A 56,593-nucleotide genomic window follows, 5' to 3' on the forward strand; every position below is an offset into this window, starting at 1 on the left:
GAGCGAAGCGGCGAATCATACCTTGCTAGCGCTAGGGAAGGAAACGGAGGTTCCCGCTTTCGCGGGAATGACAGTGTGGTGGCGGAATGAAAGTGTGTGGGAACGGCGCCGCGGAAGACGTCCGCCCGAAGGGTAGCGCGCGGCAAAAAGAAAGGCCCGGCAGAGCCGGGCCTTTCCCAATCCAAAAGAAGGATCGACGATTAGTCGAAGGTCTTCTCGGCAGTGAACGAGACCTTGTAGGCGCTTTCGGTGGTGACTTCGCCCTTGAGGCTGGAAGTGAAACCGCCGCCAGGAGCCCACTTCAGGCCCAGAGCACCGTAACCAACGCTGTCGGTAGCACCGGCAAAACCGATTTCGACGCCATTGCCAAAGTAACCACCAACTTCACCGGTGACTTCGATGGTTTCGGTGACGGCAGCAATGAGCTGAGCCGCAACCTGAACGGTATCTTCGTCGAGAGTGTCGTTGCGGAACCAACGGCTGCCGAGGTTGATCTTGATGCCATCGGTAACAGCGAAGCCAACCGAACCACCAACACCGTAGCCTTCAATGCCGTAGGCATCAACATATTCACCCGACAGAGCGACGGTGAACATATCAAAACCAGCTTCGGCCGAGATCAGAGCATGGAGCTTGTCGTCGTCCAACACCTCGCTGTAGAGGTAACCCAGAGCAGCGCGAACCTTGAACTGCTCAAAGGTACCCGTGGCACCGGCGTGGATGCCGTAGAAATCGGCTTCGCCGTCGAGGATACCGCCGGTGAAACCGGTCAGATGGGCAGTGACGGCTTCGCCAGCATAGCTGACAACACCGACAAGGGTACCGGCCAGATCAGATTCCGTGCCGACTTCATCGATGACGCCGTCGCCATCGGTGTCGTACGACACAGAATAGCCGCCATCAAGGTTTTCGAGGCCGACGCCAACCGAAACGCCGTTGCCGAGATCGGAAACGACCTGGATGACATGACCGCCGAAACCGTCTTCATCGCCTTCAAGCAGAATGCCGTTGTCAACTTCGTTGTAACCAAAGGTACGCAGGAAGTTGAAGGGCTGGGAATCACCGAAGTTACCGATGGTGCTCTTCTTACCGGCCATCAGAACGGTCGAGTCACCAACTGAAACGTAGGCTTCATTGATCAGCTTGCTGGCATCTTGCTGCGGGTTATCGCCGTGAGGAACGACTGCACCTTCATTCTGAACGTCGTAACGATCATTGAACTCAAGTTTCAGGACAGCCTTAGCCGTACCGAAGTCGCTATCAGCCGACCCAACAAACTTCAGCCAAGCCTGGGTCTTTGAACGCCAATCCATCTCGCCATCAGGGCCCGAACCGGCGCCGATGATGTTGATCTTGCCGTTGTCGATACCGCCACCTGCGAGGATGCTGTCGGTCAGACCGACAACGCCCAGGATCGGCTCGTCCTTGTAGTCGCCCCAGTAGAATTCATACTTCACGCCGCCCGAAATCTGCAGGCAGTTGGTGTCCGACGAGATCGTCAGGCCCGAGATGCCGAGCGAGTCGCAGACGTCCAGCGACGTCAGCACGCCCAGATCGGCTGCATAGCCAGCGGTCGAGAGACCAGCAGCGGCAATAGAACCGAGGATAAGGCTCTTGAGTTTCATTATTTGACCTCCAAAGTCAGTCATTCTTGGTGCCGGTTACCCAGCGGTTTGCCGTAACGCGACCACACTATCGTGGTGCAGTGTGTTGCCGTCGCGTTGCGACCGACAAACGATCCCATGCATGGATTCGCAAGACCCACTCTACGCATGCAAACTTTGGACGCAATCGAACAAAGCCGGTTTTGGGGCCGCCACAATATGGTTCCCCCCCAATGTTGCAGATTCAACACACAGGCGGTAATCACTCGTTAAGGCGGGTGAATCCGGGGTTAAATTTTCTATCTTTTGAAGGGGTTAACAGGCTCTTGCCGTCATAAACGGGCAAAGTTATGCCCTTGGCGGGCTTTCACGCCGCCCATAAGGTCGCCGCAATGCCGTGGCGGGAATGTGCCGAAATCGGGACGCAATGGGGCAGCTCGCTGCCGGCAACGGGGAACATGCATGACACATCGGGACAAAGTCGCTGTTATTACTGGGGGTAGCTCGGGGATCGGCCGGGCGGCGGCGATCGGCTTTGCCAAGGCGGGATACCGGGTGGCGATCTGCGGGCGGCGTGCGGAGGCCCTGGAAGCAGTGGCGGCGGAAACCGGCGCCTATTGGGCGACGTGCGACGTGACGGACCCGGCGCAGGTGGCGCATTTCTTTACCGGGCTGCGGGCGCACCATCCCCATATCGACGTGGTGTTCAACAATGCCGGACGCTTTGCGCCGGCCCTGCCCTTCGGGGATATCGATGTGCCGACCTGGCGCGAAATGATCGATACCAACCTCAATGGCGCCTTCTATATCGCGCGCGAGGCATTTCGGGCGATGCGGGACCAGAGCCCGCAGGGCGGCCGGATCATCAACAATGGCTCGATCTCGGCGCATGCGCCCCGGCCGGGCGCGGCGAGCTATACGACGTCCAAGCACGCGATCACCGGGCTGACCAAGGCGATTTCACTGGATGGACGGGCATTCAACATTGCCTGCGGGCAGATCGATATCGGCAATGCGGCGACGGACATGACCAGCCACATGAATTCGGGCTCGCTGCAGGCCAATGGCACGATCATGCCGGAGCCGACATTCGATGTGGCCCACGTCGTGGATGCGCTGCTCTATATGAGCGGGCTGCCGCTGAGCGCCAATGTGCAGTTCATGACGGTGATGGCGACGACCATGCCCTATATCGGGCGAGGCTAAAGGCCCCCTGCCTGGTACACTGCCGCGCCCGATATCCAGGTGGAGCGGACATGGCGGCTGGCGTCGAGGTGAACGAAGTTTGCTGCTGCGCCAGGACGGAGATGGCCATAGTCCGCGGCGATCCCCATGGCTTGGGCTGGGTAGAGCGAGGCCATGCGCAAGGCCTCATCGAGGGGCAGGCCCATGCTGGTGTGCATGAACTCGACGGCGTCGATCATATCGAGGTCAGCGCCGGCCAGCGTGCCATCGGCAAGGCGCAAGGCGCCGTCGGAACGGGTTATGGTTCGGCCGTTCAGCGTCAATGTCTTGATGTCGGTGCCGGTTTGGGACATGGCGTCGGTGACCAGGAAGATGCGGCCGGGACCGGATTTGGCGCGGAGCGCGACGTCGATCGAGCCGGAATGGACGTGAATGCCGTCGGCGATCAGGCCGGCGAAGACGGTGCCATGCGCAAGGACGGCGCCGACGACGCCGGGTTCCCGGTTGCCGAGCTGGCTCATGGCGTTGAAGAGATGGGTGGCCATGCTGGCGCCGGCGGTGAAGGCCGCGGCGGCTGTAGCAGCACCCGCGTCGGAATGACCGATGCTGACTATGATACCAGCGGCGGACAGGGCCGCGATCTGGGCCGGGGTGACGGTTTCGGCAGCGACGGTGCAGAGCAGGTTCGGCACCTGAGTGCGCGCGGCGAGCAGACGGGCCAGATCGGCCTCATCCATTGGGCGGATCAGAGCCGGGTCGTGGGTGCCCTTGCGGGCGACGGAGAGGTGGGGCCCCTCGAGGTGAAGGCCCAGGAAGCCAGGGACACGCTGCGCGGTTGCGGCGGCGCCGGCGGCGATGGCGCGGATATTGACCTCGACAGTGTCGGTAATCAGCGTGGGCAGGAGCGCGGTGGTGCCGAATTGGGCGTGCGCGGCGCAGATGGTGCGGATGCCCTCAAGCGTGGGGTCATTGTTGAACAGCACGCCGCCGCCGCCATTGACCTGCAGATCGATAAAGCCGGGCACCAGCATGCCGCCGGCCAAATGGGCGGTTTCGGCATTGGTGGGAATAGCGCTCGCCTCAACGATGCCACTGACCTGGCCGAACTCGATCAGCAGGGCTGCGTCGTCCTGCCAATCGTGCCCATCGAAAATGCGGGCGCCTGTTACCGCGAGAAGGTCGCTCATACCGTCTCGGTCACCTTTTTGAGCAGGCGCGGCTCATCGGGGTTGAGGCCGCGATGGCGGGCGAGCGCTTCAACGAAGCCATAGAAGGAGACGATGAGGGCCAGCGGGTCGGTGATGGGATGGCTGGTGGGCGCGAAGGGCAGACGCGTGGCCGGGCCGGCCAGATCACTGGTGAGGAAGGCCAGGGCGCCCTGCCCGGCCAGCTTGTGCGCCATTTCGGCGACGGAGGGCTCGGCGGCATCACGAGCGGCCAAGGCCAGCACGGGATAGCCCGGCGTGACGATGGAGACCGGACCATGCATCACTTCGGCGGAGCTATAGGATTCGGCCTGGACGCCGCAGGTTTCCTTGAACTTGAGGGCCGCTTCATTGGCGATGGCCCAGCCGGGACCGCGCCCGAGGACATAGAGCGCATTGTGGCCATCGAGCGCGCCGATCAGTTCGGACCAATCGCAGGCGACCGCGGCGGCCAGCGATTCCGGCAAAGTGTGGACCGCACGGGAAAGGTCGGCGTCACCGCTCCACTCGGCCAGCAAAGCGAGGCCTGCAACGGTGGAACTGGCGAAGGTTTTGGTGGCGGCAACCGATTTTTCGACGCCGGCATGCAGGTCGATGGTGAAATCGGCGCTTTCGGCCAGAGGCGAGGTGGCGGTGTTGGTAATGGCAATCGTAGTAGCGCCACCGCGCTTGGCGGATTGAGCCATGCCGACAATGTCGGGACTTTTGCCGGACTGGGAGATGGCGATGGCCACGGCGCGATCAAGCCGGAGTTGCTTGTTGTAGATCGAGGCAATCGAGGGACCGATGGAGGCGACCGGCAGGCCCAGCGTCAGTTCGATGGCGTATTTGAGATAGGCGGAGGCATGGTCGGATGAGCCGCGCGCCACGGTGGCGACCAGCGATGGATTCCGGTCCCGCAAGGCGGCGGCAGCGGCGGTGATGACCGGCGTGCTCTTGTCGAGAAAATTGGCCACGGCGCTCGGGATCTCCTCGATCTCGCGGCGCATATGGGTCTGGTTAGTCATGGTTTGGCGGCTCCATTGGACGGCGTGTCCCCGATCCGCAGTTCGGCGACGAAGTCATAGGTATCGCCCCGATAAATGGAGCGGGTGAATTCGATGACCCGGCCGGAGGCCAGGTAGGATGTGCGCTCAATGTTGAGACTGGCCGAGCCGGGGGCAACCTGCAGCAGATCGGCATCTTCGGCGCCCAGATTGGCGGCCCTGATGCGCTGGATGGCCCGGATGGGCCGATTGCCGGAACGTTCGAGCAACTTGTAGAGCGAGTCCGAAACGACAGCCGGATCAGGCAGGACCCGCGCCGAAAGGCTCGCCCGCTCGATGGCTAGCGGGGTATCGCCGGTGAGCCGCAGGCGGGCGATGCGGGAGACATGCTCGCCGGGCGACAGGCCAAGGATGACGGTTTCTTCCGGCGAGGGCAGGTAGAGGCCGCGATCTAGCCATTCGGAGCGCACCGCCATGCCGCGGCGAGCCATGTCTTCGGTGAAGGAGGTGAGCTGGGATAGTGATTGCTCGACGCGCTGCGGTTGGGGGGCGACGAAGGTGCCCGAGCCGTGCCGCTGCACGAGAACGCCATCCTGCACCAGTTGCAGCACTGCCTTGCGGACGGTGACGCGGGACACATCGACCTTGAGCGCCAGATCGCGCTCGGAGGGCAGCGCATCGCCAGGGCTGATGGCCCCCTTGTTGATGGCGTCCTCGATCCAGCGCTTGAGCTGGAGATAAAGCGGGCCGCCAGTGGGCAGGACCACCGGGCCATCGAAAAACAAACTATTGGTCAGGTCAGCCACGGCTCCCCCGCATAAGACGCTAGCGCTTGCCCGCATCAAGATACCAATAAAATACCATTCACCAAGCCAAAAATGACTCCTGAGGGCGATTGGCCGGGCATAAGCGGAAAATTCCCTGTCGTTTCGGCAAAGCGACGCTGCCGGCATCACGGCGGCGAGATTGAATGCGGAAGTGGTATTTTTTTGGCATTACCCGGCGAAAAGCCAGTTGATGCGATAAAAAGTACAAAAAAGAGCATGGCTTTGTCGAAAAGCCGCTAGGCGGCTCGTTGACAGGTTGAACCCGCAACACATGGAGATTGCCAAATGACTGCTCAAGCCAACACCGCCCCGGATGTCAATCGCGACCTCGTGCTGACCCGCCTGATCGATGCGCCGCGCGAGAAGCTCTATGCCGCCTGGACGCAGCCCGAATTGCTGACGCAATGGTTTGCGCCCAAGCCCTGGTCGACGCCCAGGGCGGTGCTGGATGTGCGGCCCGGTGGCGCCAGCGTAGTGACGATGGCCGACGAAAGCGGCACCGAATATCCTAATCCAGGGCAATATCTGGAGGTCGTGCCCAACGAGAAGCTGGTGTTCACCGATGCCTATATCGGGGACTGGGAGCCTTCGGCCAAGCCGTTCATGACGGTGATCCTGACCTTCACCGAAGAGGCAGGGAAGACGCGGTACACGGCCATCGCCCGCCACTGGACTGCGGAAGACCGCAAGAGCCACGAAGATATGGGGTTCCATGAGGGATGGGGCATGTGCACCGACCAGTTGGAAGACCTGGTCAAGCGCATCTGAGGCGGACCAACGCTGCGAGGCGGCAGGCAAAGGTTGCGGCCTCAAGGGCTGCAACTTTGGCCGGATGCGCGCATAGCTTGCCTTCTGCGCCCATTATGTCAGGCTCGGTGCTGTCGAGTCCCTTTCTTGAGGAGGAAAACAATGGGTTTTGACGGCGTAGGCTGGCTTGCAGCAATCATCATCGGCGGTGTTGCCGGATGGCTGGCCAAACAGTTCATGCAGACCAATACGGGCCTGCTCATGAACATCATTCTGGGCATTGTCGGCGCCATCGTCGCCAGCCTGGTGCTCGGGCTATTGGGCATCTCGTTTGGCGGATGGATCGGCTATCTGATTGCCGGCTTCATCGGCGCTTGCATCATCATCGCGATCGGCCGCGCCGTTACGCGCTGAGTTCGTCATCGCACTGGGCCCCGAGCGTTTTGCCCGGGGTCAGCCTCGTCGACGTTCCACCGTCCCGAGACTCTTCGACCCGATACTGCGCCTAGATCCCGAGGGGCAAAACAGCGCATAGGGGAAAGTGGCGGAGAGGATGGGATTCGAACCCACGAGACCCTTTTGAGATCTGCGCCCTTAGCAGGGGCGTGCCTTCGGCCACTCGGCCACCTCTCCGACAAGGGGTGGATAGCGGGCACGTTCCTGGATGGCAAGTGGTTTCTGACGATGGGTGTGGAAGATGGCGGATGGCGCCGCCCCTAGGACGGCGCCAGGTGTTTACTTACCGACGAGGAGGCCCTTGGCGACGGCGGGGCGGGCAGCCATGCGTTCCATCCAGGCTTTCACATTGGGGAATTCCTCGATGTCCTGGCTCTGGTTTTTCCAGCCCTGGGCCCAGCCGATGGTAGCGATATCGGCGATGGAATAGTCGCCGGCGATATAGTCGCGGCCTTCGAGCTGCTTGTTCAGCACGCCATAGAGGCGCTTGGTCTCGTCGATATAGCGCTTTTGTGCATAGGGCAGCTTTTCGGGCGCGTAGAGATTGAAGTGGTGGTTCTGGCCGAGCATGGGGCCGAAGCCGCCCACCTGCCAGAACAGCCATTCATCGACCTTGACCTGGGCGCGCGGATCGGTGGGGTAGAGCTTGCCGAATTTGAGGGCGAGATATTTCAGAATCGCGCCGGATTCGAAAATCGAGATCGGCTCGCCCCCCGGCCCTTCGGGGTCGATAATGGCGGGAATCTTGTTATTGGGCGAGATGGCGAGAAAATCGGGGGCAAACTGCTCGCCCTTGCCGATGTCAATGCGGTGGTAGGTGTAGGGGACGCCCAGCTCTTCGAGCATGATGTGGAGTTTCTGCCCGTTCGGGGTGGGCAGCGAATAGGCTTCGATCGGCTTGGTCTGGGTGGTCATGGCACGTCCCGTTCGGAAAGGATGGGCAGATATATCGGCGGGAGACGATGGATGGCAAGGCCGGGGTAAGCAGCCCTGCCATCCAGAAGCGTCAAAGCCCTATTCCCGCGACAGCCGCAGCTGGGGCTGGCCATTGCTGGTATGGGCGGGCGAAACGCCATTGATACCAACCGTGGCGGTGACCCGCTGGCGGAAGGCGGAGAACAGCTCGGAGGTAACCACATCGACGGGCTCGTCGAATTTGATGGTCACCTGATAGTGCTGCATGTCACTGAGCAATTGCACGCCAATGACGAGACCACGGAAGTTCTGGCCAAGGTAGGTGCCCTTGACGCGGTGGCCGACCTGGACGGGCGAGGCCACGCGCTCGGGCAGCATGGCGCGGGCGGTGTTCCAATCGCGATAGCCATGGGCCTTGGCGATGGATTCGAGCGCGGCGCCATGGGTGATGGGTTCACCGGTGCGGGCGCGTTCGTCGCGATAGGCCTTGGCTTCGGATTTCAGCGTTTGAATGCTGGGAGTATCGAGCGAAAAAGACATGAAAAGGTCCTCTCATTTGCATGAGGCTGCTCAAATCACGGGAGCTCGCATTGCCATGAAGCGCCTCGCAAAGATGAACCAGTTTCCTGGATGTCTTGGCTTAACGAGCTGGACTTCACCATCGGAAATTGCTTTCCGGCGAGCGGCGGGTGCCAGTAACCTGCTCGCTAAATGAGGCGTTGCTGCCGGTTTGTCAACTTCGTGGCTGGGATGCGTCATCAAGCGGGGTGATGGGCGGATCAGACAAATGTGTTGGGCAATGGCCTTTCCAGCGGCTAGGGCTGTCTGGAGGCGGAGGACTATCGCGTGTTTGAAATATTGTTGCTGATTGCCGGGCTGGTGGGTGGCGCGTTGAACTCGCTGGCGGGGGGCGGCTCGTTCATCGTGTTTCCGGCGCTGCTGGCGGTGGGGGTACCGCCGGTGATCGCCAATGCATCCAACACCTATGCCGCCCTGCCCGGCTATGCCAGCGGCGCGGTGGGTTACTGGCATGCCATAACCAAACACAAGGACCGGCTGGCGCTCTATTCCATCATTTCGGTGATCTTCGGCTGGGTGGGGGCCGAATTGCTGCTGGTGGTGTCGGACGAGCAATTCTCGCTGGTCGTGCCCTGGCTGATGCTGTTCGCGGTGTTGCTGTTTGCGTTCGGCAATCGGCTCAATGCCTTTGTGGCGGCGCATAGTGGTGGACGGCGCGGGATGAAGCTGGCCGGGACCGTGCTGCTGCTGGTGTTCCTCGCCGGGGTTTGCGTCTATGGCGGGTTCTTCAATGCGGGTCTCGGAATCCTGCTGCTGGCATTTCTTGCCACTGCGGGGATGAGCGACATTCATGCCATGAACGGGCTCAAGCTGTGGATTTCCACATTGGTGGCGCTGGTGGCCGTGGTGCGGTTTGCGCTGAATGGGTCGATCGATTGGTATCATGGCTCCATCGCGCTGGTGGGCGTGACCGTGGGTGGATATCTGGCGGCGCGCAATGCACATCGCGTGCCGACCGGAGTGATCCGGGCAGCGGTGATTGTATATGGGGTGTTTATGACCGGGTATTTCTTTTGGGGGGCTTATGCCTGAAGTCTCTCCCCTTGAGGGAGAAGATGGCCGGAGGGGTTTCTTTCTGCAGCATCAAAGCATGGGATGACGCAGAACCCCTCACCCTGTCATTTCTGCTGAACGCAGAAATGTCGTCCCTCTCCCTCAAGGGGAGAGGGGAAGAAAGAGCTTAGTCGGCCCTCCTGATCCAGACGGCCGCGTCGTGGAAAGTGGCGCCGCCGAAGGGGGGCGCGGGGGTGGCGTTGGTTAGGGTGTTGATACCTTTGCCCCCACGATGGGATTTGTTTTGGTGCAGGCCTTCGGCGATGAGGACGCCGGTGGGCAGGCCGGTGCGGATGCGGGCGGTGAGGTGGACGCTGCCGCGACGATTGCCCAGGGTGACGAATTGGCCTTCCTCGATGCCGAGGCGCGTTGCGTCGTCGGGGTGGATGAAGACCGAGGGGACGCCTTCGCGCTTCTGGCTACCGGGGGTTTCGTTGAACGACGAATTGAGGAAGGCGCGGGCCGGACTGGTAGCGAGGCGGAACGGGTGTTCGGCGTCGGTCTTTTCGGTGACGTCCCAATGGTCGGCAAAGCGCGGCATGTCAGCGGGGTCGCAGGTCCAGAGATAGCCTTTTTTATCGGCCGTACCCTGCCAATTGGCGGCGAAGCGGAAGCGCTTGTCGGGCCAGGCGAAGCCATCGGCATAGCGGGCGACGGCGTCGGGGCGTTCGCGATCAACGAAGCCGGTTTTTTCGATCTCGTTGAGATCGCCATAGTTGGAGCGGCGGAAGGTTTCGGCAACGAGGTCGCGGTCGCCGGTTTTGAAGCTCTCGTCATCGAGGCCGAGGCGGAGCGCCAGGGCGTTGATGACTTCGTGGTTGGACCGGGTTTCACCGGGGCGCTCGATGACGGCCGGGCCATAGAGCACGCGGGTGTGGCCGCCGCGGGTGTAATAATCGTTGTGTTCGAGGAACATGGTGGCGGGCAGGACGATATCGGCCAGCTCGGCCGTTTCGGTCATGAACTGCTCGTGGACGACGAGGAACAGGTCTTCGCGGGCTAGGCCCTGACGCGCCAAAGTCTGGTCGGGGGCGACCGAGGCGGGGTTGGTGTTCTGCACGATCATGGCCATGACCGGGCCGCCGTTTTTCAACGCCTTGGCATTGCCGGTGAGGATCGGGCCGATCTCGGACATGTCGAGCCAGCGCGGATCGCCCTTTTGCAGATGGGGGCCGGTGATGCGGGATTTGTCGAGTTGCCAGGTGCCCGAATTGGAATGGAAAGCGCCGCCGCCGCGATGCTGCCAGGCGCCGGTCATGGCTGGGATGCAAAGGGCGGCATGCATGGCGGTGGCACCATTGCGCTGGCGGGTGAAGCCATAGCCGAGGCGGAAATAGGAACGCGGCGTGGTGCCGACGAGATGGGCGAATTGGGTGATCTGCTCGACGGTGAGGCCGGTGATATCAGCGGCCCATTCTGAGGTTTTGGTCGCCAGATGGACTTCGAAATCGGGCCCGAAATCGGTGAATTTGGCCATGTAGGCGCGGTCGGCCAGGTTGTCGCGCAGCAGGATATGCATGACGGCCACGGCCAGGGCGCCATCGGTGCCGGGGCGGAGGACGAGGCCCAGATCGGCCTGGGCCATGGTGGCGGTTTCGTAGATATCGATGACGACGACCTTGGCGCTGCGCTCCTTTTTGGCCCGCATGGCGTGGGTCATGACGTTGACCTGGGTGTGTACCGCATTGGTGCCCCAGATGACGACGCAATCGCTTTCGGCCATTTGTTCGGGATTGACGCCGCCCAGCATGCCGGTGCCGGCGATATAGCCGGGCCAGGCGGTGCCGGTGCAGATGGTGTCGTATTGGCGGGAATAGCCTTTGGCGGCGCGGAGGCGATCAATGCCGTCGCGCTGCACATGGCCCATCGTGCCGGCGTAATAATAGGGCCAGATGGCTTCGGCGCCGTGCTCGGCTTCGATCTGGTTGAAGCGGGCGGCGATTTCGTCCAGCGCTTCGTCCCAGCCGATCTGTTGCCATTGGCCGCTGCCCTTGGGGCCAATGCGGCGCAGGGGATGGGTCAGGCGGTCGGGGTGGTGGATGCGCTCGGCGTAACGGGCGACTTTTTCGCAGATGACGCCGGCGGTGTAGGGATCGTCCTTGGCGCCACGGACGCGGCCGATGGTGCTGTTGTCGATGATATCCACATCCAGCGCGCAGGCGGAGGGGCAATCATGAGGACACACGGAGCGTGCGGTGCGAAGGGCGACTGGTTTGTTCATGGGGTCAAAATAGCCCAGTGGCGAAGGGGCGTCCAAGCGATTGTTTTGATCGCGGGATCAAGGGGCGTGATGGGCGTGCGAAAGCGCCGCCTGGTGCGGTTATCGAATAGACGGACGGACCCCGAGACGGCTTTCGCCTCGTGAGGAATTTAAAAATGAGACGACGCCGTCTCGGGGTGCCGGGACTTTTTCGGACGGCGCGATCGCAGACCCCAGCGTTTGCCGTAGCGCCCGCCCGATTGCCTCGTCCGCTCGACCCGGAGCGGAGCGCGACCTCCCCTCCCCCGGCTGCCCTCCGGACGCTCGTCGCTGCAGCGCCGCCCGTATCCCGGAAGATGGAGGGAGTATGGGGCAGGTTTTGGGGGTGGGGGATAAGAGGGATAAGTGAGCTCTTTGCTGTCCCCGAACACCTTTGGTGGATGCCACTACTGTTCCAATATCACCGGCCCTTCCCTCGGACTCGTCCCGAGGGCCCTTCTCAATCCGGCGCAATTGGCGAGTGGCCCCCGGGTCGAGCCCGAGGGAGAGAGGTGGGGAGGAGAGATTGGGGGCAAACCCGGGGACGGAAACGCCTACAGCGTAGCAAACGCCTTGGTGGCGGTTTCGGCGTTGCGGCGGGCGCGGTTGGTGGCGTGTTTGGCCAGTTGGGCGGCGCCGGAGTGGAATTGGGAGAAGGTGACTTTGCGCGCATCGTGGGTGGCGATGGTGATGCCGCGCCAATTGGGGCGCACGCTGCTCACATCCGACCAGGCGAGACTGGTTTGCTTGCCGAAGGCGGTGTGGTGTTCGAGCAGCGTATTGTTCCAGCGGACGCGCGTGAACAGGCCGCCGATGCCGATGCCGACGGCCCCTGCCCCGAGCAGCGTGGCGGCGGTGAAGGCGGCCAGCATCTGGGTGGGTTCGACAATGGAGGTGCTGCCGACGAAAATGACGGCGGACATGAGGACCACGGCCAGCGCTGCAGCGCCGTAGCAGGCGAAATATTCGACCATGGAAGGGCGCAGTTCGGTCCAGCCGTCGACGCTGACAGCTTCTTCGCCTTGCACGAGGCGTAGCGCCAGGAAGGCGGCATAGCCGAAGGCAACCACGCCGGCGGCGCGGGCAAGCGGCAGGCTGGCGGTGGCGGGAATATGTTTGAGAAGAAGAAGGACGAGGATCACGGCAAGTGGCATAGCCACTTCCTGCCAACGCAAGGGCACTATTGCTCTCCAAAACTGGGGGCCGGCGACGCGATCGGCGGATACGAAACCGAATCTAGCAAGGATCGCAGATTTGGCTATTAACAATTTCGGGAAGAGGCAATGCCGTGGCAGTGCATCGGCCTTTTTGTCACAGATTGGCGGCGCGGCCGGGTTCGCAGATTGATTCAAGGCGCTGGCATTTTGATTCATGCCAGCGCCGTAGAGAATTGAAAGATCAGGACAAAATCTTGAGACCGACAATGCCGGCGATGATCAGGCCGATGCTGGCGAGGCGCGCGGCAGTGGCGGGATCGCCGAACAGATACATGCCCAGAATGGCGGTGCCGACGGTGCCGATACCGGTCCAGACGGCGTAGCCGGTGCCCACGGGCAGATCGCGCAAGGCGATGCCGAGCAGGATGACGCTGATGATCATGGCGCCGACGGTGAGGATGGTGGGCAGCGGGCGGGTGAACCCCTCGGTATATTTGAGGCCGATGGCCCAACCCATTTCAAAGATGCCGGCAATGGTGAGATAGACCCAAGCCATGGGATTTACTCCTAGCTGTGGCGGGTCGTCCCGGCCGAAAAGTTGGGAAGCGCAAGGTCGTCCTCGCGTCGCGCCATAGATAGGACATTGGGGGGCAAAGGTGAAGGGGTGGGCCTAATAAGCCGTGCCGGTCAGTTGCTCGCTTAGCGTCCAGAGCTGTTCCTGGGCCGCTTCGTCATAGGCGGCGGGGATGGCTCGGCTGGGTTTGTAATGCTTGAAATAGACGCCGGAGGTTTGCGCCAGGGCCGGATCGGTGGCGAGGCGGACGAGCTTTTTGCCGGCTTTTTCGGGCGAGGCCATGAGCGGCGCCAGTAGCGTATGGGCGAGGAAGCGGGAAGCGCCGCGCGTGCGGCGGTAGATGTCGGTACGGACTAGGCCCGGGGCGAGGCAATTGGCGGTGATGCCGGTGCCTTCGAGGCGGCGGGCCAGGGCGAAGGTGAATTGCACGTTGGCGAGCTTGGTCTGGCCGTAGACGCGGTAGCCGTCATAGGCGCGGTCGCGGTTGTAATCGGAGAAATCGAAGGGGAATTGCAGGCTCGAGGCGGTGAGCACGATGCGGGCGGCGCCATGGGCCTTGAGGGCGTCGTGGAGGAGATGGGTGAGCAGGAAGGGCGCGAGGTGATTGATGGCGAGCGTCATTTCCACGCCATCGGGGGAAAGTGTGCGCTCGCTGAAATGGGCGCCGGCATTGGCGATGAAGCCGGAAAGGCGCTTGTGACGCCCGGTGATGCGGGCGGCGGCGGCGCTGATATCGGCTTGCGAGGACAGGTCGGCATGTTCGAGCTCGACGGCGCGATTGCCGGAGCGCTGCACGATTTCGGCATGGGCGTCCCTGCCCTTTTGGCCGTCGCGGAGCAGCAGGACGAGCGGATGACCCAGTTGGGCCAGCTGGAGTGCGGCGGCCTTGCCCATGCCTGAGGAGGCGCCGGTGATGATGATGGGGGAAGTCGGCAAGATGGGTTCCGAAGTGCGCTGGGTGGCGGTGTACTAGGGAGACAAAAGGGCTGGCCGATGGCGGGAACGGAGTTGTGAAGGGCGCTTACGTCCGGGCCTTTGTGGCTCCCGTCACCCCACCCTTGATCCCTCCCCATCAAGGGGAGGGAGACGATGGAGCGGAGGGATTGGGGTACCCCTCCTAGCCTCCCCTGACAGGGGGAGAGATCGAGGTCTCAGATTTGCGGCTTGCGCTTGGCTTTGTGGTCTTTGCCGGCTGGTTTGTCTTTTTTGGCGTAGGGAGCGCCATCGCCAGCGGGCTTGCCGGCCCATTTTGGCTTGCCCTTGTCCTTGGTGGGAGCCTTGGGAGCACGGGGCTTGTCGAAGTCCTTGCGAGGCGGACGCGGGGCCTCGGCGGGCGCGGGCTGGAAGTCTTCGGCGCCGAGGGTGGACGAGCCGTAGCGCTGCTGGCGGTCACTGCGTTCGGGACGGGCGGCCATGGGGTCGTAGCGTTCGACGGGGCCTGGCGGGCGCTTGCCGGATGGGCGGGGCGTGGCCTGACGTTCGCCGGGGGCTTCGATGGACGAGATGGTGACGCCGCGTTCGCCCGAGCCATTGCGCGCGATGGCGGCAGCGAAGGCATCGGCCTTGCCGGCAGCAACTTCGAAATGGGATTCGGTATCGAAAATGCGGATCGAGCCGATGGCCGTCTTGGTGACGTTACCGGCCTTGCACAGCATGGGCAGGACCCAGCGGGGCTCGGCCTTGTGCTTGCGGCCGACGGTGACCTTGAACCAGGTGCCGCCCTCGAATTTTTCGCGGGTGCGGGGGTCCTTGTCGCCCGGCCGGTCCGGCATGGCGTTTTCGGTGACATCTTCGGGGGCTGGGCGGGCGGCGAATTGCTGGCGCAGATAGGCGGCCGCGATGGCTTCGGGGCTGTAGCGGGCGAGCAGCTGGCCGACGAAATCGGCTTCGTCCTCGGCGACCGGCAGGCTGAGGGAGGCGTTGGAGAGGATGCCTTCGCGGTAGCGGGCATCGATCTCGCTCGCGGTGGGCGGGCCCATCATGGTGACGTCGAGCTTGGCGCCCTTGAGGATGCGCTGGGCGACGTTGCGGCGATGCATCGGGGCGATGATGACGCAGGTGCCCTTGCGGCCAGCGCGACCGGTGCGGCCCGAACGGTGCAGGAGTGTGTCGGGATTGGTCGGCAGGTCGGCGTGGATGACCAGGTCAAGATTTGGCAGATCAATGCCGCGGGCGGCAACGTCGGTGGCGACGCAAATATGGGCACGGCCATCGCGCATGGCCTGCAGCGCATTGGTGCGCTCCGACTGGGAGAGCTCGCCCGACAGGGTCACGACGTCGAAGCCGCGATTGTGGAGGCGGGCGGAGAGGTGTTTGACGCCTTCGCGGGTGGAGGCGAAGACGATGGTGTTGACCGATTCAAAGTAGAGCAGCGTATTGATGATGGCGTTTTCGCGCTCGGCGGCGGGAACCAGCATCAGCTTGTAGTCGATGTCGGCGTGCTGCTCGGTAGCGCTGGAGGCGGCAACGCGCAGGGCATCGCGCTGGAAGGTCTTGGCGAGCTGGGCGATCGGCTTGGGCACGGTCGCGGAGAAGAGCAGCGTGCGACGATCTTCGGGGGCGGCGTCGAGGATGAATTCGAGGTCTTCGCGGAAGCCGAGGTCGAGCATTTCATCGGCTTCGTCGAGCACGACTGCGCGGAGCGCCGACATGTCGAGGGCCCCACGGGTGATGTGGTCGCGCAGACGGCCGGGGGTGCCGACGACGATATGGGCGCCGCGTTCGAGCGCGCGGCGCTCGGTGCGGGCATCCATGCCACCAACGCAGGAGGCGGTGCGGGCGCCGGCTTCGGCATAGAGCCAATCGAGTTCGCGCTGCACCTGCAGGGCGAGTTCGCGGGTGGGGGCAATGACCAGCGCCAGGGGGGCGCCGACTTCGGTGAAGCGCTCGGCATCACCCAATAGGGTTGGCGCAATGGCCATGCCGAAGGCGACGGTCTTGCCGGAGCCGGTTTGAGCGGAGACGAGTAGATCGCGGCCGGCGGTTTCATCTTCGATGATGGCGGCTTGCACGGGCGTCAGCGTCTCGTACCCCTTGGCGGCAAGGGCACGGGCGAGCGGAGCAAGAATGGTTTCAGGCAGGGACAAATCAGTTCTTTCGTGGGACGTCGATCAAGCAACGACGTCATTTCCGCGTAAGCGGGAATCCCACTTCTTGCGGATGGATTGGCCAGGGAAATTCCCGCTTATGCGGGAATGACGCCGGGGCGGTTGCGTGCAGCATAGCACAAATAAAGCAAAAGGCCGCCCGGCGGGCGGCCTACCAAATGAATTGGCAGTCGTCAGCCTTCTCCCCTTGAGGGAGAAGGTGCCCCAACGGGGCGGATGAGGGGTTCGATGCTCACTCTAACATATAAGCATGGGCGAGCGCAGAACCCCTCACCCTCGAAAATCGGCTGAACGCCGATTTTCTATCCCTCTCCCTCAAGGGGAGAGGGGAAGTACGGTTGTTGTGGAAAATTCGTGCCATTCGAGCATAGCTCTCATGGCCTTCTTACCTCAAATCGCTCCACCGGAGCGATTTGCCCTGCGGGACGGCTCGAAGTCCCTCAAGGGGAGAGGGGTAGGAAGTGGGACTAGCCGACCAGTTCGTCGTCGTTGAAGAAGAACTTGATTTCCTGGGTAGCGGTCTCGGGAGCGTCCGAGCCGTGCACGGAGTTTTCGCCGATCGAGAGGGCGAATTCCTTGCGGATGGTGCCTTCGGCGGCGTTTGCCGGGTTGGTCGCGCCCATCACGTCACGGTTCTTGAGGATGGCGCCTTCGCCTTCCAGAACCTGCACGACGACGGGGGAAGCGATCATCTGCTCGACCAGTTCGCCGAAGAAGGGACGATCCTTATGGACCGCGTAGAAGCCTTCGGCCTGAGCGCGGGTCATGTGGATCTTCTTGAGCGCGATCGGACGCAGGCCGGCGTCTTCGAACTTGGTCAGGATCTTGCCGATGAGGTTACGACGGACGGCATCGGGTTTGATGATGGAGAAAGTGCGTTCGATCGCCATTGAAGCTGGTCCTTATTGCGATAAAGGGCTGAGAAAGGTGCTGCCTTCTATCGGGAGACGGTGACGGAGACAAGACTAGTTGGAAACCTCGATCGTGCCGCTGTGCTGAGGTTGCCCGCTTGGTGCCTGAATGATCACGTCGAGTGCGGTGATGTCGGCGCCGGCGTCGATAGTGACATCGACCGGGATCTGCACGATCTGCATGGTGCACATTTCGGAGGTGTCATGGGTGGGGATGGTGAGGGCCAGCGTGCCGCCGGAAACATCGCCCAGAACCGGCTCGTCGACGGCCTGGCAGGCGCCGCCCTCGAAGGTCAGTTTGAGCTGGACCTGATCGGCATCGACGCGCGTGGCGGAGGAGTCGATAAAGGCGGGGCCTTCATTGGGCGATGGCTCGGGCATTGGGGCGAAGGGCGCGTCGGCGAATGCAGCGGTCGTGCTGAGGGCCAGGATGGTGGCGAGGGCGAATTGGCGCATGTGGTCCTCCATTTTTGAGGAGGCTAGATGGCGAGTTTGGCAACCGCGTGTCAACTATACCGCAATGGCGGTTGCCATAAGGGGTTCTTAACTTTATCCAGCAGCCAACACCTTTTCGCAGGGGCGTTGCCGCATTGGCGCCGCATGTGCCGCACAGACCCCTGCCCTCCTCACTAGATTGCCGTTGTCATGCTCACGATCAATAATCTCACCTACCGCATTCAGGGCCGCGAATTGTTCGAGGATGCCTCGGTGGTGCTGCCCACCGGCTCCAAGACCGGGTTTGTCGGCAAGAACGGCACGGGCAAGACCACATTGTTCCATTTGCTGCAGGGCCATATCTCGGCCGATGCGGGCAATATCGAATTGAACAAGAAGGCGCGCATTGGCGCGGTGGCGCAGGAAGCGCCGGCCGGCAATGAAAGCGTGCTGGACGTGGTGATGGCGGCCGACAAGGAGCGCACCGCGCTGATGGCGGAAGCCGAGACCGCGACGGACCCGGACCGGATCAGCGAGATCTATACGCGGCTGGCCGATATCGACGCCTATTCGGCGGAGGGGCGGGCATCATCGATTTTGAAGGGCCTGGGCTTTGAGCAGGACCGCCAGAATGCGCCGACGCATGAGCTGTCGGGCGGCTGGCGCATGCGCGTGGCGCTGGCCGGCGTGCTGTTTTCCCAGCCTGATCTATTGCTGCTGGACGAGCCGACCAACTATCTGGATCTCGAAGGCACGTTGTGGCTGGAAAAATATCTGGCCACCTATCCCTATACCGTCTTCATGATCAGCCACGATCGTGACCTGCTGAACAAGTCGGTCAATTCGATCATCCATCTCGAACACAAGAAACTGACCTTCTACAAAGGCAATTACGACACGTTCGAAACTACGCGACGCATGCAGATGGAGCTCAACAACAAGGGCCGCGAAAAGGCGCTCGACCAGGTGGCGCATCTGCAGAAATTCGTCGACCGCTTCAAGGCCAAGGCCTCCAAGGCCAAGCAGGCCCAGTCGCGCATGAAGATGATCGAAAAGCTGCGACCGCCTGCGGCGATGTTCGACGAATATGCGGCGCCGTTCACTTTCCAGCAGCCCAAGGCCGAGCAGGCAACGCCCATGCTTACGCTAGATGGCGTATCGACAGGCTATGGCGACAAGACCATTCTGCGCAATGTGAACATGCGGATCGACCCAGAGGATCGGATTGCCTTGATCGGGGTGAATGGTAACGGCAAGTCTACTTTTGCAAAGCTCCTTGCCGGCGACATCAAGCCGACGGGCGGCACGCTTGCGAAGGGCAAGAAGCTGGAAATCGCGCATTTTGCGCAGCACCAGATGGACAAGCTCAAGCCCGACTGGACGCCATTCGAGCATGTCGTGGAGCTGATGCCCACCGAGAGCGAAGCCAGGCGCCGTTCGCGCCTGAGCCAGATGGGCCTGACCAAATCGCGCATGGACACGCTGGCCAAGAACCTGTCGGGTGGCGAGCGCGCGCGGCTGTTGATGGGCCTGATCACCTTTGGCGGTCCGGGGATGATGATCCTCGACGAGCCGACCAACCATCTCGATATCGATAGCCGCGATGCGCTGGTGCATGCGCTGAACGATTATGAAGGCGCCGTGCTGATCATCAGCCACGACCGCCATCTGATCGAAGCGACCTGCGATACGCTATGGATCGCCGAGGGCGGCACTATTCGCGAACTGGACGAGGATCTGGACAGCTACCAGCGCTCGATCACTTCCAATAAAGAAAGCAAGAGCAGCGGTGGCAAGGGCGGCGGCAACAAGCTGTCCAAGCAGGAGGCAGCGGCCAAGCGGGCCGAAATCGCCCCGATCAAGGCGAGCATTAAGGATGTGGAAACCAAGATTGCCCGTTTGAAGGTGGAAATCGACAAAATCGGCGCCCAGCTCGACGATCCGAAAATCTACAATGGCGCTCCCGAACGCCTGATCGCTTTGGGCAAGGACAAGGCGCGTCTAAGCGCCGATCTCGAGGCTGCGGAAGAAAAATGGCTGGCGCTGAGCGCCGAACTTGAGAGTGTCGAGCGCGCATGAGGAAACTGGCCGCCAAGGACGTGATTTTCACGTTAGGGATGGAACGCCATCCCGAAGGCGGCTGGTATGCGCGGACATTCGAGGACAATGCCAGCACTGACGGACGGCCTAAATCCACGGCGATTTATTACCTGCTCGAAGCGGGCGACCAATCGCACTGGCATCGCGTGGACGCGGTCGAAGTGTGGCATTTCTATGCCGGCGCGCCGCTGCGCCTGCGCATTTCCGATGGCCGGACGGTGGACGAACAGGTGCTGGGCGCTGATCTCGATAGTGGTCAGCGGCCGCAAATCGTGGTGCCGCGTGAAGCCTGGCAGGCCGCGGAAAGCACGGGAGACTGGACGCTGGTGGGCTGCACCGTGGCGCCGGGGTTCCAATTCTCTGGATTTGAGCTCGCCGACAAGACCTGGGCGCCGGGCGGCGATTAAGAAAGTTTCAAACGGTCTTTAAGCCCGTTTGTCAGCGTGAGTTGACAGCGCAGCGTCCTTGCAATCTGCTGGCCACAACGAAGAATCCGAAGAGTTGGTCATGCGCACATTCTATCGTGGCATCGTTCTTTCGATCGGTTTGTGCGCGATGGCCCTGCAAGGGACGGCGGCAGCGGAGCTGAGCAAGAAGGAACGGGCCGAAATCCGGCGCTTCGCGGCCAATAACAGTCTTTTCGTGCTGTATCATGAAATCGCGCATCTGCTGGTCGACCAGCTCAACCTGCCGGTGCTGGGGCGGGAAGAAGACGCGGCCGACAACATGGCCACCTGGACCTTGCTGAGCAAGCGGACCCGCGAGGCCGACCAGGCGCTGGCCGACGCGGCCAAGGGCTGGGTGCTGTCGGGCGTGGCTTATGACAGTGGCGGGGTGGAGAGCGACTATGCGGCCGCCCATACGCTGGACAAGCAGCGCGCCTATCAGATCGTGTGCCTGATGGTGGGCAGCGACGACAAGGCGTTCCAGCCGATCGCCAATGATTACGCGCTGGATCGCGACCGGCGCGACACCTGCTATTTCGACTATGAACTGGTCAAGCGCAGTTTTGAGGGCCTGCTGGGCACGCGGGCGAACAAGAATGGCACGGGCACCAAGGTGACGGTGACCTATCATGATGCGGGTGGACGGCTGAAAGATGCGGCGGCCGCGTTCAAATCGAGCGGGGTGTTCGACCAGGTCGCCGATGAATTGCGCAATCGCTACAATCTGCGGGAAAATGTGCAGTTCAACGCCAAGCGCTGCGGGGAGGCCAATGCCTTCTATGACCCAGAAACCGTCGAGATCATCTTCTGCTACGAGCTGATGCAGGACTATATGGACCTCTATCAGGAGGACATAACCCAGAAGGCCGACGTGCCGCCGCAGAGCCGGCAGAAGGACAAGGACAAGCCTAGCTGAAACCGACGTAACGGCCGGGTTTGTGATTGAGCGCGACGATCAGGTTAAGCACCAGCGCGCCGAGGACCGAATAGAGCACCCGGTCGAACGGCAGCACGAAAAACGCGATCAGCAGGATCACTGTATCGACGCCGAGCTGGAAATAGCCGGCGCGGATGCCGAAATTTTCCTGCAGGAACAGGGCGAGGATGTTGATGCCGCCCACGCTGGCCTTGTGGCGGAACAGCGAGAGAATGCCCAGCCCGATCAGCCCGCCCCCGACCAAAGCCGCAAACAGCGGATGGATGCTGGAAATATCCAGCCAATCGGGAAAATGGACGGAAAACCACGAGACCAGGGCAACGCTGAGGAAGGTCTTGATGGCGAAGGGCCAGCCCATGCGCAGCACGGCCAACACGTAGAATGGCAGGTTGATGGCGAAGAACAGCCAGCCGAAGGGGATGCCGGTGGCATATTGCAGCAGCAGGGCAATGCCGGCCGTGCTGCCGGTGATCAGGGTGACTTGCGCGTAAAACACGATGCCGAGCGAGACCAGCGTGGTGCCGATCAGGATGGCGAAAATGTCTTCGTGGAGTTGGTGGCGGCTGGGAGTGGACAGATCGGGCGTCATGCCTTCTTGACCCAGCGGCCGCTGGCTTCCTGCTGCCAATAGGTCACACTGTTGCCGTCGCGCAGGGCTTTCCAGGCGAGACGGGCTTCGGCCACCGCATCGGGATCATGGCCGGAGAACATGTAGACGATGCGCTCATAGCCATCGGCGGATTGGGGCACGGCGCGATCAACGAAGAAACGGCAGGCGGCGCCGTTGGGATTGTCGAGGCCGGTGGTGATGAGGATGGGCTGGAGGCTGTCGGTTTCTTCCCCGGCCAGGCCATGGGCCAGGAAACTATCCTCGCGATAGGTCCAGAGATGCGCATCGAGCGCCTCGGCGCGCTCGGTGGAGCCGACTTCGACTACGGCACGCCAGCCGCGTTCGAGGGTTTTTTCCAGCAGCAGCGGAATGACCGCTTCGAGCGGGCGGGCTTCGAGATGGTAGAAGAGGATATCAGGCATGGCCCTACTTAAGCGCGAGAGGCTGGTGGGTGGAAGACTGAATCGGTGCGCGACGATGCCGAAGTGGTCGCCTTCTCCCCTTGTGGGAGAAGGTGCCCGAAGGGCGGATGAGGGGTTCTGTGGCGTCTGCGAGCCCCGAAGCATGGGCTTGCGCAGCCCCCTCACCCTCGCAAATCCGCTGAACGCGGATTTCCTATCCCTCTCCCACAAGGGGAGAGGGATAGAAGGTTGGCTAACCCTGGTAATAGTCCCTGACTAGCCGATCGAGCAGGGCGACGCCGAAACCTGCCGACCAGGAGGTGTTGATTTCGGTGGCGCTAGCGCCGAAGGCGGTGCCGGCGATGTCCAGATGCGCCCAGGGGACGTTGTTGACGAAGCGCTGCAGGAATTGGGCCGCGGTGATCGAGCCGGCGGGGCGGCCGACCGAATTGCGGATATCGGCGAATTTGGATTCGATCAGCTTGTCATAGGCGGGGCTGAGCGGCATGCGCCAGAGCTTTTCATTGGCGGTGAGGCCGGCATTGAGCAGCTGAATGGCCAACTCGTCATTGTTGGAGAAAAGGCCTGCATGTTCGTGGCCGAGCGCGACGATGATGGCGCCGGTGAGGGTCGCCAGGTTGATCATGAAGCGGGGCTTGAAGCGGTCCTGCGTGTACCAGAGCGCGTCGGCCAGCACGAGGCGGCCTTCGGCATCGGTATTGATCACTTCGATCGTGGTGCCGCTCATGGCGGTAACGATATCGCCGGGGCGGACGGCATTGCCCGAAGGCATGTTTTCGACCAGACCGATGACGCCCACCGCATTGACCGGCGCCTTGCGGCCGGCGAGCGCCCGCATGAGGCCGGTGACGGCGGCGGCGCCACCCATGTCGCCCTTCATTTCCTCCATGGAGGCGGCGGGCTTGATGGAAATGCCGCCGGTATCGAAGACCACGCCCTTGCCCACGAAGGCCAGCGGCGCAGCGCCGACATCGCCACCGCGCCATTGCATGACGACGAGGCGGGCAGGACGATCCGAGCCCTGGGCGACGCAGAGCAGCGAGCCCATGCCGAGCTTTTCGAGCTCGGCGGGTTCGAGAATTTCGACATCGACGCCGAGGGCGGACAATTCGGCGGCCTTGGCGGCGAATTCGACCGGGCCCAGGACGTTCGCCGGCTCGTTGATCAGGTCGCGCGCGAGCAGCGTGCCCTCGACGACGGCGCCGCGATCGGCAATGGCGGTATCGGTGGCGGCGGGGTCGGCGACATGCAGCGTGATAGAGATGTCGCCGGCCGGCTCGTCGGGCCGCGCGGTCTTGTATTTGTCGAACTTGTAGTGGCGCAGACGGAGGCCCGCGGCCAATTCGGCAATGGCGGCGGGAGTGGCGCCGGGTTCATCCACGATGACGGCGACCGACTCGGCGCGGGCGGCGGCGATCTTGGCGAAGAGCGAGCCGCCGCGATCGGTCCAGGCGTTGAGGGGGGCCTTGTCATCAGGCTTGCCCTTGCCCAGGACGATCAGGCGGCCAGCGCCCTGCCCTATAATGTCGAGCGCCTGGCCCTGCTTGCCCTTGAAGGCGGCGGAAGCGCTGACTGAATGCCAATCGAGCCCAGTGGCGGACCAGATGGCGGCGCCGGCGCCGGCGGGGGCTTCGCCTTCGGCGGCATAGATGATGGTCAGGGGTGCGGAAACGCCGGCAAAGGCTGCCGTTTGGATCGAAAGTTTCTGGGACATTGGACGGCCTTGCAAGACATGGCGGGCGCCATGCGAAGATGTTTTCCGAAGCATTGAGGGGAATGGAGGCCGCGTCAATCCCGCAACACAGGCGAGGCAAAGGCGCGCGGCTTCTGTCCCCAGCTTGTGCGAAAATTGGAAAGGCCGCAGTGTCGACACGGTCCTGAACAGGACATAAAAGCGGCGCTTGTGGACGCCATGGGTGCCGAATGAAGCGACTAACCGCCTATCTGTCACGCCTGTTCGTCATCGATGCGATGATCCTGTTCGGCGTGGTCTGCGTGCTGCTGTGGCTGGTCAATTGCCTGCGTTCGTTCGATGTGGTGTCGGTGAAGGGGCAAGGGCTGGTGACGCTGGCGCTGCAGGCGCTGCTGACCATGCCGCCGCTGGCGCTGACCTTCTTTTATGTCTGTATCGGCATCGGACTGGCGCGGGCGCTGCTGGCGCTGCAGGCCAGCCGTGAATTGCACATCATCCATACCAGCTATGGCCTGCCCTCGCTGTGGCGGGCCACGGGCGTGGTGGCGGTGGCCGGCGTTGTGGCGGTGCTGCTGATCTCGAATTTTCTGGCGCCCATGGCCAATAAGCGGCTCAACATTCTTTCGGCCAGCGTGGCCGCCGACCTGATCAGCACGACGCTCAAGCCCAAGCGCTTCACCCAGGTAACGCCGGGCGTGCTGCTGCTGATCGGCGGGCGCGCGGGCAATGGCGAAATCACCGAATTCTTTGCCGATGACCGGCGCGACCCGGAAATGCGCCACACCTATATGGCCGATACCGCGCGTGTTTCCACCGATGGCGAGGGCTATGTCATCGAGCTCTATAATGGGGCACTGCAATATACTTCGAGCACCGGCCAATTCTCGGAAATTTCGTTCAGCCGGTACGACCTCAATGTCGAGCGGCTGTCGCAGACGACGGGGGTAGCGGACCCATTGCTCGAAACCGACAGCGTCTCGCTGGTGAGCGCGGCCCTGGCTAGCGGCGAATGGCCGCCGGAATTGGTCAAGGAGCTGTCCAAACGCATGTTCGAAGCGCTCAAGGTGGTCGGTATCTGCATGCTGGTGCTGGCGATCTGCGGCTTTCCCAGCGGGCGGCGAACGCGCTTTTCTCTGCCAATGGAAGTGGTCGTGATGCTGCTGGCCTTTGTCGAGCTGGGCGTCAGCGCCTATAGCCCGCTGGGGTCCTCGACCGGCGCATTGCTGATGATGGTGGTGGGCGGCACAATTCTGCTGGTGCGGGCACGGCCGCGCCACCCCGGCGCCGTGGTGCCCGTATGACCCGGATCGACTGGCTGGTGCTGTCGCGGCTGGCGAGCCGCATCGGGGTGACCGTGTTCGTGTTCTACGGCATCATCACGCTGGTGGAAGCGCTGGATACCGGGCGCTTCAATTTCGTCGCCGAAAGCCGGGGCATGGCCATGGCCTTCCTGATGGTGGCGATGAGCGGAGTGCGCTGGACCATCAAGACGCTGCCGGTGACAGTGCTGATGGGCGCCATTGTGGGTTTCATCGACCTCAAGGCGCGGCATGAACTGACGGTGATCAAAAGCAGCGGGCTATCGATCTGGCGGATCGTGCGCGCGCCCACCATTGCGCTGATGCTGGTCAGTTTCGTAATCGCGCTGGGAGCGGAAACGATCAGCACGCAGATCAATCGCGAACTCAATCCGACGCCGCCCGGCGAAGCCTCGATGCTGACTCCGGGGGAAATCTGGCTCGAGCAGCGGTCCGGGGACACGCGCTATGTGATGCTGGCGACCGATATGCGGCCGGGCGGCTCGGTATTGGGCAATGTGACGGTGTTCAACCTCAGCAATGCCCCCGACCATCGAATCGAGGCCCCGGAGGCGCGGCTGGAAAACGGCTATTGGGTGCTGCCGACCGCCATAGTGCGCAATCCCGACACGCCACCGCATGAGGTTTACAACTACACATTGCCCACCACCTCGACGCCGGCCGAGATCAACCTGCGGCTCGCCTCGACCGAGGATATGACGTTTTTCGAGCTGGCGCGCCTGCTGCAAACCGGCGTGACGGACAGCGCAATCCGCAGCGCCGCATCGATGCGGCTGATCAAATTGCTCGCCCTGCCGCTGGTGTTAACAGGCTCGCTGTTCATTGCTTTTGCGTTTACCGCAGGTTATCGAAGGTCGTCTAATTTTGGTCCCGCGGTTCTCTACGGGATCGTGCTTGGGTTTGTAGTATTCGTGATTACCGAGATGGCCGACCGGGCCGGGTCGACCGGCGTTCTCGATCCCGCGTTTGCCGCAGTCGGACCAGCGTTCGTAGCCATCGTCATTGGCGTGACGGTGCTGCTGCATAAGGAAGACGGGCGTACGTGAGTAAGGGCTGGGGCGCATATATCCGATCGTCACTCCGCCTGGCGGCCGCCGGCGCGGTGCTTGGCATTGCCCTTGGCGGGGGCGCGATGGCGCAGGGCCTGCTCCCCGCCGATTTCTTCAACGCTCCGATCGATCCGAGCGCGCCCACCGGCGTCGAGGCCGACAATCTGGCGTTTGACGGCAATACCAATATCATTACGGCCAGCGGCAATGTGGTGGTGACCCGTGGCGGCTATACGCTGAGCGGGCAGAACCTGGTTTATAACCGACTGACCAGCGACGCGCATTTTGTGGGCGCGGTCACCATCCGCGACCCATCCAACAATGTGACCGAAACCAACGACCTGCAACTGACCGGCGGGATGAAGCAGGCGCTGCTCGATGCCCTGACCATTACCAGCTATGACGGCGCGCGGATCACGGCGGACAGCGCCGATTACGTGGGGGCGCTGCAGACGGTGTTGAACAACGCCACCTATGCGCCCTGCGGGGAATGCGTGGATGGCAAGGGCCGGCGCATTGGCTGGTCGATGCATGCCAACCGCGTCACGCAGAATCGGGCGGATGGTTCGCTAGCACTAGAACAGCCAAGCCTTGCCATATTGGGTGTGCCGGTGGCCTGGCTGCCTTATCTTTGGCTGCCTGACACCAGTTCGGGGACGGTTGCGGGGCTCCGTACGCCTTCGTTCGACTATAGCGAAGAGATCGGCCTCAAGGTCGAAGTGCCGGTGGCGGTTTATTCCACGCGCTGGACCGAGGTGATCCTGACGCCGACGCTGCTGACCGGCCAAGGCTTCCTGCTGGGCGCGGAATGGATCCAGCGCTTCGACAATGGCTCGTTCAACATCAAGGCGTCGGGCCTGTACCAGTTCAATCCCGGCGCTTTCACCTTCTCTGAAGCGCAGGAGGAATGGCGGGGGGCATTGCAGAGCTCGGGCGAGTTCCGCCCGATCGCCGACTGGACGGTTGGCTGGTCCTATACCAAGTTCACCGACGCGGCCTATCTAGAAGATTACCGGATGACCACGGCCAAATCGTCGGTCAACGAGGTCTATGCCACCAATCTGACGCCCGACACCTATATCGACCTACGGATGCAGCAGTTTAACGTGCTGGGCGACGTGACCGAGGATAGCCAGCGGCAGCAGGCCAAGGCGCTGCCCAATGCCCGGTTCGAACATTTCATCGAAATGGCTCCCGGCATGGGGCGGTTCGAGATCAGCGGGCGGCTGCTGGGCGTGCGACGGGATGATGGTTCCTATACAGAGCGCCGCGTGGCAGACGACGAACCTGCCGTCCCCTACCATCTCGGCTATTCCGGCGAGAAAACCCATGCCCTGTTCCAGGCCGGCTGGCAGAACCAGTGGATTGGTGCGGGTGGGTTTGTGGCGACGCCCTATCTGGGTGGCCGGGCCGATGTCGCTTATTACGACGGCACCAGCGCCGCCGCGGGCGCTCCGGGCGAAACGACGCTGTGGAGCGCGACGCCCATTGCGGCGATGGATGTGCGTTTCCCCATGGCGGCCAGCGATGGCTCGACGGTGCATCTGATCGAGCCGATCGGCCAATTGGTCTATCGCGGATCGGACACTACGGCAGTCGGCGTCACCAATGACGATGCGCAGAGCTTCGTCTTCGATGACACAAATTTGTTCAGCTATAACCGCTTCAGCGGCAGCGACCGGCAGGAGACGGGCCTGCGCGCCAATATCGGTGGGCGCTACCAGGCCAATTTCGTGGATGGCTCCTATCTCGAACTGCTAGGCGGGCAATCGTTCCACCTGGCTGGCGCCAATGCCTTTGCGGCCCCGGACCAAGCGCAGACCGGCGTGGGCGGCGGGTTGGAAGACGAGACCTCCTATGCCGTGCTGGGCGCCTATGGCGTGTTCTCACCCGGCTTTAAGGTCGGCGGCAAAGTGCAGGTAAACACTGACGATTGGCTGCTGGCGCGCACCGGGCTGGGCGTGACCTATTCCAATGCCGGGTACTCGGCGACGGTGGATTACAATTACATCGCGGCCAATGAGCGGGCCGGCGTGATCAAGGACCAGCAGGAAATCGGGCTGGAGCTGGGCGTGCCGCTGATGGATTATTGGCGCGTCACCGGCAACACCTATTGGGACATCACCAATAGCAGCTGGCTGCAAGTGGGCGCGGGCCTGACCTATGACGATGGCTATGTGGTGATCGGCGCCACCGCGACGCGCACCGGACCGACGCATACGAGCCCCGATGATACCCGGTTTACCGGCAGCTTCCGGCTGAAGACACCGGCCGGGCTCGACCTGGGGGTCATGGGCGCCACACAGTAGCGTGTGTTGCGGATTTTGGCCGCAATCATCGGGCAATTGACAGCGTGCTTTTCCCGCCGCATTGAGAGCGGGCACGAATTCTTGGACAGGCGGAAGACGATGATGGCATTGCAACACTTTGGACGCGCAGCGGCCGCAGCGATGGTTGGCCTGGTCTTGACCGTGGCCATGGCCGCGCCAAGCCTGGCCGCGACTGTAGTGACCGTCAATGGCACCCCGATCACCGACACGCAGGTCGATCAGCGGCTGCGCCTGTTCAGCATGGAAGGCAACAAGACCGGCCGCAAGGGCGCGACCGACCAGCTCATCGACGAAGCCCTGCAGATGGAAGAGGCCAAGCGCCTCGGCATCACCGTCTCCAATGCGCAGGTCGATGAGGGCCTGCAGCAGGTGTCGCGCAATATCAAGATCAGCCAGGACAAGCTGATCCAGATGCTGCAGCAGAACGGCGTCGGCATCGAGACCCTGCGCGACCGGCTGCGGGCCGCCATCGCCTGGAATGCGGTGAGCGAGCAGGCGATCATGCCGCAGGTACAGATTTCCGATCTGGAGCTGGACCAGAAGGCCGCGAGCCAGGTCGCCGCTTTCCAGACCTATGACTATATCCTCAAGGAAATCATCTTCGTGGCGCCCGGCGGCCAGGGCGCTGGTGGCCGTACGGCGCAGGCCAATCGCTACCGTTCGAGCTTTGCCGGCTGCGATAGCGCCGTGCAGCTGTCGCTCAGCTATACCGATGCGGCCGTGATCGATGTCGGCCGCCGCCATGCCACGCAGTTGCCTGAGGCGATTGCCAAGGAGCTGGCTGGGCTCAATGTGGGCGGCATCACCAAGCCGCGCGTGGTCGATACCGGCGTGTCCATGCTCGCGGTTTGCCAGAAGACCCAGGCGGAAGACCTGACCTTCATCAAGGGCAATCTCGAAGCCGAAGCCGGCACCAGCGCCCTGCAGCAGCAGACGACCAATTACCTGGCCGACCTGCGCAGCCGCGCCAAGATCATCTACAACTAAGCCACTGCCCGGAAACGGGCAGCGGGCGACCGACGGGGGCATGATGAGCAAGCCGCTGGCCATCAGCATGGGCGAGCCGGCCGGCATTGGTCCGGACCTCATTCTGTCGCTCTATGCGCGCCGCGTAGAACTGAACCTGCCGGTGTTCTGCGTCTTCGGGCATGTGGAATTCCTCAAGGCGCGCGCGCAGCGGCTGGGACTGTCCTTCGATATCGTAGCGACAAGTGCGGCCGAGGCGGGTGCGGTCTTTGCCGGCGCCCTGCCCGTCATGCCGGTTGAGGGATTGGTGTCCGACCATCCCGGCAAGGCCAGCCCATTGGCGGCACATGCGGTTATCCAGTCGATTGCGGATGCGGTGGAGGCCACCTTGGCCGGCACCTGTCGGGGGTTGGTGACGGCGCCGATCAACAAGGCGAGCCTTTATCATGCCGGGTTCAAGCATCCCGGCCATACCGAGTTTCTGGCCGAGCTTTGTGCGGGCGGCGGTGTGCAGAAGCTGCCGGTGATGATGCTGGCGCATGGTGGGCTGCGCGCCGTGCCGGTGACGATCCATGTGCCGATCAAGGATGTGCCGCGCTTGCTGACCAAGGAATTGATCGTGGAGACGGGGCGGATCGTGGCGCATGATCTCAAGCAGCGCTTCGGCATTGCCAATCCGCGGATCGCTATTGCCGGGCTCAATCCGCATGCGGGCGAAGGCGGGGCGATCGGGCGCGAAGATCTTGAAATCGTGGCCCCGGCGGTGGCTGAGTTGCAGTTCGAGTTGATCGATGCCGTGGGCCCCCTGCCCGCCGATACCCTGTTTTACCCCGCCCATTGGGCCAATTATGATGCGGTTCTCGCTATGTATCACGACCAGGCGCTGATCCCGATCAAGACGGTTGCCTTCGAGGATGCGGTGAACGTGACGCTTGGACTGCCCATCGTGCGGACCTCGCCGGACCATGGCACGGCGTTTGATCTGGCGGGCACCGGCAAGGGCTCGAACAAGAGCTTTCTGGCGGCGATCCGCATGGCCGATGCAATGACGGCGCAGGCGGCATGAGCCAGATCGATAATCTGCCACCGCTGCGCGAAGTCATTGCCGAGCATGGGCTGCGTGCCAAAAAGGAATTGGGGCAGAATTTCCTGCTCGATCTCAACCTGACTGCGCGCATAGCCCGTGTTGGGGGATCGCTGGAAGGCGTGCGTGTTATCGAGGTGGGTCCGGGCCCCGGTGGGTTGACGCGTGCCTTGCTGGCCGAGGGCGCCCGAGAAGTCATTGCTATCGAACGCGATGCGCGCGCCCTGCCCGCGCTGGCGCAGATTGCCGAGGCCTATCCGGGCCGGCTGACGGTGATTGGTGGCGACGCCATGGAAATGGATTACCGGCTGCTGGCCGATGGGCCGACGCGGATCATTGCCAATCTGCCGTATAATATCGCGACGCCGCTGCTGACCGGCTGGCTGACCAGCGACCCTTGGCCGCCTTATTTCGAGAGCCTGACGCTGATGTTCCAGCGCGAAGTGGCCGAGCGGATTTGTGCGCGTCCCAGCGAAGACCCATATGGTCGCCTGGGCGTTTTGGCCGGTTGGCGCAGCGATGCCCGCATTGCGTTTAATGTCAGCCGCGAGGCGTTTACGCCGCAACCGAATGTCACCTCAGCTGTAGTGCATCTCAAGCCCAAGGCAGTGGACGGAACCGTTACCGTGCGGGACCTGGAAAATGTCACCAAAGCCGCGTTCGGTCAGCGCCGCAAAATGGTGCGCCAGAGCCTGAAGTCGCTGGGCGTGCCCGTCGAAGGCTTGCTGGCAGCGGCTGGGCTCAAGGGCGACGAGCGCGCCGAGGACTTGGCGGTCGAGACGTTTCTGGCCATGGCACGGGCGCTGCCGGGGCTGCGGCCGCGCGGCTGACGGAATAGGCGTTACAGCCCGGCGGGCGGCTCCGCGGGTTTTTCGGCTATGGGCAATGGCGGCAGGGCCATGAGGCGGATGGCGACCAGCATGGCGGCCACGATGGCGCCGCCGCTGACCAGCATGACGCCGGTCCAGCCCCAGGCGACCCAGGCATAGCCGCCCAGCGTGCCGAGCACGGACGAGCCCAGGTAATAGGCGAAGAGATAGATGGCCGAGGCCTGCGCCCGGCCGACCAGTGCGCGGCGGGCGACCCAGGCGCTGGCAATGCCGTGGGCGGCGAAATAGCCGATAGTGGCGATAGCAAGCCCGGCAATGATGACGGGCGTGGACGGGACGATGGTGAGGAACACGCCGACGGCCATGGTGAGGACCATGGCCCAGAACACTTTGCGGCGGCCCAGGCGTTGGGCGAGGCCGCCGGCCCAGGCGGAGCTGAAGCTGCCGAGCAGATAGACCACAAAAATGGCCGAGATGGCGGTGTGGCTCATGGAAAATGGCGGCAGTGCCAGGCGGAAGCCGGCGTAGTTGTAGAGGGTGACGAAGGAGCCCATCAGCAGGAAGGCCGAGAGGAACAGCCAGGGCAGGCCCTTGTCGTGGAATTGCAATCCGATGAGCCGGGTAAGATCGCGGACGGACAGGCGGTTGCGGGCGGAGTTGTGCGGCTTGGGGAGCAGCAGCACGACGATGAGGGCGGCGATCGCGATGGCGGCGCCCAGGATGGCGAGAGCGGGTCGCCAGCCCAGGGAATCGGCGAGGATGCCGGATACGAGCCGCCCGGCCATGCCGCCAATGGCGGTGCCGCCGATATAGAGGCCCATGGAAAAGCCCAGGGCGTCGGGGTCCATCTCTTCGGCGAGATAGACCATGGCCACGGCGGGGAGGCCGGACAGGGTCAGGCCGATCAGGGTGCGGATGGCGATGAGGGACGCCCAATTGGGCGCCAGTGGCAGGAGCAGGCCGAGGCCGGCGGTGAGCAGGATGGCCCAGACCATGAGCGTGCGGCGGCCGAGGCGGTCGGAGACCCAACTGGCCAGCAGCAGGGCGATGGCGAGAGTTGCCGTGGTTGCCGAGAGCGCGAGGGAGCTGGCGCCGGCATCGAGGCCGAATTGCTCGGCGAAGATGGGCAGCAGGGGCTGGACCGAATAGAGCGAGGCAAAGGTGGCGAAGGCCGCGAGGAAGAAGGCGATATTGGCGCGGATGAAGGCGGGGGTGCCGCGCTTGATGGTGGTGGGCGGGGTCATGCTGGCACGACCTCGTGGTTCGACAAGCTCACCATGAGGTCTACTGAGAGCATGGCCCGCCACCTCTCAAAGAGAATCGATCTGGCTCTGCAAGTCTTTGACGAAGCTGCTCAAATTGAGTTGGCGGTCGCGTTCCAAGCGCGAGGACACGAGAATTGAGCGCACGCGCTGGGTCGAGGCCTCAAGGTCTTCGTTGACGATGACGTAGTCGTATTCGTGGAAGTGGTCCATCTCGTCGCGGGCGTTCTGGAGGCGCTTTTCAATGGTGCCGACGCTGTCCTGGGCGCGACGCTCGAGGCGGGCGCGCAGCTCCTTGATGGAGGGCGGCAGGATGAAGACCGTCACCATGTCCTTGCGGCTATTGCGGTAGAGCTGGAGGGTGCCCTGATAATCGATATCGAAGAGGATATCATTGCCGGCAGCAAGCTGCTCTTCGACATGGGCGCGCGGGGTGCCATAGAAATTGCCATGCACCTCGGCCGATTCCAGCAGTTCGCCATCGGCCTGCATGCGCTTGAAGGTGGGCACGTCGATGAAGTGATAATGCTTGCCATCAACCTCGTCGGTGCGGCGCGCGCGCGTCGTGACCGAGACGGAGAGCTTGATATTGGGATCGGCGCCGAACAGGGCGCGTGAAATGGACGATTTACCGGCGCCTGACGGCGACGCAATTACCAGCATGACGCCGCGGCGCTGAAATTCCATCGCCAAGTTCCTATTCGATGTTCTGCACTTGCTCGCGTAGTTGATCGATCGCCGCCTTGAGGTCAAGACCGATCGCGGTGAGCTCCACGGCATTGGCTTTGGCGCACAGCGTATTGGCCTCGCGATTGAATTCCTGGGCCAGGAAATCGAGGCGGCGGCCGGCCGGACCACCGGCAGCGATCAGTTGGCGGGCGCTGGCGATATGGGCGGTGAGGCGGTCGAGTTCTTCGCGGATATCGGCCTTGGTGGCCAGAAGCAGGGCTTCCTGGGCGAGGCGGTCGTCGGGAATGGCGATATCGGCTGTGAGGTCGGCAAGCTGCTGGCGCAGGCGGGTCAGGATGGCGTCGCGGCTGCGGGCGGGGTGGGCTTCGGCGCGGGCAACCAAAGCCTCGATCTCGTCGAGGCGTTCGAGCAGCACGCTGGCGATATGGGTGCCTTCCTGGCGGCGGGCGAGGACGAGATCGGCCAGGGCCTGGGCGACGCTTTCGAGAATGGCCGCGGCGAGGGCTTCTTCGGCGGCGGAACCCATGGGGCTGTCACGTTGTTCGAGGACGCCCTTGAGACCCAAAATGCCGTCGAGGCGGGGGCGGTCGGCATCAACGCGGCCAGACAGATCGGCGAGCGCGGCCAATACGGTAGCGAGAGCTTGCTGATTGACCAGCAGGTCGCCCCCTGCCCCGTCCCGTTCGACATTGAGCGTGAAGGTGATCGAGCCGCGCGACAGGGCCTTGCCGATGAGCTGGCGGATATCGCCTTCAAGCGTGTCGAAGCCGGGCGCCAGGCGCATGCGGATATCGAGGCCGCGTCCATTGACGGATTTGACCTCGCAGGTGAAAGCGGCGCCAGGCGCGGTGCCGGGGGCGCGCGCATAGCCCGTCATGCTGGCGAGCGAATGACTCACGGAGCGGCTGGTGCGCCGGCGGCCTGTTCGGCCTCCAGCGCCTGCCGGGCGGCCTCGGCATCGGCTTCGGCCTGTTCGGCAGCGGCGCGCGCAATCTCGCGATAGCGGGCGACATTCTGCTGGTGCTCGGCATAGGTTTCGGCAAACACGTGACCCTCGGCGGGCGTCGCGCCCTTGGCCACGAAGTAGAGATAATCGTGGCTATCGGGATGGGCGACGGCCTTGAGCGCCTCGACGCCGGGATTGGCGATCGGCGTCGGCGGCAGGCCGTCGATCTGGTAGGTATTGTATGGCGTCTTGGCCTCGATTTCCGAGCGGCGCAGGCCGCGGCCGAGATTGGACTGGCCCTTGGTGATGCCATAGATGATGGTCGGATCGGATTGCAGGCGCATGCTTTCGCGCAGGCGATTGACGAAGACGGCGGCAACCTGCGGCCGCTCGCTGGCGACGCCGGTTTCCTTTTCGACGATCGAAGCCAGAACCAGCATCTGCTCGGGCGTTTCCAGCGGCAGATCATCCTGGCGGCTGGCCCAGATGGCGGCCAATTCGGTGGTCATCGCCGTCTGCATCTTGTCGAGCACGGACTGGCGGGTATCGCCGGGCACATAATCATAGCTGCCGGGCAGGATGGAGCCTTCGGCCGGCAGGGAGGTGACTTCGCCCACCAGATTGCTGTCACCATTGAGGCGCTGAATGGCATCCCAGGAGGTCCAGCCTTCGGGAATGGTCACCGCATAGCGGATCGGATTGCCCTCGGTGATTTCCTTGAGGATTTCGGCCATGCTAGCGCCTGCAGGAATGCGGAAATCGCCGGCCTTGATATTGGCTTGGCGCTCCAGCGCCCGGCCACCGGCCTGGAAGATGAAGCGGTTGGAAATGACGCCCTGTTCTTCAAGGCGCTGGGCGGTGGAGGCCAGGCCGCTGCCCGATTCGACGCGGAAGGTGGTCTCTTCCTTGAGCGGACCATCGCCGTAGAACTGGGAGGCGCCATAGACGAGAACGCCGCCGGCAATCAGCAGGCCGAGCACGAGCAGGGTCAGAAAGCCATTGAGGATATCAACGAAGCCGTTGCTGGAGCGGCGTTTCGGCCGCCTGACCTTGCGTTCATTCATCGTGATGCATCACCCTGGAAGCCCGTTCGCACGCGAATGCGACGGGTCTTGTCATCGATTTGGCGCCAAACGCTGGGCCCGTTGTTGGCCGCATTGTTCGCATGCGGCCATGCAAAGGCAATAGCCCACGCCACGGTTGGCCCGCGATGTGAACGGCTTTGTTGGCGGAGAAGGTCAGTGGACCTTGCGCATCACCAGGGTCGCATTGGTGCCGCCGAACCCGAAGGAGTTGGACAGCGCCACGTTGATCTCTTTCTTGAAGGCCTTTTTGGGCACAAGATTGATCACCGTTTCGACCGAGGGATTGTCGAGATTGAGGGTGGGCGGCGCGATATTGTCGCGCATGGCCAGCAGCGAGAAAATGGCTTCGACCGAACCGGCAGCACCCAGCAAATGGCCGACGGCCGACTTGGTGGAGCTCATGGCAACGGTGGAGGCGGCATCGCCCAGCACGCGGGTGACCGAGCCAAGCTCGATCTCGTCACCAAGCGGCGTCGAGGTGCCGTGGGCGTTGATATAGTCGATTTCGGACGGAGTGATGCCGGCGCGCTTGATGGCGGCCTGCATGCAGCGGTAGCCGCCATCGCCGTCCTCGGAGGGAGCGGTGATGTGATAGGCGTCGCCGGACAGGCCGTAGCCGATGATTTCGCCATAGATCTTGGCGCCGCGGGCCTTAGCCCGCTCATAATCTTCGAGCACGACAATGCCGGCGCCTTCGCCCATGACGAAGCCGTCGCGATCCCTATCATAGGGGCGCGAGGCAGCGGTCGGATCGTCGTTAAAATTGGTGGAGAGCGCACGGCAAGCGGCAAAGCCGGCCATGGCGAGGCGATTGACGCAGCTTTCGGTGCCGCCGGCAACCATCACGTCGGCATCGCCCAGGGCAATCAGCCGGGCCGCATCGCCGATGGCGTGGGCGCCAGTCGAGCAGGCGGTGACCACCGAATGGTTCGGCCCCTTGAGACCGAAGCGAATCGACACCTGGCCTGAAGCCAGATTGATCAAGCGGCCCGGAATGAAGAAGGGGCTGATGCGGCGCGGACCCTTTTCGTGCAGGGTGATGGAGGCTTCATAGATGCCTCCGACCCCACCGATGCCAGAGCCGATCAGGACGCCGGTGCGTTCCTGATCTTCCTGGGTCTTGGGTTCGACGCCCGCATCCTGGATGGCCTGGGTTGCAGCGGCCATGGCGTAGACGATGAAATCGTCGACCTTGCGCTGCTCCTTGGTGTCCATCCAATCGTCGGGATTGTACTTGCCGTCGGCATAGTCGCCGCGCGGCAAACGGTGGGCAATCTGGCAAGCGATATCGTCGACCCGGAAGTCGTCGATGCGCTTGGCGCCGCTTTTGCCGGCCAAAATATTGGCCCAGGTGGCTTCAACTCCGCAACCGAGGGGCGTAACGAGGCCCAATCCGGTAACGACGACGCGGCGCAATTCCATACTCTACCTGCCTATCCCAGCTGGCCCTAAGGCTTAGCCGACGGCCTTGGTGAGGAAGGAAACAGCATCACCGAAAGTCTGGATCGACTCGGCGGCATCATCCGGAATCTCGACCGAGAATTCTTCTTCGAAAGCCATCACCAGCTCGACCTGATCGAGCGAATCGGCGCCCAGATCGTCGATGAAGCTGGCCTTTTCGACCACTTTCTCGGCATCCACATTGAGGTGTTCCACAACGATCTTGCGGACCCGATCAGCGACATCGCTCATATTTGACTTCCCTTTTAGAAATCGACGTTTCGTTTCGCTTCTTATTGGCGCAATGCCAAATCTTCAAGCATGGTTTTGGCCTGCACAGAGGCAATGTAAGCGGCCTTTCCGGCGCTCGCAAGACGGACCGGCAGAGGTTACCGCGGGGCGGGGTAGCACGTTTTTTCGAGGTTAGCCATAAGGCGCACCTCCCTAAAACCGGGCTTTTCCGCAGATCAGATCATCGCCATGCCACCATTTACGTTCAACGTGTGCCCCGTGACATAGGCCGCAGCGTCGCTCGCAAGGAAGACTGCACAACCCGCAATTTCCTGTGCAGTTCCCAAACGACCGGCAGGAATTGTCCCCAGGATAGCGTCGCGCTGCTTGTCATTGAGCTCATCGGTCATGGCCGAAGCGATGAAACCGGGGGCGATGGAATTGACGGTGATACCGCGCGAGGCGACTTCGTGGGCCAGCGCCTTGTTCATGCCGATCAGGCCGGCCTTGGAGGCGGCGTAATTGCCCTGCCCCGGATTGCCCATGACGCCGACGACCGAGGAAATGCCGATGATGCGGCCATAGCGCTGCTTCATCATTCCGCGCAACACGGCACGGGTCAGGTGGAAAGCGGCGGTGAGATTGACCGCCAGCACCTCGTCCCATTCCTCATTCTTCATGCGCATGAAGAGATTGTCGCGCGTCATGCCGGCATTGTTGACCAGGATATCGATGCCGCCCATGGCCGCTTCGGCGGCGGGCACGAGCTTGTCGACGTCATGAAGCTCGGACAGGTTGCAGGGCAGGATCGGGCTGTCCTTGCCGATTTCCTTGGCCACGTCTTCGAGGGCGCCAACGCGGGTGCCGCTGAGGGCAACGGTGGCGCCGGCTTCGGCCAGGGCCTTGGCGATTTCGCGGCCAATGCCGCCGCTGGCGCCAGTTACCAGGGCACGCTTGCCAGTCAAATCAAACATTTAGGTCTCCTCCACGGAGAAAGTGAATCAAGGGCTTCAAGGCCTCGATCAAGTTGCTTAAGCGGTGAGTTCGGCGACGAAAGCGTCGATATCGGCCGGGGTGCCGATCGCGCTGGCGATGGCCTCGGCATTGATGCGCTTGGCGAGGCCGGTGAGGACCTTGCCGGTACCCAGTTCATGCAGGTGGGTCACACCGGCTTCGGTGGTGAGCCAGGTGACGCTTTCGGACCATTTGACGTCGCCGGTAACCTGTTCGACCAGACGGCGGCGGATTTCGGCGGGATCGGAAATCGGGGCGGCCAGCACATTGGCGACCACCGGCACGACGGGCGCGCGCATTTCGACTTCCGCCAAGGCGATTTCCATGGCTTCGGCGGCCGGCTGCATCAGCGAACAATGGAACGGCGCGCTGACCGGCAGCAGCAGAGCGCGCTTGGCGCCTTTGGCCTTGGCGATCTCCACGGCGCGTTCCACAGCAGCGATATTGCCGGAGACCACGACCTGGCCGGGGGCATTGTCATTGGCGAGATCGCAGACCTCGCCCTGGGCGGCTTCTTCAGCGACGGCGCGAGCGGTTTCGAAATCGAGGCCGAGCAATGCGGCCATGGCGCCATGGCCCACCGGGACGGCTTTCTGCATGGCCTGGCCACGCGTCTTGAGCAGGCGGGCAGTGTCGGACAAAGAGAATGTTCCGGCGGCGCAGAGCGCGGAATATTCGCCGAGCGAATGGCCGGCGACATAGGCCGCGTGATCGGCGAGCTTGATGCCCTTGGATTCGAGCACGCGAATGACGGCGAGGCTGACCGCCATCAAAGCCGGCTGGGCATTCTCGGTGAGGCGCAGGATATCGTCGGGGCCTTCGAACATGATGGCCGAAAGACGCTGATTGAGCGCCTCGTCAACTTCCTGAAACACGGCGCGTGCCTCGGGATAGGCCGCTGCAAGATCCTTGCCCATGCCGACAGCCTGACTGCCCTGGCCGGGAAATGTGAATGCGCGCTTGGTCATAGTGCCCCCTGTGGCATCGCAGTTAGACAAACGTTGAGCGGTCTGTCCAGTTGCGCGGCGTTTGCCGGGAGTGTGTGGCAGAGTCAAGGCGGCACGGTGGCAAAACCATTTCGCGAGCGCGCGCAGCCGCACGTGTGACTGCGTTTACTCTCACCCGCGAGAGGCGTATTTTAGCTTCTGTGACAGGCTCTCAGAAAGGGAGGAAGTTATGCTCACAGATCATCGTGCCTACGCGACCATCCCGGCTGCAGACATGGACCGCGCAAAATCCTGGTATCGCGACAAACTTGGCCTCACCCCGGCAATGGAAGACCAGATGGGGTGCATGTACAAGGTCGGCGGGGGCACCAGCTTCCTGCTCTATCCCACGCCCAATGCCGGCAAAGCACCTAATACCCTGCTGTCCTTTACCACCGACGATGTGGAGGCAGAGGTGCAGGATATGCGGCGGCATGGCGTCAAGTTCGAGGACTATGACATGCCGGGGCTCAAGACGGTGGACGGCATAGCCACGATGGGCAAGTTCCACGCCGCCTGGTTCAAGGATTCCGAAGGCAATATCCTGGCCGTTGGCGACGAGCCAAACTGAACTCCCGCAAGTGAACCGGGCATGCGTTCGACCTGCCCGGTTCGTGGCAATACCCGTTTCTGCTTGATCTCGGGCGGGTTTCCCCCTATTGGGACGCCAGCAATTCGTTTGGCCGGGGGCTGAACGGAGGGTTTGTCGTTTGAAAGAATGGCAAATAGGGCTTATGCTCGGCCTCCCGTGTTCCCGCTCTTTGCAAGACTGCTTTGATGCCTTTCCGGCTTCAAGGAGGCTCCGCGCCAGACATTGCATGTGTGTTAAACCACGAAGGAAGGCGCATTCATGGCCCTTTACGAGCATATCTTCCTGGCGCGCCAGGACGTATCGCAGCAGCAGGTTGAAGAACTGACCGCTGCGCTGACCGAAGTCCTCGCCTCTGGCGGCGGCAAGGTCACCAAGAACGAATATTGGGGCCTCAAGGGTCTCTCCTACCGCATCCGCAAGAACCGCAAGGCTCACTACACGCTGATGAACATCGACGCGCCGGCCCCTGCCGTTGCCGAGATGGAGCGCCAGATGCGCATCAATGAAGACATCCTGCGCTTCATGACCGTGCGTGTCGACGAGCTGGAAGAAGGCCCATCTGCCATGATGCAGAAGCGTGATCGCGACGACCGTGACGGCACCCGTCCGGATCGTGGTGGCGAACGCGGTGGCTTTGCCGGTGGCGAACGCCGCCCGCGCCGTTTCTAATATAAGGACCGAAAAGCTATGGCTATCAAAGACCTGACCACTGCCCAAGCCCGCCGTCCGTTCCAGCGCCGCCGCAAGACCTGCCCGTTCTCGGGTGAAGGCGCGCCAAAGATCGACTACAAGGATGTGCGCCTGCTGAGCCGCTATGTTTCCGAGCGCGGCAAGATCGTGCCGAGCCGCATCACCGCCGTTTCGGCGCTGAAGCAGCGTGAACTGGCACGGGCGATCAAGCGTGCCCGCTTCATCGGCATCATGCCGTATGCCGTCCAGTAAGTTCGCTGGGCTGGCGATCTAGCGGCGGTTCGCTGCGCTTCCGGTGCTCACGTACATTAGTACGTTCCGCTCCGGTTCTCGCGAACCACCACTATCTCATCCAGCCCAACGACTTCCTGTTTGGCCTACTTGTGCCTCTCAATTTTTCGAGGGGCGCAAAGCTGGGGTTGCGGATGGTCCGTGGCTCCTAACCGTCCGTGAGACGGGACAGCCCAAAGGAATCTCAAATGAAAGTCATTCTGCTCGAGCGCATTGGTCGCACCGGCTCCATCGGCGACGAAGTCAGCGTGAAGGACGGTTTTGCCCGTAACTTCCTGCTGCCGCAGGGCAAGGCGCTGCGCGCCACTGCCGCCAATCGCCAGAAGTTCGAAGCTGAGCGCGCTCACATCGAACAGCGCAATGAAGACCGCCGCAAGTCGGCTGCCGGCATTGCCGAAGGTCTGGACGGCAAGGTCGTCGTGATCATCCGCCAGGCCGGCGAAACCGGCCAGCTCTACGGTTCGGTCGCTTCGCGCGATATCGTGGAAGCCCTGGCTGCCGAAGGTTTCACCGTGCAGCGTTCGCAGATCGACCTGGCAGACCCGATCAAGTCGGTTGGCGTGCACACTGTGCCGCTGAACCTGCATTCGGAAGTTGCCGTGTCGATCTCGGTCAACGTCGCCCGCTCGGAAGACGAAGCGGCTCGCCAGAGCGCTGGTGAAGACGTGACCGTCACCCAGTATGAAGACGACGTTGAAGGCGACTTCGCTGCCGGCCAGAAGGACGCGCAGCAGGACGATCGTTTCGACGACGAAGTCTAAGATCCATCATAGATCATTTGAAAAGGCCGGGCACTTGTTGCCCGGCCTTTTTTGTTATGGGCGCTCGGCAAAATTCTTGATGCCGATCAGCCAGGATTGGATGCGTTCGGCCAGTTGAGAATTGTTGAGCTGGACCGCGGCCACGATTGGTCCATCCATCGACTCGGCGGCAGAAATGCGCGTGAGTGCGGGGCCTAGCAGCTCGAAGGCATAGACATGCACCGCTGCGAGGCCCGGCGCCGTCGTGGTCCAGGTCAAGCGACGCTCAGGGTCCACAATGGCGAACCGCGAGGTGACCACCACCTCCCCCGTGCGCCACGTGAAGACGCCCCCAGGAGCCGCTGCTTCGGCTCGCGACACGGTGTTGATATCGGCGCGGATCGCCGGCCAGTTGGTCACGTCACTGAGTACGACCCATACGCGGTCCACAGGGGCCTCTACCACAATGCTGCCCACCGCCTGAACTGGCGCGTGGTTGTCTATCTCGCCAGCCAAGGCCAGAAGCTCGTGCGATGTCGGCTGTTGCATTTCCATCCAGAAACTCCTCAATCATACATCATACGATACACCGTATCGCTTTGGTTGTTGAGGGTCAACGGAATGGCAAAATGTCTGGTCAAACGGGCTTACGCTTGTATCTTGCAGCCAAGGGGTGATCTGGCGACATGATTGAACGAGGCGAAATAGCAACGGATCTGGGGCGGACGCAGGCCCTGTTGTGGAGTTCGCATAGTCGGCCGGTGGGGCGCAGCGGGAAAAGCGTTGGCGATTTCGTCGCCGCTGCCGTGAGCCTGGTGCAGGAGCAGGGCGTGAACGCCCTTTCGATGCGCGCCGTAGCGGCCAAGCTCGGCGTCAGGACGATGGCGACTTATAGTTTCGCACCGGGCAAGGCTGACCTGGTCGCGCTGATGGTCGATCATGCCTATCGCGACCTCTATGCTGGCGGCGCGCCCTCTACGGCGGACTGGCGCGAGGGCCTGCGCACCGTGGCGCATACCAACCGTGCCCTGCACCTGGCACATCCATGGCTGCAGGAATTGCAAGCAATCCGCTCGCCCATGGGGCCGCATGAAATGCGCAAGCACGAGCTTGAACTGGCGCCGATCGAGGGCATCGGCCTGACCGACCCCGAAATGGACCAAACCCTGTCGCAGCTCCTAGCCCAGGTAGCCCATGCCGCGCGGATGGAGAATCGCTTGCGCGCCGAGCAAGGCGAAACGGGTCTGGAAGACGGCGAATGGTGGGTGCAGGCCATGCCGGTGCTAGAGCGTTTGGTCGATCCCAAGATGTTCCCGCTATCGGTTCGGGTCGGCACAGCCGCCACAGCGGCACGATCGGGCCAGTTCTGGGGCCAGGAGGTCTTCGAATTTGGGCTGGAACGCCTGCTGGACGGCGTCGAAGTGCTCGTACAGCGCCGTAAAGCGAGCCGCTAGCCTGCGACTCATGCCATGCTGCTGCCTTGCTCACATGCAAGCAACGCTATTCACATTCCCCGTTGTCCCCAGTGTTCACAGGACCGGGTCAGGGCGTGTTAACCCCTCCTCCGGTAGGTCGAGACTCTGGCCCGCATCGCGTGGTTAAGAAAGGTTAACGTCGTTAGGGAGGCTAAGATGGCAGAGATCGCACGGCTGCATAGTGCCGAGGAAAAATCCTTCCGCCTGGCCCCGCACAATGTGGAGGCCGAGCAGGCGCTGTTGGGCGCTATCCTGCTGAACAATGACGCGTTCTATCGGGTGTCCGACTTCCTCGAGCCCGAGCATTTCTACGAGCCGATCCACCGCGACATCTATGAGCTGGTGGGCAAGATCATCCGCGCCGGCAAATCGGCTGACCCGACCACCATCAAGACCCACCTGCCCGACCAGTTGCTGCCTGAAATGACCATGGCGCAATATCTGGCGCGCCTGGCGGCGGAAGCCACCACCGTTATCAACGCAGCCGATTACGGCCAGGCCATCTATGATCTGGCGATTCGCCGCAGCCTGATTCTGGTTGGCGAGGAGATGGTGTCGGAAGCCTACGAATCCGATGTCGAGATGACGCCGGTCAAGCAGATCGAAAAGGTCGAAGGCGCGCTGTTTCAACTAGCCGAGAAGGGCCGCTATGATGGCGGCTTCCAGGCGTTCGGCACGGCGCTACAGGCCTCCATCCGCATGGCGGGCGAGGCTTATCAGCGTGACGGGGGCCTGTCGGGCATCGCGACAGCGCTCGATGACCTGGACCGGCAGATGGGCGGCTTGCAGCGCAGCGACTTGATCGTACTGGCCGGACGCCCTGCCATGGGCAAGACCTCGCTGGTGACCAATATCGCGTTCAACGTGGCCAAGGCGTATAAGAGCGAGGTGCAGGCGGACGGGCATCTGAAAACAGTCAATGGCGGCGTGGTCGGGTTCTTCAGCCTCGAAATGAGTTCGGAACAGCTGGCGACGCGTATCCTGGCCGAGCAGGCGGAGGTCTCCTCCTCCGATATCCGCCGCGGCAAAATTCACGACAGCCAATTCACCAAGCTGGTCGATGTGTCCAACATGATGAGCGTGATGCCGCTTTATATCGATGATACCGGCGGTATCTCGGTGGCGCAGCTGGCGGCGCGGGCGCGGCGGCTGAAGCGGCAGAAAGGGCTCGATTGCCTGATCGTGGATTATCTGCAGCTGCTGACGGGCTCGAGCAAGGCTTCGAGCCAGAACCGCGTGCAGGAATTGACCGAAATCACCACTACGCTCAAGGCGCTGGCCAAGGAGCTGGAAGTGCCGGTGATTGCGCTATCCCAGCTGTCGCGCCAGGTCGAGTCGCGCGATGACAAGCATCCGCAGCTAGCGGATTTGCGCGAATCGGGCTCTATCGAGCAGGACGCTGACGTGGTGTTGTTCGTGTATCGCGAAGAATACTATCTCAAGAACAAGGAACCCAAAGAGGGTACGCCCGAGCACTTGGCCTGGCAGAGCGAGATGGAAAAAGTGCACGGCAAGGCGGAAGTCATCATCGCCAAGCAGCGACACGGCCCCACTGGTACTGTGCAGTTAAGTTTTGAGGCGCAATTTACCCGCTTCGGCAATCTGGCTCGGGCCGATTATCTTCCCGAGCGCATGGAATAGGCATGGCGCTGACTTCAGGCCTTGGGGGCCAATTAAGCATCGATCTGGGCGCATTGGCCCGCAACTGGCGCGCGCTCGACCGCGTGAGCGCCGGGGCGCTGACGGCTGCCGTGGTAAAGGCCGATGCCTATGGCATGGGCATCACCATGGCGAGCAAGGCGCTGCATGCGGCGGGCGCGCGCTTCTTCTTCGTGGCGACGCCCGATGAAGGCATGGCGGTGCGCGCGGCCGTACCCGATGCGCATATCTTCGTGCTCAACGGGCTTTATCCCGGCGCGGCCAATCTTTATGTGCGGCAGAATCTGATGCCGGTGATTTCCTCGGTGGCGATGCTGGAGGAATGGCTAGCCAAATGCGTCGAGCGCAACGAGGCTTATCCGTCGGCGTTCCATTTCGATACCGGCATGAACCGGCTGGGCTTCCGGCTCAATGAAGCCAGCGTGGTGCGCCAGCAGATCGAAACGCTGGGCTATGCGCCGCAGATGGTGATGAGCCATCTGGCCTGTGCCGATACGCCCAATCACGAGAAAAATCGTACCCAGCTGGCGCTGTTCAGCTCGGTGCTGAACCAGTTTCCGGGAATTCCTGCGTCGCTGGCGAATTCGGCCGGGCTGATGAGCGGGCGTGACTATCACTTTCAGATGGTGCGGCCCGGCATTGCGCTTTATGGCGGCCGGGCGGTGAATGGGCGCAAGAACCCGATGGCGGCGGTGGCGACGCTGCATGTGCCGATCCTGCAGGTGGTCGAGGCCCGCACGGGCGAGAGCGTGGGCTATGGCGCGACCTATTCGCTGTCGCGCAACAGCCGGCTGGCCATTATCGCGCATGGCTATGCCGATGGTTTTCTGCGCTCGCTATCGGGCACGAATATGCGGCCGGGCGGCAAGGTGGTCATTCGCGGCAAGGCATGTCCAGTGATCGGGCGGATTTCGATGGATACGACCATCGTGGATATTACCGAACTCGGTTCGGACCTGCCCTCCCCCGGCGAGGGCGCCGAAGTGCTGGGCAATCTGATCGGCGCGGATGACCAGGCCGATGCCGCCGGCACGATCGGCTACGAAATCCTGACCTCGCTCAAGCAGGGCCGCTATAATCGCAGCTATGTGGGCGACGGCAATCTGCCGGAATAGTCGTTCGCTATTTGTTCTTGCGGTGACTGGCATTTGCGGCTAGCGTCGGCACAGTTGCATTCGCGAGTTTCCATTGGCCAAATCCCGATCTTCCTTTGTCTGCCAAGCCTGCGGCGCCGTCTCGACTCGCTGGCAGGGGCGCTGCGACGCCTGTGGCGACTGGAACACCATGGTCGAGGAGATGACCGATAGCGGGGTTGGCGCGGGCCCCAAATCGGCCAAGGCCAATGGCAAGCCGACCAATCTGGTGCCGCTGTCCGGTGAGACCGAGAGCGCGGCACGGGTGGTGACGGGCATTGGCGAGCTGGACCGGGTCACCGGCGGCGGCTTTGTGATGGGATCGGCCCTGCTGGTGGGCGGCGATCCGGGTATCGGTAAATCGACGCTGTTGCTGCAATCGGCAGCGGCTTTGGCCAATCGGGGCAAGCGCGTCGTCTATGTGTCGGGCGAAGAGGCAGTGGCGCAGGTGCGGCTGCGGGCGCAGCGGCTGGGGCTGGGCGATGCCGAAGTGCTGCTGGCCGCCGAAACCAATGTCGAGATTATTCTCGCGACGCTGGAAAACGGCCCGGCCCCGGACCTCGTCATCATCGATTCGATCCAGACGCTGTGGACCGACCGTGTGGACTCTGCACCGGGCACGGTGACCCAGGTGCGCACTTCGGCGCAGGCGCTGACGCGCTTTGCCAAGAAAAGCGGCGCGGCGGTCGTGCTGGTGGGCCACGTCACCAAGGACGGGCAGATCGCCGGGCCGCGCGTGGTGGAGCATATGGTCGATGCCGTGCTCTATTTTGAAGGCGACACCAGCCATACGTTCCGCATTCTGCGCGGGGTGAAGAACCGCTATGGCGCGACCGATGAAATCGGGGTGTTCGCCATGACCGAATTGGGGCTGGAGGAAGTTTCCAACCCGTCGGCGCTGTTCCTCGATCAGCGGGACGAGGGCGCGGCAGGTTCGGCGGTGTTTGCCGGCATGGAGGGCACGCGGCCCCTGCTGATCGAAATCCAGGCGCTGGTGGCGCCCTCCCCGCTGGGTACACCGCGCCGGGCCGTGGTGGGCTGGGATAGCTCGCGCCTCTCCATGGTGCTGGCCGTGCTCGAAACGCGTTGCGGGGTGCGGATCGGGGCCAATGATATTTATCTCAACGTGGCGGGCGGGCTGAAAATCAATGAGCCGGCGGCCGATCTGGCGGTCGCGGCGGCGCTGATTTCTTCGCTGACTGGGTCGCCCCTGCCCAAGGATTCGGTCTATTTCGGCGAAATTTCGCTGGCGGGTGGCGTGCGGCCGGTGGTGCATGGCTCGTTGCGGCTGCGGGAAGCGGGCAAATTGGGGTTCAAGGCGGTGTCGACCGGGCGGCTGAGCAATGCGGATCGCAATAGCGGGCTCGACGTGTCCGAGTTTACCGCTTTATCGGAACTGGTGGGGCGGATTGCGGCCAATGGCAAGGCGCCGGCAAAAGAGCCGGAGCAGTGGTAGAGCCGGCACAGTTTGTCGCTTTCTGGGAAGATCGCGCATCGGAGGCGCCGTAAGCCTTGGCTTTGCAACACAAAGCGGCTAAACGAAGCCCAATAAGCCGGGGCGGCAACTGGAGCTAAGCGAAGACATATGCTGACAGCGTTCGACGTTGGTGTTGGTGTACTGGTGCTGATTTCGGCAATCCTGGCCACCGCGCGCGGGCTGACCCGCGAAGTGCTTTCGCTGGCGACATGGGCCGGTTCGGCCGCTATCGCCATCTATATGTGGCAGTATCATCCGGAAATTGCTCGGCAATATATTGCCGAGCAGATCGTGGCCGATATCGCCACCGTGGTCGTGACCTTTATTGTCGCGCTGATCGTGCTGCATCTGTTGACCATGCGCATTGCCGACTTTGTCGTCGACAGCCGCGTCGGCCCGATCGATCGTACGCTGGGTTTCGTCTTCGGCGTGTTGCGCGGCGTGCTGATCGCCATCGTGATCACGATTTTCGGCACGTGGCTCTTGCCCAACAATCTGCCGCCTTGGGCTGCGCAGTCGCAATCGCTGCCGCATCTGCAGAATATGGGCAATACGCTGATTTCCATGCTGCCAGAGGGTCTTGAGCAGCAGGTTACCGAAATTCTCAAGGGCGGCACGGGCCTGACCGAAGATCCAGAAGCGCCGCCGGCGCCCGTGGATGAAGGCACCGACGCGACCGAGGACAGCACGGTTCCGCCCGTAACGCCGCCGGCCCCGGCCGCGCCTGGCGCCTGAGGACGATCATTTTCCGGTGAGCGCGCTGTGCTCGCCACAACCCTGACCCTTTGTGACAACATTGGTCGGGGACACCAATTTGGGCTATTGCGTAGAGCGAAAGCGCTGCGCACGGCCTTGTCGCCATTGGCGACGGCAGTTCTGCAGTTGAGGGCAGCATTGGCATGGAGAGCCCGGTGAACCATCCGAGCGACGACTCATTCGATCTCAATGGCGACACGCTGCATGAAGAGTGCGGCGTGTTTGGCATTTTGGGGCATAACGATGCCGCCACCCTCACCGCGCTGGGGCTGCATGCCCTGCAGCATCGCGGCCAGGAGGCGGCGGGTATCGTCAGCTTCGATGGCAAGCAATTTTACACCGAAAAGCGCATGGGCCTGGTGGGTGACCACTATACCGACCCGGCTTTGCTGGCCAAGCTGCCGGGCGCCATGGCCATGGGCCATACGCGCTATTCGACCACGGGCGAGGTGGCGCTGCGCAATGTGCAGCCGCTCTTCGCCGAGCTTGAGGCCGGTGGCATCGCCATTGCCCATAATGGCAATTTCACCAATGGGCTGACGCTACGCCGGCAGATCATCGCCACCGGCGCGATCTGCCAGTCGACCTCGGACACCGAAGTCGTGCTGCATCTGGTGGCGCGGTCGCGCCATTCCTCCACCACCGACCGCTTCATCGACGCCATCCGCCAGATGGAAGGCGGCTACGCCATGCTGGCCATGACCCGCACCAAGCTGATCGCGGCGCGCGACCCGGTGGGCATAAGGCCGCTGGTGATGGGCGAACTGGATGGCAAGCCGATCTTCTGCTCGGAGACCTGCGCGCTCGACATGATCGGCGCCAAATACATCCGCGACGTCGAGAATGGCGAAGTCATCATCTGCGAAATCCAGCCGGATGGCTCGATCAGCATCGATGAACGCAAGCCGGCTCGCCCGGCGCCGGAGCGGCCCTGCCTGTTTGAATATGTCTATTTCGCCCGTCCCGATTCGGTGGTGGCCGGCCGCAGCGTCTATTCGGCGCGCAAAGGAATGGGCATCAATCTCGCCAAGGAAGCCCCCGTCGAGGCCGATGTGGTGGTGCCGGTGCCCGATGGCGGCACGCCGGCGGCCATCGGCTATGCGCAGCAGAGCGGCATTCCGTTCGAGCTCGGCATCATCCGCAACCATTATGTGGGCCGCACCTTTATCGAACCGACCCAGTCGATCCGCGCCTTTGGCGTCAAGCTCAAGCATTCGGCCAATCGCGCCGAGATCGCGGGCAAGCGCGTCGTGCTGGTCGATGACTCGATCGTGCGGGGCACGACCTCGCTCAAGATTGTGCAGATGATCCGCGATGCCGGGGCCACCGAAGTGCATCTGCGCGTCGCCAGCCCCATGATCTTTTTCTCGGACTATTACGGCATCGACACCCCGGATCCGGAAAAGCTGCTGGCCAACCAGCATAAGGACCTGGCCTCGATGTGCCGGTTCATCGGGGCGGATTCGCTGGCGTTCCTCTCCATCGACGGGCTTTATGACGCCGTGGGTGGCGAGCCGCGTAATCCCAAGGCGCCGCAGTTTACCGACCATTATTTCACCGGCGACTATCCGACACAGTTGACCGATCTGAACGGCCGCGCCAAGAACGAGCCGAAACAAATTTCCCTGCTTAAAGAGGCCGGCTAATGGCTGTATCCAATGACCTTGCCGGCAAGGTCATCCTCGTCACCGGCGCCTCGCGCGGCATCGGTTATGCAAGCGCCATCGAGGCGGCGAAGCGCGGCGCCCATGTGGTTGCGGTGGCCCGCACCGTGGGGGGCCTTGAGGAACTGGATGACGAAATCCAGGACCTGGGCTCCTCGACCACGCTGGTACCGCTCGACCTGCGCGATGGCGATGCCATCGACCGGCTTGGGGCGGCCATTTTCGAGCGCTGGGGCGCGTTGGATGGCCTGGTTGCCAATGCCGGGCAATTGGGCGTGCTCAGTCCCCTGCCCCATGTGTCGCCGGAAGATTTCGACAAGGTCATTGCGGTCAATGTGACGGCCAATTACCGGCTGCTGCGCTCGTGCGACCTGCTGCTGCGGCAGGCCGATGCCGGGCGGGCGGTGTTCGTCTCGTCCTCGTCAGCGCGGTCCGCACGGCCCTATTGGGGGCTCTATGCCGCCAGCAAGGCGGCCGTGGATGCCATGGTCAAATCCTATGCCAGCGAAGTCGAGCAGACCAAGGTGCGCGTCAATGTGTTCTATCCCGGCGCCGTACGCACCGCGATGCGGGCCAAGGCCATGCCCGGGGAAGATCCGGCGACGCTGCCAACGCCCGCCGATATCGCGCCCAAGCTGATCGACCTGTTGAGCCCTGCGCTCAAGGAGAATGGTCAGCTGTTCGATATGCGGACTGGGGCCTTCGAAGAGATTTAGGAGCGGGTGCCACGACCTCGTCCTTCGACAAGCTCAGGATGAGGTCCACTGGTAGCTGGCGCAGACCCAATAATCGCAAAGGGCGCCTCACGGCGCCCTTTTTGTTTCGACCGGAAGCCTAGTTCAGCTTGGTCATCATGATCTTGTCGATGCGGCGACCGTCGAGATCGAGCACCTCGAATTTCCAGCCATTGTGCTCAAACGTCTCGCCCACCGCCGGCAGGCGATTGATGATGGACAGGACATAGCCCGCGACAGTTTCGAACTTGGCGTCCTTGGGGATCGCCACTTTGAGCTTTTCGCTGAATTCGTCGACCGGCATCCAGCCGGCGACGAGCCAGGAGCCGTCCTCGCGTTTCACCAAGGCCGGATCGTCGCCAGTTTCTTCCTGGAAAACGCCGGTGATGACCTCGAGAATATCGGCCGAGGTGACAATGCCCTCGAAGTGCCCATATTCGTCCACCACCAGAGCCATATGCACCGTGGCGTTGCGAATGGCGCGCACCACGTCGAGGGCGTCGGCATGATCCATCACCACCGGCACCGGCTGCACGAATTTGCGCACCTCCAGCGGCTGGCCATTGGCGAAGACGCTGATGATGTCCTTGATGGCCACGACGCCAATGATCGAATCGGCGTCACCATCCTGCACCAGCAAGCGCGAACGGTGCGTGCCCAGGATCGCCTTGCGGATTTCGTCGCTGTCGTCGGACAGATCTATCACGTCGACCTCGAGGCGCGGCGTCATGAGGCCGCGGGCCGAGCGGTCGGCCAGACGCATGACGCCCGAAATCATCGAATGCTCGTCGCTTTCGATAATGCCGGTCGTTGCCGCCTCGGCAATGAGGGTCTTGACCTCTTCCTCAGTGACCTTTTCCTCGGATTCCTCGCCCTGCCCCAGCAAGGACAAAACCGTGCGGCCGGACAGATCAAGGATGAAAACGATGGGCGAGCCGATGGCAGCGAGCAGTTTCATGCCCGGCGCCACGCGCGAAGCCACGCCTTCCGGGTCGCGCAGGGCGATCTGCTTGGGCACCAATTCGCCCAGAATCAACGAAATATAGGTGATGGCGACCACGACGACGCCGACGCCCAGCACGTCGGCAACGCTGGCGGCGACGCCGATATCCTTGAGCCAATCGGTGAGGCGCAGGCCCAGCGTGGCGCCGGAAAAGGCGCCGGACAGGATACCCACCAGGGTAATGCCGATCTGCACGGAAGAGAGGAATTTGCCGGGGTCTTCGGCCAGGCGGATGGCCGTGGCGGCCCCCTTGTTACCCTGATCGGCCATGGCGCGCAGGCGCGCGGGCCGGGACGAAACGACTGCCAGTTCGGACATCGCCAACACGCCGTTGACGATAGTGAGAACGACGACGATCAATATTTCTGCGAACAAGATCTCAACAATGGATGCGGCCCCGCACTCAGCATCGGGTCGCTTAAGGTTGCGCAATATAGCGGCTATCGCGGCGAATGCACCATGGCTGTGGACAAAAACAATGAAGGGCGGCCGGGGCCACCCTTCACCTCGATCGAACCTAGCCGATCTTGCGCTTGCGCTTGTCGTTATAGGGATTGTCGCTGCCGGCGCGCACCCAGAGGCGGATCGGCGTGCCCTGGATATCGAAAGCCTCGCGCAGGCCGTTCACCAGATAGCGCTGATAGGCCATGGGCAGGGCCTCGGGGCGCGAGGCGAAGAGGATGAAGCTTGGCGGCCTGGTCTTGGCCTGCGTCATGTAGCGCAGCTTGAGACGGCGGCCGGAGACGGCCGGCGGCGGATGGCTCTCGGTCATGCCGGTCAGCCAGCGATTGAGGCGGGCCGTGGAGACATGCGAGTTCCAGCTGCGTTCGATCTTGAAGATCGCGTCCATCAGCTTGTCGATATTCTTGCCGGTAAGGCCGGACAGGGTGACCAGCGGCACGCCGCGCAACTGCGGCAGCAGGCGTGTGCAGGCTTCCTTGAGGGCCGCGAGCGCCGCGTTCTTGTCCTCGATCAGGTCCCACTTGTTGACCGCGATGACCAGCGCACGGCCTTCGCGCTCAACCAGATCGGCCAGCGCCAGATCCTGCTTTTCGAACGGGATGGTGGCATCGAGCATCAGCACGACGACTTCAGCATATTGGATCGAGCGCAGGCTATCGCCGACGGCGAGCTTTTCCAGCTTTTCCTGGACGCGGGCACGGCGGCGAATGCCGGCGGTATCGACCAGGTTGATCACCCGGCCTTCCCATTCCCACGGCACCAGAATGCTGTCGCGGGTGATGCCGGCTTCGGGGCCGACCAGCACGCGGTCTTCGCCAACCATGCGATTGATCAGCGTGGATTTGCCGGCATTGGGGCGGCCAACGATGGCGACGTTGAGGTAGCGCTTGGGATTCCAGCGCAGGGTGGCTTCCTCGCCCTCCCCTTCGAGCATGTCCTCGGTGATGTCGACATCGACCTCGGGCATCTCGTCGAGATCAGCGATGGTCTCGGCTTCCTTGTTGGCCTCGGCCTCGTCGATCGCCTTGGAGACGATGGAATAGAGTTCGGAGAGGCCAAGGCCGTGTTCGGCCGAAAGCGCAATCGGTTCGCCAAAACCGAGCTTGAAGGCCTCGACCAGCCCTGCCTCGGCGGCGCTGCTTTCGGCCTTGTTGCCGACCAGATGCACATCCTTGCCGGCCTTGCGCAGCACCTGGGCGAAGCGCTGGTCGAGCGGGACCACGCCAGCACGGGCGTCGATCATGAACAGGATGACGTCGGCTTCCTTGATGGCCATTTCGGTCTGCTGGCGCATGCGGTCTTCAAGGCTGCCATCGGTGACGTCTTCGTAGCCGGCAGTGTCGAGAATGCGGAACGTCAGGTCAGCAATGTGGCCCTCGGCCTCGCGGCGGTCACGGGTGACGCCCGGCGTGTCGTCGACTAGCGCAATCTTGCGCCCGACGAGGCGGTTAAACAGGGTCGATTTGCCGACATTGGGGCGACCGACGATGGCAACGGTGACGGTCATATAAGCTGTGTTCCGATCAGGCAGAATCCGGCCGGCCCTATTGCAGGGCCGGTGCGGCCTCGGTGGTGGCGGCGGGAGCCGCAGGAGCCGCAGGAGCCGCGGGGGCGGCAGATTCGGTCGTGGCCGGGGCGGCGGGCGCTGCCGTCTCGGCTGCCGGAGCGTCGTCACTGACGATCTGGTCGATGGCATTGGCGGCGTTATCGGCCGTCGCGGCAGGAGCCGGCGCGGTGACGACGCCTTCCGACAGCAGCTGGGCGAGGTAATAGCCCATGCGGTTGCGGGCGCTGCTCTGGGACATCGGATCGTTGATGACGGCTTCAAAGCTGGTCTGAGCGGCGGCGAAATCGCCGGCCTTATACTGGGCTAGGCCAAGGATTTCGCGGGCGGCATTGCGCAGCGGATTGCCTTCGGTGGCGATGGTTTCGATGCGCGACTGCACATCGGCCAGCGTGCCATTATCGATCAGCAGATTGCCCGCGAGGACCAAAGCCAGTTCGCGCAGGCGGATATTGTCCAGCGAATTTGCCAGCGCGTCATAGGCGGCGACGGCCTCGGCGGTGTTGCCTGCCTTGGCGAGCACGCCAGCCTTGCGGAATTGGGCCAGGGTCGGATAGCGGCCCGAACCATCGGCGATGACCTTGTCGAGCGCGGCCTGCGCGGCCGGCAGGTCGTTGCCGTCGATCAGGTCGAACGCCGCATAGAGCTCGTCGGAAGACTGGGCGGCATTGTTGGCGTGATACCAGGACCAGCCTTCATTGACGGCAACCAGGGCAACCACGGCAATCGCAGCACCGATGACATAGGGTGCGAAGCGGCGCCAAAAGGCGCGCATACGGTCGGAGCGGAGCTCCTCGTCGACTTCGCGGAAAATATTGTCCTGGGACATGGATGGCCTAGCGTCACGAATGAATTGGGCGCACGTTTAGCACGGTGTCGGGGGAATGCAAATGCGCGCTTGGCTTGGGCGTTACCGGCCCAGCCGCCATTCCCCAAGGCATTCGGGCCTGGCCTCGCCGAGTGTGGTGCGAACGAGAAAGAACTGCCGGACGCGCCAGCGGAATGGCCGAGACAAAGGCTGTTCGGGAACCGAGCCGGTATCGTACCACAAAGTCACATGCGGCAGGATGTTTGAGGGACCGCCTTCGAGGCCACGCCGAAGCATCTCACGCCGCAAATTCTCATGAAGCGCCTGGATTTCGCGCTGCCCCGTCGAGCAGCTGAGTACGGTCGGAAATTGCCGCCCTTTACGGCCTTTGCCTCCTCCATCCAGGGTCATGAGCCGATCGAATGTGACGTCAAATGCCGGCCGTCGGATGGCTTCGCCAACTTCAAGAGCTGCATCGAGGTCGTCCGCTGGGATCTCGTCACCCTCGCCTATACCATGAAGCGACGCGTGGATCCGCGCCGCCCGAACGGGGCGCCGGACGCCGTAGCGGCGCGACATGCGCAAGGCGAAGTATTCCATATCCTGGGCAATCACTGGTGGCGGCAGAAGAGTGAAATACCAGCGATGCGTTGGGAACGACCGCCCTGTCCCCACCAGTTTCGGCGCGCCACCGCCAAACAGATCAAGCTGCATATCCATTTTGACCGGCCATATTGTTCTCTATTTGTTCTTTAATAGGACAGCAGACAACGAGGGTCAACGGTGTGGTCCATCACAAATATGGAGTGCTGGGGATAGGCGGCTAGGCCGCCTATCGGATCATTCCCACTCGATCGTGCCGGGGGGCTTGCTGGTGACGTCGTAGACGACACGGTTGATGCCGCGGACTTCGTTGATGATGCGGGTGGCGGTCCTGCCGAGGAAGTTCATGTCGAACTGGTAGAAATCGGCGGTCATGCCATCGACCGAAGTCACGGCGCGCAGGGCGCAGACGAATTCGTAGGTGCGGCCATCGCCCATGACGCCCACGGTCTGCACCGGGAGCAGCACGGCGAAGGCCTGCCAGATCTTGTCATATTGGCCGGACTTGCGGATTTCATCGAGATAGATGGCGTCGGCCTGGCGCAGGATATCGAGCTTTTCGGGCGTGATGCCGCCGGGGCAGCGAATGGCAAGGCCCGGGCCGGGGAATGGGTGGCGGCCGATAAAGCTTTCGGGCAGGCCCAGTTCGCGGCCGAGGACGCGCACTTCATCCTTGAACAATTCGCGCAGCGGCTCGACGAGCTGCATATTCATGCGCTCGGGCAGGCCGCCCACATTGTGGTGGCTCTTGATGGTGACCGAGGGGCCGCCGGTGAAGGAGACGCTCTCGATCACGTCAGGGTAAAGGGTGCCCTGGGCGAGAAAATTGGCGCCGCCGAGCTTTTTGGCTTCGGCTTCGAAGGTTTCGATGAACAAGCGGCCGATGATCTTGCGTTTGGTTTCGGGGTCAATCTGGCCGTCGAGTTCGCGCAGGAATACCTCGGAGGCATCCACATGGACCAGCGGGATATTGTACTGATCGCGGAACATGGTGACGACCTGTTCGCTCTCGTTCAGGCGCATCAGGCCGTGATCGACATAGATGCAGGTGAGCTGGTCGCCAATGGCTTCGTGGATCAGCACGGCGGCCACCGAGGAATCGACGCCACCGGAGAGGCCGCAGATGACGCGGCCGGTGCCGACCTGATCGCGGATCTTTTCGATCATCTTGCTGCGATAGGCCGACATGGTCCAGTTGGAGGACACGCCGCAGATATTGTGGACGAAATTGGCGTAGAGCTTGGCGCCGTCGGGGGTGTGCACCACTTCAGGATGGAACTGCACCGCCCAGATGCGACGGGCCTCATTGGCGATCATGGCGAAGGGAGCGTTGGCCGAGGTGCCGACGACTTCAAAACCTTCGGGGAGCGCGACGACGCGGTCGCCGTGGCTCATCCAGACCTGGTGTTCGGTGCCCAGGTCCCAAACGCCGTCATAGAGCGCGGATGGCTTTTGCACCTTGACCTCGGCGCGGCCGAATTCGCGGTGATGGCCGGCTTCGACCTTGCCGCCCAGGGCCATG

54 protein-coding genes and 1 tRNA gene (1 of these 55 only partly in view) are annotated in these 56,593 nt (G+C 62.6%); 24 read left to right on the forward strand and 31 right to left on the reverse strand.

The genetic code is table 11. From position 1 onward, the window contains the following. Window positions 1-200 precede the first annotated feature (200 nt). Complete coding sequence (locus tag N8A98_RS21875) at window positions 201-1,625, reverse strand: hypothetical protein (RefSeq protein WP_262168465.1); 1,425 nt, start codon at window positions 1,623-1,625, stop codon at window positions 201-203. A 441-nt stretch (window positions 1,626-2,066) separates the two neighbouring features. Here N8A98_RS21875 and N8A98_RS21880 point away from each other — a divergent pair, with 441 nt between their 5' ends. Next, window positions 2,067-2,810: an SDR family oxidoreductase gene (locus N8A98_RS21880; RefSeq protein WP_262168467.1), complete on the forward strand. Its 744-nt coding sequence runs from the start codon at window positions 2,067-2,069 to the stop codon at window positions 2,808-2,810. Here the strand turns inward: N8A98_RS21880 and nagA are convergent. Genes nagA through N8A98_RS21895 form a run of 3 tightly spaced genes read right to left on the reverse strand, consistent with a single transcriptional unit; the run spans window position 2,807 to window position 5,786 of the window. Then, window positions 2,807-3,976 carry an N-acetylglucosamine-6-phosphate deacetylase gene (nagA, locus tag N8A98_RS21885; protein ID WP_262168468.1) on the reverse strand — a complete coding sequence of 390 codons (1,170 nt, stop codon included), beginning with the start codon at window positions 3,974-3,976 and terminating at the stop codon, window positions 2,807-2,809. The genes N8A98_RS21880 and nagA overlap by 4 nt on opposite strands. After that, the gene (locus tag N8A98_RS21890; protein WP_262168470.1) at window positions 3,973-5,001 is read right to left on the reverse strand and encodes an SIS domain-containing protein; all 1,029 of its coding nucleotides are present in this window, start codon (window positions 4,999-5,001) and stop codon (window positions 3,973-3,975) included. Before N8A98_RS21890 ends, nagA begins: the two co-directional genes overlap by 4 nt. Continuing rightward, a complete protein-coding gene (locus N8A98_RS21895) occupies window positions 4,998-5,786 on the reverse strand; it encodes a GntR family transcriptional regulator (RefSeq protein ID WP_262168472.1) in 789 nt (262 codons plus the stop codon). Before N8A98_RS21895 ends, N8A98_RS21890 begins: the two co-directional genes overlap by 4 nt. Window positions 5,787-6,092: 306 nt before the next feature. Here N8A98_RS21895 and N8A98_RS21900 point away from each other — a divergent pair, with 306 nt between their 5' ends. Both N8A98_RS21900 and N8A98_RS21905 read left to right on the forward strand, forming a co-directional pair. Beyond that, on the forward strand, window positions 6,093-6,575 hold the full coding sequence (locus N8A98_RS21900; RefSeq protein WP_262168473.1) for an SRPBCC family protein: 483 nt from the start codon (window positions 6,093-6,095) through the stop codon (window positions 6,573-6,575). 141 nt (window positions 6,576-6,716) lie between these two features. Next, complete coding sequence (locus tag N8A98_RS21905) at window positions 6,717-6,968, forward strand: GlsB/YeaQ/YmgE family stress response membrane protein (RefSeq protein ID WP_262168475.1); 252 nt, start codon at window positions 6,717-6,719, stop codon at window positions 6,966-6,968. A 128-nt stretch (window positions 6,969-7,096) separates the two neighbouring features. On the opposite strand, the gene N8A98_RS21910 is transcribed toward N8A98_RS21905, so the two are convergent. The 3 genes from N8A98_RS21910 to N8A98_RS21920 form a co-directional block, all read right to left on the reverse strand. Next, window positions 7,097-7,187 (reverse strand) — tRNA-Ser (locus N8A98_RS21910). 102 nt (window positions 7,188-7,289) lie between these two features. Continuing rightward, a complete protein-coding gene (locus tag N8A98_RS21915; protein ID WP_262168477.1) occupies window positions 7,290-7,925 on the reverse strand; it encodes a glutathione S-transferase N-terminal domain-containing protein in 636 nt (211 codons plus the stop codon). 99 nt (window positions 7,926-8,024) lie between these two features. Next, on the reverse strand, window positions 8,025-8,465 hold the full coding sequence (locus N8A98_RS21920; protein ID WP_113121614.1) for a glyoxalase superfamily protein: 441 nt from the start codon (window positions 8,463-8,465) through the stop codon (window positions 8,025-8,027). A 306-nt stretch (window positions 8,466-8,771) separates the two neighbouring features. Between N8A98_RS21920 and N8A98_RS21925 the strand changes: the two genes are divergently transcribed. Continuing rightward, a complete protein-coding gene (locus N8A98_RS21925) occupies window positions 8,772-9,536 on the forward strand; it encodes a sulfite exporter TauE/SafE family protein (RefSeq protein WP_262168480.1) in 765 nt (254 codons plus the stop codon). A 148-nt stretch (window positions 9,537-9,684) separates the two neighbouring features. On the opposite strand, the gene N8A98_RS21930 is transcribed toward N8A98_RS21925, so the two are convergent. The 7 genes from N8A98_RS21930 to N8A98_RS21960 all read right to left on the reverse strand — a co-directional run bounded on the left by N8A98_RS21930 (window position 9,685) and on the right by N8A98_RS21960 (window position 18,001). After that, window positions 9,685-11,778, reverse strand: a complete 2,094-nt coding sequence (locus N8A98_RS21930; protein ID WP_262168482.1) for a molybdopterin-containing oxidoreductase family protein — start codon at window positions 11,776-11,778, stop codon at window positions 9,685-9,687. A 572-nt stretch (window positions 11,779-12,350) separates the two neighbouring features. Beyond that, window positions 12,351-12,950: a hypothetical protein gene (locus N8A98_RS21935; RefSeq protein WP_262168484.1), complete on the reverse strand. Its 600-nt coding sequence runs from the start codon at window positions 12,948-12,950 to the stop codon at window positions 12,351-12,353. 244 nt (window positions 12,951-13,194) lie between these two features. Further along, the gene (gene sugE, locus N8A98_RS21940; protein ID WP_262168486.1) at window positions 13,195-13,509 is read right to left on the reverse strand and encodes a quaternary ammonium compound efflux SMR transporter SugE; all 315 of its coding nucleotides are present in this window, start codon (window positions 13,507-13,509) and stop codon (window positions 13,195-13,197) included. 114 nt (window positions 13,510-13,623) lie between these two features. After that, window positions 13,624-14,463: an SDR family oxidoreductase gene (locus N8A98_RS21945; RefSeq protein ID WP_262168488.1), complete on the reverse strand. Its 840-nt coding sequence runs from the start codon at window positions 14,461-14,463 to the stop codon at window positions 13,624-13,626. A gap of 215 nt (window positions 14,464-14,678) precedes the next feature. After that, the gene (locus N8A98_RS21950; RefSeq protein ID WP_262168490.1) at window positions 14,679-16,613 is read right to left on the reverse strand and encodes a DEAD/DEAH box helicase; all 1,935 of its coding nucleotides are present in this window, start codon (window positions 16,611-16,613) and stop codon (window positions 14,679-14,681) included. Between the two features lie 488 nt (window positions 16,614-17,101). Then, a complete protein-coding gene (gene ndk / locus N8A98_RS21955; RefSeq protein WP_262168492.1) occupies window positions 17,102-17,524 on the reverse strand; it encodes a nucleoside-diphosphate kinase in 423 nt (140 codons plus the stop codon). Between the two features lie 75 nt (window positions 17,525-17,599). Next, window positions 17,600-18,001, reverse strand: a complete 402-nt coding sequence (locus N8A98_RS21960) for a hypothetical protein (RefSeq protein ID WP_262168494.1) — start codon at window positions 17,999-18,001, stop codon at window positions 17,600-17,602. 189 nt (window positions 18,002-18,190) lie between these two features. Between N8A98_RS21960 and N8A98_RS21965 the strand changes: the two genes are divergently transcribed. The 3 genes from N8A98_RS21965 to N8A98_RS21975 all read left to right on the forward strand — a co-directional run bounded on the left by N8A98_RS21965 (window position 18,191) and on the right by N8A98_RS21975 (window position 21,442). Beyond that, on the forward strand, window positions 18,191-20,059 hold the full coding sequence (locus N8A98_RS21965) for an ABC-F family ATP-binding cassette domain-containing protein (RefSeq protein ID WP_262168496.1): 1,869 nt from the start codon (window positions 18,191-18,193) through the stop codon (window positions 20,057-20,059). Next, window positions 20,056-20,487 carry a cupin domain-containing protein gene (locus tag N8A98_RS21970; protein WP_262168498.1) on the forward strand — a complete coding sequence of 144 codons (432 nt, stop codon included), beginning with the start codon at window positions 20,056-20,058 and terminating at the stop codon, window positions 20,485-20,487. The genes N8A98_RS21965 and N8A98_RS21970 overlap by 4 nt, the downstream gene beginning before the upstream one ends. 100 nt (window positions 20,488-20,587) lie before the next feature. Further along, the gene (locus N8A98_RS21975) at window positions 20,588-21,442 is read left to right on the forward strand and encodes a DUF4344 domain-containing metallopeptidase (protein ID WP_262168500.1); all 855 of its coding nucleotides are present in this window, start codon (window positions 20,588-20,590) and stop codon (window positions 21,440-21,442) included. Here N8A98_RS21975 and N8A98_RS21980 read toward each other — a convergent pair. From N8A98_RS21980 to N8A98_RS21990, 3 genes are all read right to left on the reverse strand, one after another. Beyond that, window positions 21,435-22,052 (reverse strand): YitT family protein, encoded by a 618-nt coding sequence (locus N8A98_RS21980; protein ID WP_262168502.1) that lies wholly within the window; start codon window positions 22,050-22,052, stop codon window positions 21,435-21,437. The genes N8A98_RS21975 and N8A98_RS21980 overlap by 8 nt on opposite strands. After that, complete coding sequence (locus N8A98_RS21985; RefSeq protein WP_113123174.1) at window positions 22,049-22,495, reverse strand: DNA polymerase III subunit chi; 447 nt, start codon at window positions 22,493-22,495, stop codon at window positions 22,049-22,051. The genes N8A98_RS21980 and N8A98_RS21985 overlap by 4 nt, the downstream gene beginning before the upstream one ends. A 232-nt stretch (window positions 22,496-22,727) precedes the next feature. Further along, the gene (locus N8A98_RS21990) at window positions 22,728-24,209 is read right to left on the reverse strand and encodes a leucyl aminopeptidase (protein ID WP_262168505.1); all 1,482 of its coding nucleotides are present in this window, start codon (window positions 24,207-24,209) and stop codon (window positions 22,728-22,730) included. Between the two features lie 209 nt (window positions 24,210-24,418). Between N8A98_RS21990 and N8A98_RS21995 the strand changes: the two genes are divergently transcribed. The 6 genes from N8A98_RS21995 to rsmA all read left to right on the forward strand — a co-directional run bounded on the left by N8A98_RS21995 (window position 24,419) and on the right by rsmA (window position 31,766). Beyond that, entirely contained in the window at window positions 24,419-25,489 is a 1,071-nt protein-coding gene (locus N8A98_RS21995) for an LptF/LptG family permease (RefSeq protein WP_262168506.1), read from the forward strand. Continuing rightward, on the forward strand, window positions 25,486-26,553 hold the full coding sequence (locus N8A98_RS22000) for an LptF/LptG family permease (protein ID WP_262168508.1): 1,068 nt from the start codon (window positions 25,486-25,488) through the stop codon (window positions 26,551-26,553). Before N8A98_RS21995 ends, N8A98_RS22000 begins: the two co-directional genes overlap by 4 nt. Then, entirely contained in the window at window positions 26,550-28,865 is a 2,316-nt protein-coding gene (locus N8A98_RS22005; RefSeq protein WP_262168511.1) for an LPS-assembly protein LptD, read from the forward strand. The genes N8A98_RS22000 and N8A98_RS22005 overlap by 4 nt, the downstream gene beginning before the upstream one ends. Before the next feature lie 99 nt (window positions 28,866-28,964). Further along, complete coding sequence (locus N8A98_RS22010) at window positions 28,965-29,873, forward strand: peptidylprolyl isomerase (protein WP_262168513.1); 909 nt, start codon at window positions 28,965-28,967, stop codon at window positions 29,871-29,873. Between the two features lie 40 nt (window positions 29,874-29,913). Beyond that, the gene (gene pdxA / locus N8A98_RS22015; protein ID WP_262168514.1) at window positions 29,914-30,918 is read left to right on the forward strand and encodes a 4-hydroxythreonine-4-phosphate dehydrogenase PdxA; all 1,005 of its coding nucleotides are present in this window, start codon (window positions 29,914-29,916) and stop codon (window positions 30,916-30,918) included. Further along, window positions 30,915-31,766, forward strand: a complete 852-nt coding sequence (gene rsmA, locus N8A98_RS22020; protein WP_262168516.1) for a 16S rRNA (adenine(1518)-N(6)/adenine(1519)-N(6))-dimethyltransferase RsmA — start codon at window positions 30,915-30,917, stop codon at window positions 31,764-31,766. Before pdxA ends, rsmA begins: the two co-directional genes overlap by 4 nt. 11 nt (window positions 31,767-31,777) lie before the next feature. On the opposite strand, the gene N8A98_RS22025 is transcribed toward rsmA, so the two are convergent. The 8 genes from N8A98_RS22025 to fabD all read right to left on the reverse strand — a co-directional run bounded on the left by N8A98_RS22025 (window position 31,778) and on the right by fabD (window position 39,402). Next, a complete protein-coding gene (locus N8A98_RS22025) occupies window positions 31,778-33,010 on the reverse strand; it encodes an MFS transporter (RefSeq protein WP_262168518.1) in 1,233 nt (410 codons plus the stop codon). 66 nt (window positions 33,011-33,076) lie between these two features. Next, window positions 33,077-33,715, reverse strand: a complete 639-nt coding sequence (gmk, locus tag N8A98_RS22030; protein ID WP_262168519.1) for a guanylate kinase — start codon at window positions 33,713-33,715, stop codon at window positions 33,077-33,079. Between the two features lie 10 nt (window positions 33,716-33,725). Further along, window positions 33,726-34,616 carry a YicC/YloC family endoribonuclease gene (locus tag N8A98_RS22035; RefSeq protein WP_262168521.1) on the reverse strand — a complete coding sequence of 297 codons (891 nt, stop codon included), beginning with the start codon at window positions 34,614-34,616 and terminating at the stop codon, window positions 33,726-33,728. After that, window positions 34,613-35,728, reverse strand: coding sequence for an endolytic transglycosylase MltG (gene mltG, locus N8A98_RS22040; RefSeq protein WP_262168522.1), 1,116 nt, complete (start codon window positions 35,726-35,728; stop codon window positions 34,613-34,615). Before mltG ends, N8A98_RS22035 begins: the two co-directional genes overlap by 4 nt. Window positions 35,729-35,902: 174 nt before the next feature. Then, complete coding sequence (gene fabF / locus N8A98_RS22045) at window positions 35,903-37,165, reverse strand: beta-ketoacyl-ACP synthase II (RefSeq protein WP_262172109.1); 1,263 nt, start codon at window positions 37,163-37,165, stop codon at window positions 35,903-35,905. A 39-nt stretch (window positions 37,166-37,204) separates the two neighbouring features. Next, complete coding sequence (locus N8A98_RS22050; RefSeq protein WP_035100440.1) at window positions 37,205-37,441, reverse strand: acyl carrier protein; 237 nt, start codon at window positions 37,439-37,441, stop codon at window positions 37,205-37,207. Between the two features lie 215 nt (window positions 37,442-37,656). Further along, on the reverse strand, window positions 37,657-38,394 hold the full coding sequence (gene fabG / locus N8A98_RS22055) for a 3-oxoacyl-[acyl-carrier-protein] reductase (RefSeq protein ID WP_113123163.1): 738 nt from the start codon (window positions 38,392-38,394) through the stop codon (window positions 37,657-37,659). A 57-nt stretch (window positions 38,395-38,451) separates the two neighbouring features. After that, window positions 38,452-39,402: an ACP S-malonyltransferase gene (gene fabD / locus N8A98_RS22060; protein WP_262168527.1), complete on the reverse strand. Its 951-nt coding sequence runs from the start codon at window positions 39,400-39,402 to the stop codon at window positions 38,452-38,454. Window positions 39,403-39,610: 208 nt separating this feature from the next. On the opposite strand from fabD, the gene N8A98_RS22065 reads away from it, so the two are divergent. The 4 genes from N8A98_RS22065 to rplI all read left to right on the forward strand — a co-directional run bounded on the left by N8A98_RS22065 (window position 39,611) and on the right by rplI (window position 41,754). After that, window positions 39,611-39,991: a VOC family protein gene (locus tag N8A98_RS22065; RefSeq protein WP_113123161.1), complete on the forward strand. Its 381-nt coding sequence runs from the start codon at window positions 39,611-39,613 to the stop codon at window positions 39,989-39,991. 279 nt (window positions 39,992-40,270) lie between these two features. Continuing rightward, the gene (rpsF, locus tag N8A98_RS22070) at window positions 40,271-40,681 is read left to right on the forward strand and encodes a 30S ribosomal protein S6 (protein WP_113123160.1); all 411 of its coding nucleotides are present in this window, start codon (window positions 40,271-40,273) and stop codon (window positions 40,679-40,681) included. An 18-nt stretch (window positions 40,682-40,699) separates the two neighbouring features. Further along, window positions 40,700-40,954 (forward strand): 30S ribosomal protein S18, encoded by a 255-nt coding sequence (gene rpsR / locus N8A98_RS22075; RefSeq protein ID WP_035100429.1) that lies wholly within the window; start codon window positions 40,700-40,702, stop codon window positions 40,952-40,954. Between the two features lie 227 nt (window positions 40,955-41,181). Further along, window positions 41,182-41,754, forward strand: a complete 573-nt coding sequence (rplI, locus tag N8A98_RS22080; protein ID WP_113123159.1) for a 50S ribosomal protein L9 — start codon at window positions 41,182-41,184, stop codon at window positions 41,752-41,754. A gap of 54 nt (window positions 41,755-41,808) precedes the next feature. Here the strand turns inward: rplI and N8A98_RS22085 are convergent, their stop codons facing one another. Beyond that, a complete protein-coding gene (locus N8A98_RS22085; RefSeq protein ID WP_262168531.1) occupies window positions 41,809-42,288 on the reverse strand; it encodes an SRPBCC family protein in 480 nt (159 codons plus the stop codon). Between the two features lie 131 nt (window positions 42,289-42,419). On the opposite strand from N8A98_RS22085, the gene N8A98_RS22090 reads away from it, so the two are divergent. The 7 genes from N8A98_RS22090 to N8A98_RS22120 all read left to right on the forward strand — a co-directional run bounded on the left by N8A98_RS22090 (window position 42,420) and on the right by N8A98_RS22120 (window position 50,613). Continuing rightward, window positions 42,420-43,187 carry a TetR/AcrR family transcriptional regulator C-terminal domain-containing protein gene (locus N8A98_RS22090; RefSeq protein WP_262168533.1) on the forward strand — a complete coding sequence of 256 codons (768 nt, stop codon included), beginning with the start codon at window positions 42,420-42,422 and terminating at the stop codon, window positions 43,185-43,187. A 177-nt stretch (window positions 43,188-43,364) separates the two neighbouring features. After that, window positions 43,365-44,849, forward strand: coding sequence for a replicative DNA helicase (locus tag N8A98_RS22095; protein WP_262168534.1), 1,485 nt, complete (start codon window positions 43,365-43,367; stop codon window positions 44,847-44,849). Between the two features lie 2 nt (window positions 44,850-44,851). Continuing rightward, window positions 44,852-45,982 (forward strand): alanine racemase, encoded by a 1,131-nt coding sequence (gene alr / locus N8A98_RS22100; RefSeq protein ID WP_262168536.1) that lies wholly within the window; start codon window positions 44,852-44,854, stop codon window positions 45,980-45,982. Window positions 45,983-46,055: 73 nt separating this feature from the next. Continuing rightward, window positions 46,056-47,456: a DNA repair protein RadA gene (radA, locus tag N8A98_RS22105; protein WP_113123154.1), complete on the forward strand. Its 1,401-nt coding sequence runs from the start codon at window positions 46,056-46,058 to the stop codon at window positions 47,454-47,456. A 129-nt stretch (window positions 47,457-47,585) separates the two neighbouring features. Next, a complete protein-coding gene (locus N8A98_RS22110; protein ID WP_262168540.1) occupies window positions 47,586-48,212 on the forward strand; it encodes a CvpA family protein in 627 nt (208 codons plus the stop codon). A gap of 176 nt (window positions 48,213-48,388) precedes the next feature. Beyond that, complete coding sequence (gene purF / locus N8A98_RS22115) at window positions 48,389-49,879, forward strand: amidophosphoribosyltransferase (protein WP_390888791.1); 1,491 nt, start codon at window positions 48,389-48,391, stop codon at window positions 49,877-49,879. Beyond that, complete coding sequence (locus tag N8A98_RS22120; protein WP_262168542.1) at window positions 49,879-50,613, forward strand: SDR family NAD(P)-dependent oxidoreductase; 735 nt, start codon at window positions 49,879-49,881, stop codon at window positions 50,611-50,613. The genes purF and N8A98_RS22120 overlap by 1 nt, the downstream gene beginning before the upstream one ends. Before the next feature lie 118 nt (window positions 50,614-50,731). Here the strand turns inward: N8A98_RS22120 and N8A98_RS22125 are convergent, their stop codons facing one another. The 5 genes from N8A98_RS22125 to guaA all read right to left on the reverse strand — a co-directional run. Continuing rightward, window positions 50,732-51,994 carry a hemolysin family protein gene (locus N8A98_RS22125; protein ID WP_162740409.1) on the reverse strand — a complete coding sequence of 421 codons (1,263 nt, stop codon included), beginning with the start codon at window positions 51,992-51,994 and terminating at the stop codon, window positions 50,732-50,734. 157 nt (window positions 51,995-52,151) lie between these two features. Continuing rightward, window positions 52,152-53,603, reverse strand: coding sequence for a ribosome biogenesis GTPase Der (gene der / locus N8A98_RS22130; protein WP_113123149.1), 1,452 nt, complete (start codon window positions 53,601-53,603; stop codon window positions 52,152-52,154). 37 nt (window positions 53,604-53,640) lie between these two features. After that, entirely contained in the window at window positions 53,641-54,489 is an 849-nt protein-coding gene (locus N8A98_RS22135) for a tetratricopeptide repeat protein (RefSeq protein WP_262168546.1), read from the reverse strand. A gap of 81 nt (window positions 54,490-54,570) precedes the next feature. Beyond that, the gene (locus N8A98_RS22140) at window positions 54,571-55,188 is read right to left on the reverse strand and encodes a 2'-5' RNA ligase family protein (protein WP_262168547.1); all 618 of its coding nucleotides are present in this window, start codon (window positions 55,186-55,188) and stop codon (window positions 54,571-54,573) included. A 120-nt stretch (window positions 55,189-55,308) separates the two neighbouring features. Continuing rightward, a protein-coding gene (guaA, locus tag N8A98_RS22145; protein WP_262168549.1) for a glutamine-hydrolyzing GMP synthase crosses the window boundary here: on the reverse strand, window positions 55,309-56,593 show its 3' portion. It continues 284 nt past the right edge of the window; 1,285 of the gene's 1,569 nt are visible here — the last part of the coding sequence; its start codon lies off the right edge, out of view; the stop codon is at window positions 55,309-55,311.

Origin of the sequence: Devosia neptuniae (assembly GCF_025452235.1) — a bacterium.
GTDB lineage: Bacteria > Pseudomonadota > Alphaproteobacteria > Rhizobiales > Devosiaceae > Devosia.

Coding starts and splice junctions, on each gene's coding strand:
- N8A98_RS21875 (WP_262168465.1), bottom strand. CDS start 1,625: ATGAAACTCAAGAGCCTTATCCTCGGTTCTATTGCCGCTGCTGGTCTC.
- N8A98_RS21880 (WP_262168467.1), top strand. CDS start 2,067: ATGACACATCGGGACAAAGTCGCTGTTATTACTGGGGGTAGCTCGGGG.
- nagA (WP_262168468.1), bottom strand. CDS start 3,976: ATGAGCGACCTTCTCGCGGTAACAGGCGCCCGCATTTTCGATGGGCAC.
- N8A98_RS21890 (WP_262168470.1), bottom strand. CDS start 5,001: ATGACTAACCAGACCCATATGCGCCGCGAGATCGAGGAGATCCCGAGC.
- N8A98_RS21900 (WP_262168473.1), top strand. CDS start 6,093: ATGACTGCTCAAGCCAACACCGCCCCGGATGTCAATCGCGACCTCGTG.
- N8A98_RS21905 (WP_262168475.1), top strand. CDS start 6,717: ATGGGTTTTGACGGCGTAGGCTGGCTTGCAGCAATCATCATCGGCGGT.
- N8A98_RS21915 (WP_262168477.1), bottom strand. CDS start 7,925: ATGACCACCCAGACCAAGCCGATCGAAGCCTATTCGCTGCCCACCCCG.
- N8A98_RS21920 (WP_113121614.1), bottom strand. CDS start 8,465: ATGTCTTTTTCGCTCGATACTCCCAGCATTCAAACGCTGAAATCCGAA.
- N8A98_RS21930 (WP_262168482.1), bottom strand. CDS start 11,778: ATGAACAAACCAGTCGCCCTTCGCACCGCACGCTCCGTGTGTCCTCAT.
- N8A98_RS21935 (WP_262168484.1), bottom strand. CDS start 12,950: ATGCCACTTGCCGTGATCCTCGTCCTTCTTCTTCTCAAACATATTCCC.
- sugE (WP_262168486.1), bottom strand. CDS start 13,509: ATGGCTTGGGTCTATCTCACCATTGCCGGCATCTTTGAAATGGGTTGG.
- ndk (WP_262168492.1), bottom strand. CDS start 17,524: ATGGCGATCGAACGCACTTTCTCCATCATCAAACCCGATGCCGTCCGT.
- N8A98_RS21960 (WP_262168494.1), bottom strand. CDS start 18,001: ATGCGCCAATTCGCCCTCGCCACCATCCTGGCCCTCAGCACGACCGCT.
- N8A98_RS21965 (WP_262168496.1), top strand. CDS start 18,191: ATGCTCACGATCAATAATCTCACCTACCGCATTCAGGGCCGCGAATTG.
- N8A98_RS21970 (WP_262168498.1), top strand. CDS start 20,056: ATGAGGAAACTGGCCGCCAAGGACGTGATTTTCACGTTAGGGATGGAA.
- N8A98_RS21975 (WP_262168500.1), top strand. CDS start 20,588: ATGCGCACATTCTATCGTGGCATCGTTCTTTCGATCGGTTTGTGCGCG.
- N8A98_RS21980 (WP_262168502.1), bottom strand. CDS start 22,052: ATGACGCCCGATCTGTCCACTCCCAGCCGCCACCAACTCCACGAAGAC.
- N8A98_RS21985 (WP_113123174.1), bottom strand. CDS start 22,495: ATGCCTGATATCCTCTTCTACCATCTCGAAGCCCGCCCGCTCGAAGCG.
- N8A98_RS21990 (WP_262168505.1), bottom strand. CDS start 24,209: ATGTCCCAGAAACTTTCGATCCAAACGGCAGCCTTTGCCGGCGTTTCC.
- N8A98_RS21995 (WP_262168506.1), top strand. CDS start 24,419: ATGAAGCGACTAACCGCCTATCTGTCACGCCTGTTCGTCATCGATGCG.
- N8A98_RS22000 (WP_262168508.1), top strand. CDS start 25,486: ATGACCCGGATCGACTGGCTGGTGCTGTCGCGGCTGGCGAGCCGCATC.
- N8A98_RS22010 (WP_262168513.1), top strand. CDS start 28,965: ATGATGGCATTGCAACACTTTGGACGCGCAGCGGCCGCAGCGATGGTT.
- pdxA (WP_262168514.1), top strand. CDS start 29,914: ATGATGAGCAAGCCGCTGGCCATCAGCATGGGCGAGCCGGCCGGCATT.
- rsmA (WP_262168516.1), top strand. CDS start 30,915: ATGAGCCAGATCGATAATCTGCCACCGCTGCGCGAAGTCATTGCCGAG.
- N8A98_RS22025 (WP_262168518.1), bottom strand. CDS start 33,010: ATGACCCCGCCCACCACCATCAAGCGCGGCACCCCCGCCTTCATCCGC.
- gmk (WP_262168519.1), bottom strand. CDS start 33,715: ATGGAATTTCAGCGCCGCGGCGTCATGCTGGTAATTGCGTCGCCGTCA.
- mltG (WP_262168522.1), bottom strand. CDS start 35,728: ATGAATGAACGCAAGGTCAGGCGGCCGAAACGCCGCTCCAGCAACGGC.
- N8A98_RS22050 (WP_035100440.1), bottom strand. CDS start 37,441: ATGAGCGATGTCGCTGATCGGGTCCGCAAGATCGTTGTGGAACACCTC.
- fabG (WP_113123163.1), bottom strand. CDS start 38,394: ATGTTTGATTTGACTGGCAAGCGTGCCCTGGTAACTGGCGCCAGCGGC.
- fabD (WP_262168527.1), bottom strand. CDS start 39,402: ATGACCAAGCGCGCATTCACATTTCCCGGCCAGGGCAGTCAGGCTGTC.
- N8A98_RS22065 (WP_113123161.1), top strand. CDS start 39,611: ATGCTCACAGATCATCGTGCCTACGCGACCATCCCGGCTGCAGACATG.
- rpsF (WP_113123160.1), top strand. CDS start 40,271: ATGGCCCTTTACGAGCATATCTTCCTGGCGCGCCAGGACGTATCGCAG.
- rpsR (WP_035100429.1), top strand. CDS start 40,700: ATGGCTATCAAAGACCTGACCACTGCCCAAGCCCGCCGTCCGTTCCAG.
- rplI (WP_113123159.1), top strand. CDS start 41,182: ATGAAAGTCATTCTGCTCGAGCGCATTGGTCGCACCGGCTCCATCGGC.
- N8A98_RS22085 (WP_262168531.1), bottom strand. CDS start 42,288: ATGGAAATGCAACAGCCGACATCGCACGAGCTTCTGGCCTTGGCTGGC.
- N8A98_RS22090 (WP_262168533.1), top strand. CDS start 42,420: ATGATTGAACGAGGCGAAATAGCAACGGATCTGGGGCGGACGCAGGCC.
- N8A98_RS22095 (WP_262168534.1), top strand. CDS start 43,365: ATGGCAGAGATCGCACGGCTGCATAGTGCCGAGGAAAAATCCTTCCGC.
- alr (WP_262168536.1), top strand. CDS start 44,852: ATGGCGCTGACTTCAGGCCTTGGGGGCCAATTAAGCATCGATCTGGGC.
- N8A98_RS22110 (WP_262168540.1), top strand. CDS start 47,586: ATGCTGACAGCGTTCGACGTTGGTGTTGGTGTACTGGTGCTGATTTCG.
- N8A98_RS22120 (WP_262168542.1), top strand. CDS start 49,879: ATGGCTGTATCCAATGACCTTGCCGGCAAGGTCATCCTCGTCACCGGC.
- der (WP_113123149.1), bottom strand. CDS start 53,603: ATGACCGTCACCGTTGCCATCGTCGGTCGCCCCAATGTCGGCAAATCG.
- N8A98_RS22135 (WP_262168546.1), bottom strand. CDS start 54,489: ATGTCCCAGGACAATATTTTCCGCGAAGTCGACGAGGAGCTCCGCTCC.
- N8A98_RS22140 (WP_262168547.1), bottom strand. CDS start 55,188: ATGGATATGCAGCTTGATCTGTTTGGCGGTGGCGCGCCGAAACTGGTG.